Source organism: Psychromicrobium ferritrahens, assembly GCF_043789415.1.
In the GTDB taxonomy this organism is placed as follows: Bacteria; Actinomycetota; Actinomycetes; order Actinomycetales; family Micrococcaceae; genus Renibacterium.
Genome location: NZ_JBDLLW010000003.1, coordinates 115344 through 171295, shown reverse-complemented (window position 1 = coordinate 171295; position 55952 = coordinate 115344). Strand labels below are relative to the sequence as shown.

At 60.3% G+C, this 55952-nt stretch carries 56 protein-coding genes and 1 tRNA gene (2 of these 57 cut by a window edge); 40 read left to right on the top strand and 17 right to left on the bottom strand.

All coding sequences use genetic code 11. The features are described from left to right. The 15 genes from ABDK06_RS12830 to ABDK06_RS12760 all read left to right on the top strand — a co-directional run. Positions 1-101, top strand: partial view of an organic hydroperoxide resistance protein gene (locus tag ABDK06_RS12830; protein WP_394941623.1) — the end only. 328 nt of this gene lie to the left of the window's left edge; the window shows 101 of its 429 coding nt (coding positions 329-429); its start codon lies off the left edge, out of view; it ends in the stop codon at positions 99-101. Then, positions 98-1126 carry an NADP-dependent oxidoreductase gene (locus tag ABDK06_RS12825; protein ID WP_394941621.1) on the top strand — a complete coding sequence of 343 codons (1029 nt, stop codon included), beginning with the start codon at positions 98-100 and terminating at the stop codon, positions 1124-1126. Before ABDK06_RS12830 ends, ABDK06_RS12825 begins: the two co-directional genes overlap by 4 nt. Next, positions 1119-2159, top strand: coding sequence for an LLM class flavin-dependent oxidoreductase (locus ABDK06_RS12820; RefSeq protein WP_394941619.1), 1041 nt, complete (start codon positions 1119-1121; stop codon positions 2157-2159). The genes ABDK06_RS12825 and ABDK06_RS12820 overlap by 8 nt, the downstream gene beginning before the upstream one ends. Positions 2160-2496: 337 nt before the next feature. After that, a complete protein-coding gene (locus ABDK06_RS12815) occupies positions 2497-3606 on the top strand; it encodes a BMP family lipoprotein (protein WP_394941617.1) in 1110 nt (369 codons plus the stop codon). Between the two features lie 109 nt (positions 3607-3715). Further along, on the top strand, positions 3716-5299 hold the full coding sequence (locus ABDK06_RS12810; protein ID WP_394941615.1) for an ABC transporter ATP-binding protein: 1584 nt from the start codon (positions 3716-3718) through the stop codon (positions 5297-5299). Then, positions 5292-6566 (top strand): ABC transporter permease, encoded by a 1275-nt coding sequence (locus tag ABDK06_RS12805; protein WP_394941613.1) that lies wholly within the window; start codon positions 5292-5294, stop codon positions 6564-6566. Before ABDK06_RS12810 ends, ABDK06_RS12805 begins: the two co-directional genes overlap by 8 nt. A gap of 290 nt (positions 6567-6856) precedes the next feature. Beyond that, complete coding sequence (locus tag ABDK06_RS12800) at positions 6857-8056, top strand: ABC transporter permease (RefSeq protein ID WP_394941944.1); 1200 nt, start codon at positions 6857-6859, stop codon at positions 8054-8056. A gap of 1 nt (position 8057) precedes the next feature. Further along, positions 8058-8468 (top strand): cytidine deaminase, encoded by a 411-nt coding sequence (locus ABDK06_RS12795; protein WP_394941611.1) that lies wholly within the window; start codon positions 8058-8060, stop codon positions 8466-8468. A 3-nt stretch (positions 8469-8471) separates the two neighbouring features. Continuing rightward, on the top strand, positions 8472-9794 hold the full coding sequence (locus tag ABDK06_RS12790; RefSeq protein WP_394941609.1) for a thymidine phosphorylase: 1323 nt from the start codon (positions 8472-8474) through the stop codon (positions 9792-9794). A gap of 203 nt (positions 9795-9997) precedes the next feature. After that, positions 9998-10720, top strand: coding sequence for a DedA family protein (locus tag ABDK06_RS12785; RefSeq protein WP_394941607.1), 723 nt, complete (start codon positions 9998-10000; stop codon positions 10718-10720). 43 nt (positions 10721-10763) lie between these two features. Continuing rightward, positions 10764-11888: an adenosine deaminase gene (locus ABDK06_RS12780; protein ID WP_394941605.1), complete on the top strand. Its 1125-nt coding sequence runs from the start codon at positions 10764-10766 to the stop codon at positions 11886-11888. Positions 11889-11892: 4 nt separating this feature from the next. Then, positions 11893-12528 (top strand): MazG nucleotide pyrophosphohydrolase domain-containing protein, encoded by a 636-nt coding sequence (locus ABDK06_RS12775; RefSeq protein ID WP_394941603.1) that lies wholly within the window; start codon positions 11893-11895, stop codon positions 12526-12528. Then, a complete protein-coding gene (locus ABDK06_RS12770; RefSeq protein ID WP_394941601.1) occupies positions 12521-12988 on the top strand; it encodes a GNAT family N-acetyltransferase in 468 nt (155 codons plus the stop codon). Before ABDK06_RS12775 ends, ABDK06_RS12770 begins: the two co-directional genes overlap by 8 nt. A 42-nt stretch (positions 12989-13030) precedes the next feature. Beyond that, positions 13031-14092 carry an ankyrin repeat domain-containing protein gene (locus ABDK06_RS12765; RefSeq protein WP_394941599.1) on the top strand — a complete coding sequence of 354 codons (1062 nt, stop codon included), beginning with the start codon at positions 13031-13033 and terminating at the stop codon, positions 14090-14092. Between the two features lie 81 nt (positions 14093-14173). Then, positions 14174-15586: a cryptochrome/photolyase family protein gene (locus tag ABDK06_RS12760; protein WP_394941597.1), complete on the top strand. Its 1413-nt coding sequence runs from the start codon at positions 14174-14176 to the stop codon at positions 15584-15586. A 226-nt stretch (positions 15587-15812) separates the two neighbouring features. Here the strand turns inward: ABDK06_RS12760 and ABDK06_RS12755 are convergent, their stop codons facing one another. Next, entirely contained in the window at positions 15813-16457 is a 645-nt protein-coding gene (locus tag ABDK06_RS12755; RefSeq protein ID WP_394941594.1) for a PadR family transcriptional regulator, read from the bottom strand. Between the two features lie 323 nt (positions 16458-16780). Between ABDK06_RS12755 and eno the strand changes: the two genes are divergently transcribed. After that, positions 16781-18064, top strand: a complete 1284-nt coding sequence (eno, locus tag ABDK06_RS12750) for a phosphopyruvate hydratase (RefSeq protein ID WP_394941592.1) — start codon at positions 16781-16783, stop codon at positions 18062-18064. Positions 18065-18092: 28 nt separating this feature from the next. Here the strand turns inward: eno and ABDK06_RS12745 are convergent, their stop codons facing one another. Continuing rightward, positions 18093-18506 carry a hypothetical protein gene (locus tag ABDK06_RS12745; RefSeq protein ID WP_394941590.1) on the bottom strand — a complete coding sequence of 138 codons (414 nt, stop codon included), beginning with the start codon at positions 18504-18506 and terminating at the stop codon, positions 18093-18095. On the opposite strand from ABDK06_RS12745, the gene ABDK06_RS12740 reads away from it, so the two are divergent. Genes ABDK06_RS12740 through ABDK06_RS12720 form a run of 5 tightly spaced genes read left to right on the top strand, consistent with a single transcriptional unit; the run spans position 18496 to position 23292 of the window. Beyond that, positions 18496-18828, top strand: coding sequence for an FtsB family cell division protein (locus tag ABDK06_RS12740; protein WP_394941588.1), 333 nt, complete (start codon positions 18496-18498; stop codon positions 18826-18828). The two genes, ABDK06_RS12745 and ABDK06_RS12740, sit on opposite strands and share 11 nt — an antisense overlap. A gap of 34 nt (positions 18829-18862) precedes the next feature. Then, positions 18863-19507, top strand: coding sequence for a DUF501 domain-containing protein (locus tag ABDK06_RS12735; RefSeq protein WP_394941586.1), 645 nt, complete (start codon positions 18863-18865; stop codon positions 19505-19507). After that, positions 19504-20454 (top strand): Ppx/GppA phosphatase family protein, encoded by a 951-nt coding sequence (locus tag ABDK06_RS12730; protein WP_394941584.1) that lies wholly within the window; start codon positions 19504-19506, stop codon positions 20452-20454. Before ABDK06_RS12735 ends, ABDK06_RS12730 begins: the two co-directional genes overlap by 4 nt. 56 nt (positions 20455-20510) lie before the next feature. Further along, positions 20511-21818 (top strand): S8 family peptidase, encoded by a 1308-nt coding sequence (locus ABDK06_RS12725; RefSeq protein WP_394941582.1) that lies wholly within the window; start codon positions 20511-20513, stop codon positions 21816-21818. Positions 21819-21849: 31 nt separating this feature from the next. Beyond that, positions 21850-23292 carry an NAD(P)/FAD-dependent oxidoreductase gene (locus ABDK06_RS12720; protein WP_394941580.1) on the top strand — a complete coding sequence of 481 codons (1443 nt, stop codon included), beginning with the start codon at positions 21850-21852 and terminating at the stop codon, positions 23290-23292. 95 nt (positions 23293-23387) lie between these two features. Here ABDK06_RS12720 and ABDK06_RS12715 read toward each other — a convergent pair whose 3' ends face one another. Next, complete coding sequence (locus tag ABDK06_RS12715) at positions 23388-23876, bottom strand: HEAT repeat domain-containing protein (RefSeq protein ID WP_394941578.1); 489 nt, start codon at positions 23874-23876, stop codon at positions 23388-23390. Positions 23877-23919: 43 nt separating this feature from the next. On the opposite strand from ABDK06_RS12715, the gene ABDK06_RS12710 reads away from it, so the two are divergent. After that, positions 23920-23996 (top strand) — tRNA-Leu (locus tag ABDK06_RS12710). A gap of 889 nt (positions 23997-24885) precedes the next feature. Continuing rightward, the gene (locus ABDK06_RS12705; protein WP_394941576.1) at positions 24886-25233 is read left to right on the top strand and encodes a histone-like nucleoid-structuring protein Lsr2; all 348 of its coding nucleotides are present in this window, start codon (positions 24886-24888) and stop codon (positions 25231-25233) included. 243 nt (positions 25234-25476) lie between these two features. Here the strand turns inward: ABDK06_RS12705 and ABDK06_RS12700 are convergent, their stop codons facing one another. The 3 genes from ABDK06_RS12700 to ABDK06_RS12690 are packed head-to-tail and all read right to left on the bottom strand — an operon-like array spanning position 25477 to position 27699. Then, complete coding sequence (locus ABDK06_RS12700) at positions 25477-26337, bottom strand: LLM class flavin-dependent oxidoreductase (RefSeq protein WP_394941574.1); 861 nt, start codon at positions 26335-26337, stop codon at positions 25477-25479. Continuing rightward, a complete protein-coding gene (locus ABDK06_RS12695) occupies positions 26334-26876 on the bottom strand; it encodes a hypothetical protein (RefSeq protein WP_394941572.1) in 543 nt (180 codons plus the stop codon). Before ABDK06_RS12695 ends, ABDK06_RS12700 begins: the two co-directional genes overlap by 4 nt. Beyond that, positions 26857-27699 carry an alpha/beta hydrolase gene (locus tag ABDK06_RS12690; protein WP_394941570.1) on the bottom strand — a complete coding sequence of 281 codons (843 nt, stop codon included), beginning with the start codon at positions 27697-27699 and terminating at the stop codon, positions 26857-26859. The genes ABDK06_RS12695 and ABDK06_RS12690 overlap by 20 nt, the downstream gene beginning before the upstream one ends. 242 nt (positions 27700-27941) lie before the next feature. On the opposite strand from ABDK06_RS12690, the gene ABDK06_RS12685 reads away from it, so the two are divergent. The 5 genes from ABDK06_RS12685 to ABDK06_RS12665 all read left to right on the top strand — a co-directional run bounded on the left by ABDK06_RS12685 (position 27942) and on the right by ABDK06_RS12665 (position 34020). Further along, the gene (locus ABDK06_RS12685; protein WP_394941568.1) at positions 27942-28604 is read left to right on the top strand and encodes a hypothetical protein; all 663 of its coding nucleotides are present in this window, start codon (positions 27942-27944) and stop codon (positions 28602-28604) included. A 113-nt stretch (positions 28605-28717) separates the two neighbouring features. Beyond that, positions 28718-29893, top strand: a complete 1176-nt coding sequence (wecB, locus tag ABDK06_RS12680) for a non-hydrolyzing UDP-N-acetylglucosamine 2-epimerase (protein ID WP_394941566.1) — start codon at positions 28718-28720, stop codon at positions 29891-29893. 31 nt (positions 29894-29924) lie between these two features. Then, positions 29925-31160: a VCBS repeat-containing protein gene (locus ABDK06_RS12675; RefSeq protein WP_394941564.1), complete on the top strand. Its 1236-nt coding sequence runs from the start codon at positions 29925-29927 to the stop codon at positions 31158-31160. 5 nt (positions 31161-31165) lie between these two features. Continuing rightward, positions 31166-32851, top strand: coding sequence for an FAD-binding oxidoreductase (locus ABDK06_RS12670; RefSeq protein ID WP_394941562.1), 1686 nt, complete (start codon positions 31166-31168; stop codon positions 32849-32851). Continuing rightward, complete coding sequence (locus ABDK06_RS12665) at positions 32848-34020, top strand: acyltransferase family protein (protein ID WP_394941560.1); 1173 nt, start codon at positions 32848-32850, stop codon at positions 34018-34020. The genes ABDK06_RS12670 and ABDK06_RS12665 overlap by 4 nt, the downstream gene beginning before the upstream one ends. Here ABDK06_RS12665 and ABDK06_RS12660 read toward each other — a convergent pair. Continuing rightward, a complete protein-coding gene (locus ABDK06_RS12660; protein WP_394941558.1) occupies positions 34017-34841 on the bottom strand; it encodes a helix-turn-helix transcriptional regulator in 825 nt (274 codons plus the stop codon). The genes ABDK06_RS12665 and ABDK06_RS12660 overlap by 4 nt on opposite strands. 157 nt (positions 34842-34998) lie before the next feature. Between ABDK06_RS12660 and ABDK06_RS12655 the strand changes: the two genes are divergently transcribed. The 5 genes from ABDK06_RS12655 (at position 34999) to ABDK06_RS12635 (ending at position 40125) form a co-directional block, all read left to right on the top strand. Next, positions 34999-36447 (top strand): MFS transporter, encoded by a 1449-nt coding sequence (locus ABDK06_RS12655; protein ID WP_394941556.1) that lies wholly within the window; start codon positions 34999-35001, stop codon positions 36445-36447. Positions 36448-36464: 17 nt separating this feature from the next. After that, the gene (locus ABDK06_RS12650) at positions 36465-37649 is read left to right on the top strand and encodes an MFS transporter (protein WP_394941554.1); all 1185 of its coding nucleotides are present in this window, start codon (positions 36465-36467) and stop codon (positions 37647-37649) included. 104 nt (positions 37650-37753) lie between these two features. Continuing rightward, positions 37754-38209, top strand: coding sequence for a redox-sensitive transcriptional activator SoxR (gene soxR, locus ABDK06_RS12645; RefSeq protein WP_394941942.1), 456 nt, complete (start codon positions 37754-37756; stop codon positions 38207-38209). 38 nt (positions 38210-38247) lie between these two features. After that, positions 38248-39123 carry an SDR family oxidoreductase gene (locus tag ABDK06_RS12640; protein ID WP_394941552.1) on the top strand — a complete coding sequence of 292 codons (876 nt, stop codon included), beginning with the start codon at positions 38248-38250 and terminating at the stop codon, positions 39121-39123. A gap of 132 nt (positions 39124-39255) precedes the next feature. Beyond that, the gene (locus ABDK06_RS12635) at positions 39256-40125 is read left to right on the top strand and encodes a Bax inhibitor-1/YccA family protein (protein WP_394941550.1); all 870 of its coding nucleotides are present in this window, start codon (positions 39256-39258) and stop codon (positions 40123-40125) included. A 77-nt stretch (positions 40126-40202) separates the two neighbouring features. On the opposite strand, the gene galK is transcribed toward ABDK06_RS12635, so the two are convergent. From galK to ABDK06_RS12620, 3 genes are read right to left on the bottom strand one after another with little or no spacing between them, the layout of a single operon-like run. Then, positions 40203-41336 carry a galactokinase gene (gene galK / locus ABDK06_RS12630; RefSeq protein ID WP_394941548.1) on the bottom strand — a complete coding sequence of 378 codons (1134 nt, stop codon included), beginning with the start codon at positions 41334-41336 and terminating at the stop codon, positions 40203-40205. Continuing rightward, complete coding sequence (galT, locus tag ABDK06_RS12625) at positions 41333-42421, bottom strand: galactose-1-phosphate uridylyltransferase (RefSeq protein ID WP_394941546.1); 1089 nt, start codon at positions 42419-42421, stop codon at positions 41333-41335. The genes galK and galT overlap by 4 nt, the downstream gene beginning before the upstream one ends. Further along, positions 42418-43185: a DeoR/GlpR family DNA-binding transcription regulator gene (locus ABDK06_RS12620; protein WP_394941544.1), complete on the bottom strand. Its 768-nt coding sequence runs from the start codon at positions 43183-43185 to the stop codon at positions 42418-42420. Before ABDK06_RS12620 ends, galT begins: the two co-directional genes overlap by 4 nt. A 78-nt stretch (positions 43186-43263) precedes the next feature. On the opposite strand from ABDK06_RS12620, the gene ABDK06_RS12615 reads away from it, so the two are divergent. Then, positions 43264-44154 (top strand): aldose 1-epimerase family protein, encoded by an 891-nt coding sequence (locus tag ABDK06_RS12615; RefSeq protein WP_394941542.1) that lies wholly within the window; start codon positions 43264-43266, stop codon positions 44152-44154. 64 nt (positions 44155-44218) lie between these two features. Then, complete coding sequence (gene ilvA / locus ABDK06_RS12610; protein ID WP_394941540.1) at positions 44219-45544, top strand: threonine ammonia-lyase; 1326 nt, start codon at positions 44219-44221, stop codon at positions 45542-45544. A gap of 124 nt (positions 45545-45668) precedes the next feature. Here the strand turns inward: ilvA and greA are convergent, their stop codons facing one another. Together greA and ABDK06_RS12600 are read right to left on the bottom strand one after the other, a co-directional pair. Continuing rightward, the gene (gene greA / locus ABDK06_RS12605; protein WP_394941538.1) at positions 45669-46160 is read right to left on the bottom strand and encodes a transcription elongation factor GreA; all 492 of its coding nucleotides are present in this window, start codon (positions 46158-46160) and stop codon (positions 45669-45671) included. A 167-nt stretch (positions 46161-46327) separates the two neighbouring features. Beyond that, positions 46328-46780, bottom strand: coding sequence for a DUF4307 domain-containing protein (locus tag ABDK06_RS12600; RefSeq protein WP_394941536.1), 453 nt, complete (start codon positions 46778-46780; stop codon positions 46328-46330). 117 nt (positions 46781-46897) lie between these two features. On the opposite strand from ABDK06_RS12600, the gene mca reads away from it, so the two are divergent. Next, a complete protein-coding gene (gene mca / locus ABDK06_RS12595; RefSeq protein WP_394941534.1) occupies positions 46898-47803 on the top strand; it encodes a mycothiol conjugate amidase Mca in 906 nt (301 codons plus the stop codon). 63 nt (positions 47804-47866) lie between these two features. Further along, entirely contained in the window at positions 47867-48175 is a 309-nt protein-coding gene (locus ABDK06_RS12590) for a hypothetical protein (protein WP_394941532.1), read from the top strand. Positions 48176-48236: 61 nt separating this feature from the next. Here the strand turns inward: ABDK06_RS12590 and trhA are convergent, their stop codons facing one another. Beyond that, complete coding sequence (gene trhA / locus ABDK06_RS12585; protein ID WP_394941530.1) at positions 48237-48929, bottom strand: PAQR family membrane homeostasis protein TrhA; 693 nt, start codon at positions 48927-48929, stop codon at positions 48237-48239. A gap of 142 nt (positions 48930-49071) precedes the next feature. Between trhA and ABDK06_RS12580 the strand changes: the two genes are divergently transcribed. Together ABDK06_RS12580 and ABDK06_RS12575 are read left to right on the top strand one after the other, a co-directional pair. Further along, the gene (locus ABDK06_RS12580) at positions 49072-49833 is read left to right on the top strand and encodes an isoprenyl transferase (RefSeq protein ID WP_394941940.1); all 762 of its coding nucleotides are present in this window, start codon (positions 49072-49074) and stop codon (positions 49831-49833) included. 247 nt (positions 49834-50080) lie between these two features. Then, positions 50081-51466, top strand: a complete 1386-nt coding sequence (locus ABDK06_RS12575) for a PhoH family protein (RefSeq protein WP_394941528.1) — start codon at positions 50081-50083, stop codon at positions 51464-51466. A 75-nt stretch (positions 51467-51541) separates the two neighbouring features. Here ABDK06_RS12575 and ABDK06_RS12570 read toward each other — a convergent pair whose 3' ends face one another. Then, positions 51542-52294: a hypothetical protein gene (locus ABDK06_RS12570; RefSeq protein WP_394941526.1), complete on the bottom strand. Its 753-nt coding sequence runs from the start codon at positions 52292-52294 to the stop codon at positions 51542-51544. Positions 52295-52353: 59 nt separating this feature from the next. Between ABDK06_RS12570 and ABDK06_RS12565 the strand changes: the two genes are divergently transcribed. Then, positions 52354-52860 carry a prepilin peptidase gene (locus tag ABDK06_RS12565; protein WP_394941524.1) on the top strand — a complete coding sequence of 169 codons (507 nt, stop codon included), beginning with the start codon at positions 52354-52356 and terminating at the stop codon, positions 52858-52860. Between the two features lie 78 nt (positions 52861-52938). On the opposite strand, the gene ABDK06_RS12560 is transcribed toward ABDK06_RS12565, so the two are convergent. The 3 genes from ABDK06_RS12560 to ABDK06_RS12550 all read right to left on the bottom strand — a co-directional run. After that, on the bottom strand, positions 52939-54654 hold the full coding sequence (locus ABDK06_RS12560) for an MDR family MFS transporter (RefSeq protein ID WP_394941522.1): 1716 nt from the start codon (positions 54652-54654) through the stop codon (positions 52939-52941). Then, on the bottom strand, positions 54651-55328 hold the full coding sequence (locus ABDK06_RS12555; protein ID WP_394941520.1) for a TetR/AcrR family transcriptional regulator: 678 nt from the start codon (positions 55326-55328) through the stop codon (positions 54651-54653). The genes ABDK06_RS12560 and ABDK06_RS12555 overlap by 4 nt, the downstream gene beginning before the upstream one ends. Before the next feature lie 179 nt (positions 55329-55507). After that, positions 55508-55952, bottom strand: the end of a protein-coding gene (locus ABDK06_RS12550) for a class II fumarate hydratase (RefSeq protein ID WP_394941518.1). The gene runs 974 nt beyond the window's last position; only the last 445 of its 1419 coding nucleotides appear in the window; its start codon lies beyond the right edge, outside the window; it ends in the stop codon at positions 55508-55510.

Below are 55952 nucleotides of genomic sequence, written 5' to 3'. Positions count from 1 at the left end.
CTCAGGCCCTGGTCGAAGCGGCTCATCAGGTGTGCCCTTACTCGAACGCGACCCGGGGAAACATCGACGTCGAGCTGAACGTTGTGGGGTCCGCCGCATGAGCTTGCCAACGATCACTAAGCAGTTTGAGCTGGCTTCACGCCCTGAAGGCTGGCCCACTCTGGAGAACTTCAGGCTCGCCGAGGCGCCCCTCGCGGAGCTTCAGGACGGCCAGGTGCTGGTGAAGAACCTCGCCATCTCGGTTGACCCCTATATGCGTGGCCGGATGAATGATGTGAAGTCCTATGTGCCGCCCTTCCAGCTAGATCAGCCATTGGACGGCGGTGCAGTGGGCGAGGTGCTCGCCAGCCGGGCTGAAGGCCTGGCCGAGGGCGACGTCGTCGTTCATGGCCTGGGCTGGCGTGAGTATGCGGTGCTTCCTGCCGGTGCGGTCAAGAAAGTGGATGCTTCATTGGCTCCCGCTACCGCTTTCCTGGGTGCTCTCGGGATGACCGGGCTGACCGCCTATGCTGGGCTGGTCAAGGTGGCAGAATTCAAAGCTGGCGACGTCGTCTTCGTCTCGGGCGCGGCGGGAGCGGTGGGCTCCCTGGTCGGCCAGATCGCCAAGCAATTGGGGGCCTCCTGGGTGATCGGCAGTGCCGGGACGCCGGAAAAGGTGGCGAAGCTCCTCGAACTCGGTTTCGATGCTGCCTTCGATTATCACGATGGGCCGATCAAGGAGCAGCTGAAGGTCGCACTGGCTGGCGCGCCAGGGGAAAACACTGGAATAGATGTCTACTTCGACAATGTCGGCGGTGAGCATCTCGAAGCGGCGATCTCCGCCCTGAACACCTTCGGCCGGGTCGCGCTATGCGGCGCGATCAGCCAGTACAACAGCACCGAACCGCCCGTTGCGCCGCGCAACCTGGCGCTCGCTATCGGCAAGCAGCTGACCTTGCGAGGCTTCATCGTGAACTCATATTCGCAGTACGCGGACGAGTACGCGGCTCTGGTGGCGCCTTTGCTGACCAACGGGAAGATTCGGTACGAGGAAACCGTTGTGCACGGTATAGAAAACACCGCGCAAGCCTTCATCGATATGTTGGCGGGTGCCAATACCGGAAAGATGGTCATCACCCTTGACTGAGACAGCTACGCCCCACGCCCACAACGCGAAAGTCCCGTTATCCATTCTGGACTTGGCCAGCGTGGGGGTGGGGCGTAGTTCTGCTCAGGCCCTCGCGGCCACCACTACTCTGGTGCAAGCCGCCGATCGGTTGGGCTATGCGCGTTACTGGGTGGCTGAGCACCACAATATGCCCTCGGTGGCTTCGACGAACCCGCCGGTGTTGATGGCCCACCTGGCGGCCGCCACCGAGCGGATCAAGCTCGGCTCCGGGGGAGTGATGCTGCCGAATCACGCCCCTCTGGTGGTGGCAGAGCAGTTCGCCCTCTTGGAGGCCTTGCACCCCGGAAGAATCGATCTCGGCATTGGCCGGGCTCCCGGCACCGATGGGCTCACCGCCCAGGCCTTACGGCGGCATACCGATGCGATGAGCATTGAGGATTTTCCCTTGCACGTGATGGAGACCATGGCGCTGCTCGGTGATGTGCGGCCAGAACTCATCTCGGCGCTCGGCCCCCGAGCCGCGCTGACTGCCACCCCGAACGCGGATTCCTATCCAGAGCTCTGGCTGCTCGGTTCTTCTGGCTACAGCGCACAGATGGCGGGCATGCTGGGCTTGCGCTATAGCTATGCACACCACTTCGCTCCGGACGCGCTGGCTGCTATCGATCTCTATCGGCGTTCTTTCCAGCCCTCACCGGTGCTGGATAAACCGCATGTAATGATCGCTACCAGTGCTTTGATCGCTGACACCGCGGAGCGGGCGGAGTTCTTGGCCGGGCCCAGCAGAGTACAGGCACTCGCTCTTCGTACCGGGATGCTCGGGCCCATCGTCACCCCTGAGCAAGCCGCTCAGCATGCTTTCAGCGAAGCGGAACTAGCGGCGATGAAGAACCTTCCAGCGATCAAGGCCGTCGGTACCGTGGAGACGGTGATTCCCCAGTTGCGAGACCTGGTGGAGCAGACCGGTGCCGATGAACTCATGGTGACTGGTTACACCTATGAGGTGCAGGATCGTATCAATACCTTGGAAGCCCTCGCGAAGAACTGGTGATCGCCGCTTCCCGGCGCAGGGAATGCGCAGGGAAGCCGATGAAGGTTATTGATGAAAGTTCAGCAAAGCCGGCGAGATTGGTAACGAATTTCCAACGATTCTGCTGTCACGCAGCCCGATAGCGGCAGTGAGTTTCCAGAGTGGGCGCCGTCACACTAGGATAAGGTGATCATTGCGCCAGCTTTCTCAGGATTTTCCGCTGAGCGAGCTTTAGGCGCAGCACCACGGGGACCTCAGTGAAAACAGAGATGCTCCTGACGCCTTGCATCAGGAGGAACGGCCACTCATTGAACACTCATCGTGATGCTCGTATCTGGCGGGACTTTCTGGAGGAACATTGAAAAACTCACTGCGACGCGTCGCACTACGCGGGGCCACGCTGGGCACCGTGACCTTGAGCGCTACGGCGCTGCTGCTCACCGCTTGCGGGGCTGCACCGAGCAGCAACTCCACCGGCTCGGGCGCTGCGAAGAGCGATTTCCTGGCCTGCATGGTTTCGGACTCGGGCGGCTTCGACGATAAGTCGTTCAACGAGTCAAGTTATAACGGGCTTCTTGATGCTCAGAAGAATCTTGGCATTCAAGAAAAACATGTCCAGTCGAAGGCTGATACCGACTACGACCCGAACCTGCGCTCCATGGTGCAGCAGGGCTGCAAGCTCACCGTGACCGTCGGCTTCCTACTGGGCGACTCGACCAAGTCGATCGCCGCCGCGAACCCGAACAGCCACTTCGCGATCGTCGATTACAGCGATCCCGCCTTCCCCAAGAACGTGAAGTCCATCGTCTACAACACGGCGCAGGCCGCCTTCATGGCCGGTTACCTGGCCGCTGGCACCACCAAGACCGGCAAGGTCGCCACTTTCGGCGGCGCCAATATCCCCACCGTGACCATCTTCATGGACGGCTTCGCCGATGGCGTGAAGTACTACAACACCCAGAAGAGCAAGTCCGTCCAGCTGCTCGGCTGGGACAAGGACAAGCAGGATGGCACCTTCGTCGGTGACTTCAAGCAGGTCGATAAGGGCAAGGTGCTCACCCAGGGCTTCCTCGATCAGGGTGCCGATATCGTAATGCCGGTCGCCGGACCGGTGGGCGCCGGTGCAGGTGCGGCCATTGTCGCGGCCAAGGCAGCGGGCAAAGACGCCAAGCTGATCTGGGTCGATACCGATGGTTACGTCTCTGCTCCGGACTACAAATCGGTGTTGCTCACCTCGGTCACCAAGGGCCTGGCGACCTCGGTCGAGGCCGTGATCAAGGACGACGCCGCGGGCAAGTTCGATTCCAGCCCTTACGTTGGAACCCTGGAGAACGGCGGCGTCGGCCTGGCTCCGTTCCACGATCTGGAGTCCGCGGTACCGGCAGAGTTGAAGACCGAGCTGGACAAGATCAAGTCGGATATCATCTCCGGTACGATCAAGGTCGAGTCCAAGGCCAGCCCTAAGTAGTAGCTGAACACCATGGGCGCGCTGCCCTTTGGCGCACGGCGTCAGCCGAGCCGAAGGGCAGCGCGTTTTCAGTGTTCGAAGGCAATAGAAGGTAGTGGAGGGTAAACGAGTGAAACTCGAACTCAAGGGGATCACCAAGAAGTTTGGTTCCCTGGTCGCCAATGACCATATAGATCTCGTAGTGGAATCCGGTCAGGTGCACTGCCTGCTCGGTGAGAACGGCGCCGGCAAATCCACCCTGATGAACGTGCTCTATGGGCTCTACGATCCCACCGAAGGCGAGATCCTGATCGACGACAAAGAAGTCGTCTTCAAGAATCCCGGGGATGCGATGGCCGCTGGCATCGGCATGGTGCACCAGCACTTCATGCTGATCCCCGTTTTCACGGTCGCTGAGAACGTCGCTCTCGGCAATGAGACCACCAAAGCAGCCGGTCTGCTCGATTTAGATGCCACCCGGAAGAAGATCCGGCAGATCTCAGAGCAGTACGGCTTCGACGTCGATCCGGACGCGATGATCGAAGACCTCCCGGTCGGTGTGCAGCAGCGCGTCGAGATCATCAAGGCGCTGGTCCGCGACGCCGAGATCCTGATCCTGGACGAGCCCACCGCCGTGCTCACTCCTCAGGAGACCGACGAACTGCTGGAAATCATCAGACAGCTTAAGAAAGACGGCAAGTCCATCGTCTTCATCTCACACAAGCTGCGCGAAGTGAAGGCCATCTCGGACACCATCACCATCATCCGCCGCGGTAAGGTCGTGGGCACCGCGGAGCCCAGCGCCAGCCCGACCGAACTCGCCTCTGCCATGGTCGGCCATGCGGTGAGCTTGAGCCTGAACAAGGCTCCGGCGCAGCCGGGTGAAGCGACCTTCCAGATTCGCAACCTCACGGTCATCGATCAGAACGGCCAGCACGTGGTCGATGATCTCTCCTTTGATATCTCCAAGGGCGAGGTACTGGCCATCGCCGGCGTCCAGGGCAATGGGCAGACCGAGCTGACCGAGGCGATCCTCGGCGTGCAGCCGCATGTCAGCGGCTCGATCAAGCTCGACGGCCGTGAACTGCTCGGGAAGAGCGTTAAAGACGTGCTGGGCTCCGGCGTCGGCTTCGTTCCGGAGGACCGCAACGTCGATGGCCTGGTCGGCAGCTTCAGCATCGCGGAGAACATGGTGCTGGACCTCTACGACAAGGCGCCTTTCGCCAGCGGTATCGCCATGAAACCGAGCGTGATCGCCAAGCAAGCACAAGCGAAGATCGAGGAATTCGACGTCCGTACCCCTTCGATCTCCACCCCCGCGAGCTCCCTCTCCGGAGGTAACCAGCAGAAGGTGGTGCTGGCCCGAGAACTCTCGCGTCCGCTCAGCCTGTTCATCGCCTCCCAGCCGACTCGAGGCTTAGACGTCGGCTCGATCGAATTCGTGCACAAGCGAGTGATCGCTGAACGCGACCACGGCACCCCGGTGATGATCGTCTCCACCGAACTTGATGAGGTGGTCGAACTCGCCGACCGGATCGCCGTGCTCTATCAAGGCAAACTGGTCTCGATCGTGCCCCCTGACACCTCCAGGGACGTCCTGGGACTGATGATGGCCGGTCTTTCTCTCGAAGACGCCGAAAAGCAGCTCACCGAGCAGCGAGCGACCGCCCAGCACCCGATGGATGGCTCTGCGAATGGAGGCAAGCATGTCTGAATCGAACACCCCCACTGAGCAAAGTACTGCGACTGAGCCAGCGGTGACGCCTCAGCCCACGAAGCCCGCGGAACAGCAAGATTCCGTGCTGCGGCAGATCTTCACCGGCAATGCCATGGTCTCGGTGCTGGCCATCGTGCTGGCCATCGTGATCGGCGGGATCCTGATGGCGATCACCAATCCGAAAGTGTCTGAAACCGCCGGATATTTCTTCGCCCGGCCGGGCGATCTGATCTCTGAGGTCCTCAAACCCTTTGGCGCCTTGATCCAGGGCAGTATCTTCAATTGGGAAGGCGCGGATCTGGCGGCCAAGTTCTATCCGATCACCGAGACGCTCACGGTCGCCACTCCGTTGATCTGCGCAGGCCTGGGCGTCGCCCTGGCCTTCCGTGCGGGACTGTTCAATATCGGCGCCCAGGGACAGATCATCATCGGTGCCTTCTTCGGCGCCTACATCGGCTTCGCCTGGCACCTGCCCTGGGGCCTGCACGTGATCCTGGTGATCCTGGCGGGGCTGATCGGCGGCGCGATCTGGGGCGGCGTCGTGGGTCTGCTGAAAGCGCGCACCGGTGCCCACGAAGTCATCGTGACCATCATGCTCAACTACGTTGCGAACTTCCTGCTGGCGTATCTGCTCACCCTGCCGGCGTTCCAACGCCCGGGGTCCAGCAACCCGATCTCGCCCTTCCTGGACGACACCGCTCAGTTCCCCTTGCTGCTCGGCCCGCAGTTCCGGCTGCACGCCGGGTTCTTACTCGCGGTGCTGGCTACGGTGCTGGTCTGGTGGCTGCTCAGCCGCTCAACCCTGGGCTTTGAGTTCCGTGCCGTCGGCGCGAACCCGAACGCTTCTCGCACCGCGGGTATCAACGTGGCCCGCAGCACCATCCTGGTGATGGCTATTGCCGGAGCGCTAGCGGGCCTGGCGGGCGTCATGCAAGTCTCCGGAACTGAGAAGTACCTTTCCGGCGGGGTGTCAGCCTCGATCGGCTTCGACGCGATCACGGTGGCCTTGCTTGGGCGGTCCACTCCCTGGGGCACCTTCTTCGCGGGTCTGTTGTTCGGTGCTTTCCGGGCTGGCGGCGTGGTGATGCAATCGCAGACCGGCACTCCGATCGATATCGTCTTGGTCATCCAGTCCCTGATCGTGCTCTTCATCGCTGCGCCCCCTCTGGTGCGTGCCATCTTCGGCCTCAACCAGCGAAAGAAGAAGAGTAAAGCCAAAACCACCCCAGCCGAAACTTCTCTCACGGGCGGAGCAGCAGCATGAGTGCGATGACCCACACGCCGGACAACGCAACTGAGCCCGCTCAGCGCAAGGCGCCGAAACTAGAGCTGGTCAGCTGGAAAGCAGGCATCGGTCTCAGCTTGCTCGCGCTGCTCTCGCTGGTGCTTTTCGGATTCCTGGCCAATAACAAGACAGCGGGCTTCCGCATCACCGACGTGCAGGACGCCGGAACCGCGACCGTGGTCGCCTGGGTGACCCTGATCCTCGCGCTCGCCGCCGCGATCTACCTCGGGTACCGCTGGGCGGCTGGACGACGTCGCAGCAATCAGGCGATGAGCGGCCAGCCCCGCTGGGTGGCGGTGACCTTCTTGACCGCTCTCGTGCTGTTCGTGCTCGCCCTGCTCGGGGTCACCAAGGTCGAGGTGATCAGCGTTCCAGCGGCACCTTTCGGCTGGATCGTGGCGATTGTGCTCTGCGTGCTCGCGGCCTACGCGGTCTGGCTGACCGTTCAAAAGCGTAAGCTTCCAGCCTGGATCGGCGGCGTTTTCGCCATCCTCTTCGTCTTTGGCTTCCTGGTCTGGATCGTCGCCGGAGGTCGAGATGAGATGCCTTCCATCTCGCTCCTCGGTTTGATCGCCGGCGCGGTGACCCTTGCGGTGCCGCTCGTCTTCGGCTCGCTTTCGGGTGTGCTCAGTGAGCGAGTCGGCGTGGTCAATATCGCGATCGAAGGTCAGCTGCTGCTCGGCGCCTTCAGCGCGGCGGTGGTGGGAACCGTGACCGGGAACGTCTTCGCGGGTCTGCTCGCGGCCGCGGTGGCCGGCGTCCTGGTCTCGCTCGTGCTCGCAGTGGTGAGCATCAAGTACCTGGTGAACCAGATCATCGTCGGCGTGGTGCTGAACGTTCTGGTCTCGGGCCTCACCAGCTTCTTGTTCTCCACCGTGCTGACCGCTCATCCGGAGCAGTTCAACCAGCCTCCGCAGCTCGAGCCGATCACCATTCCGTTCCTGGCCGATATTCCGATTATCGGGCCGATCCTGTTCCGCCAGTCGCTCATCGGGTACCTGATGTACCTTGCGGTGATCGTGATCTACGTCGGGCTCTACTACACCAAGTGGGGGCTTCGGGTACGGGCCGTCGGTGAGCACCCGCAAGCTGCTGACACCGTCGGCATCAACGTCAACCGGACTCGCTTCTGGAACGTCCTGCTGGGTGGCGCGGTCGCCGGCATCGGCGGTTCGTTCTTCGCGCTGGTCTCCGCGGACGCGTTCAGCAAGGACATGTCCGCGGGTAAGGGCTATATCGCCCTGGCCGCGCTGATCTTCGGCCGCTGGAATCCGATCGGAGCCTTCCTGGCTGCGCTGCTCTTCGGCTTCGCAGACAACTTGCAGTCGATCATCACCATCATCGGCTCCCCGGTGCCGGGACAGTTCATGGCCATGCTGCCCTATGTCCTGACGATTATTGCGGTAGCCGGGCTGGTGGGACGTTCCAGGCCTCCTGCCGCCTCCGGTGAGCCCTATGTCAAGGGCTGAGATGCCCGGCTCTCACGAGGTGGATTGGGTGAGCCTGGAGCTGGCCGCTCAAGAAGCTATGAGGCATGCTTACGCCCCGTACTCCCGTTTCCCGGTGGGTGCCGCTGCGTTCACTGAGGACGGGCGGCTGGTCACCGGATGCAATGTGGAGAACGCCTCCTATGGGCTGACGCTCTGCGCGGAGTGCACCCTGGTGGGCGCACTGCAGATGAGCGGCGGTGGCAGGTTGACCGCGTTTTACTGCGTGGACGGTGAAGGAAACGTACTGATGCCCTGTGGCCGTTGCCGTCAGTTGCTCTATGAGCACCGTGCGCCGGGCATGCAGCTGATGACGGTTTCCGGGATCAAGACCATGGACCAGGTTTTGCCGGATGCCTTTGGACCTGAAAATTTAGAAGCTGAGGAGCACTGAGACGTGGCTGAATCATTCGACGCGGTAGATATTATTCGCACCAAACGTGATCGCGGGGTGCTCTCCGCGGAGCAGATCGCCTGGACGATCGACGCCTACACCCGCGGCGTGATCGCCGAAGAGCAGATGTCCGCGCTCAATATGGCGATCCTGCTGAACGGGATGAACCGCTCCGAGATCGCGCAGTGGACGGCCGCCATGATCGCCTCCGGGGAGCGGATGGACTTCTCCGCGCTGCGCCCGGTGACCGGTGGTCCGGTCAACGCGGGCGGCAGCATGCCGACCGCGGACAAGCATTCGACGGGCGGCGTGGGAGACAAGATCACCCTGCCGCTGGCCCCGCTGGTCGCCGTCTTCGGCGTCGCCGTACCGCAGCTTTCGGGTCGCGGGCTGGGCCACACCGGTGGAACCCTGGACAAGCTCGAATCCATTCCCGGTTGGCGCGCGGCGCTCAGCAACGAGGAGATGATGAACCAGTTGCAGGACGTCGGTGCGGTGATCTGCGCCGCCGGTTCCGGCCTGGCTCCGGCTGATAAGCGGCTCTATGCGCTGCGCGATGTGACCGGAACCGTGGAGGCTATCCCGTTGATCGCCTCCTCGATTATGAGCAAGAAGATTGCCGAGGGTACCGGCGCGCTGGTGCTCGATGTCAAGGTCGGCTCGGGTGCTTTCATGAAGGACGTCGCCCAAGCCCGGGAACTGGCGGAGACCATGGTGGCTCTGGGCACTGACGCCGGAGTCAAGACGGTGGCTCTGCTGACCGATATGAGCACTCCGCTGGGCCTCACCGCGGGAAATGCCATTGAGGTCGAGGAGTCGGTCGAGGTGCTCGCCGGTGGTGGCCCGAGCGACGTCGTCGAACTGACCGTGCGACTGGCCCAGGAGATGCTCGAAGCGGCCGGAGTGTACGGCGCGGATCCGGCGGCAGCGCTCAAGGACGGCCGCGCGATGGACGCCTGGAACCGGATGATCGAAGCCCAGGGCGGAGATCCTAGGGTGACCCTGCCGGTGGCCAGGGAGTCTGAGACGATCTACGCTCCCGCTGACGGGGTGCTGGTCGGTCTCGACGCGCTGAGCGTCGGCGTCGCCGCTTGGCGTCTGGGTGCCGGACGGGCTCGTAAGGAAGACCAGGTGCAGGCCGGGGCCGGGGTTCGGATGCACGCTAAGCCGGGTGCCGTGGTCCGGGCCGGGGAACCGCTGATGACCTTGCTGACTGACACTCCGGATCGCTTTGAGCGGGCCAAGGAAGCGCTGGCTGACGCCGTCGTGATCGCTCCGGAAGGATCACGACCTGCCACCGAGCTGATTATCGACCGCATCGCCTGAAACCCTCACCGAGTGTGTAGATCTGCAGCTTAAAGACGGTTCATAACGTGTAGATCTGCACACTCGATTCCACGGCGCGAGTGATAACTCATACCCTGGTGTGAGGTGCGGAGCCATCAGATTCACTCTCAGGAACGATGGCGTGGAGTTCGGGTGCATGGGACGATTGAACTAATCTCGCACAATCCTAGGAGCCGTCCTTCGTGGACTTCATCGCATTCTTCAGTGGTCTGAATGAACTGATCACTCATTCGGCAAGTCAGTGGTGGGTTGTTCCGATCGTCACCCTGTTCTGCTTCATTGACGGCTTCTTCCTGTTCCTGCCGAGCGAAACCGCGATTGTGGCGCTTTCTGCGGTGGCTCTGCACACCGGTGAACCCAATATCTGGTACCTGATGGCCGGTGGTGCGATTGGTGCCATCCTCGGTGACAACACGGCTTATTGGATCGGCAGCAAGGTCGGCACCGCAGGCTTTAAGTGGATGCGGCGTCCCAAGGTGGCCAAGGCCATGGAATGGGCGCGCATGGAGTTGGACAAGCGCGGAGCCGTGCTGGTGCTCACCGCTCGCTACATTCCGGTGGGTCGGGTCGCGGTGAATTTCACCGCCGGGGCCACCCGTTACCCTTGGCGGAAATTTGTCTGGCTGGACGCCATCGCTTCGATTACCTGGTCCGCTTACGGGGTGGCGATCGGCACCTTCGCTGGCCACTGGATCAGGAACAACCACCTGCTCGGGGTGGCCATCGCGATCGTCTTCGCGATCATTATGGGCTTCGTCGTCGACCATTTAATGAAGCTCTTCCACCGCTGGCTCGGTAAGCGGGCGGAGCGGAAGCAGAGCGAAAGCGGAGCATCTGAGGCCAGCGCCGCAGAAGCTGAAACCATCGCGGTGCCGAGGGTTCCTCAAGCCACGGACATGGAGTGAAATCCAGCCGTCGTCGGTAGGGCCGCTGAAGTAGAGTTGGACTGTGACTACAGTAGCTGAAACAGCCCCAGACGTTCCGTTCAATATCCGCAATCTGCCCAAAGTCTCGTTGCACGACCACCTCGATGGTGGACTGCGGCCAGCGACCATTATCGAACTTGCCGCAGAGATCGGGCATCCGCTGCCCGCGACCGATCCGGTGGCTCTGGCGGAATGGTTCCGGGAATCAGCCGATTCAGGATCCCTGGTTCGCTACCTGGAAACTTTTGATCACACCATCGCGGTAATGCAGACCAGTGCGGGTTTGCAGCGAGTGGCCCGGGAATTCGTCGAGGACTTGCTCGACGACGGCGTGGTTTACGGTGAGATCCGCTGGGCCCCGGAGCAGCACCTGCGTGCCGGGCTCAGCCTGGACGAAGCCGTTGAGGCAGTGCAAGCCGGTATTGAGGAGGCCATTGAAGCGAGCGGTCAGCGAATCCAGGTCGGTCAGCTGATCACTGCGATGCGTCATGCGGATCGTAGCCAGGAAATCGCTGAGCTTGCCGTTCGGCACCGCGATAAGGGCGCCGTCGGCTTTGATATCGCGGGTGCCGAAGACGGCTTCCTGCCCGCTCGATTCACCGAGGCCTTCCGTTACCTGGCCGAGCAGAATTTCCCCACCACGGTGCACGCCGGGGAGGCCGCTGGCCTGGAAAGCATCCAGTCGGCGCTGGTCGACGGACGTGCCCTGCGGCTTGGCCACGGAGTGCGGATCGCCGAAGACCTGGAGGTTGAGTTCACCACCGACGAAGCCAATGAAGCAGATCTCGGGATGGTGACCGTGGGTCCGCTGGCGGCCTGGGTCAGGGATCGGGGGATCGCACTGGAGATCTGCCCGTCCTCCAACTTGCAGACCGGTGCCATCTCGGCCTGGGGCGAGGGCATCGACCAGCACCCTCTCGACCTGCTGTACCAGACGGGGTTCCGGGTCACCATCAACACCGACAACCGGCTGATGAGCGCGGTCACCCTGAGCGACGAATTCGAGCTTCTGGTGCAGACCTTCGACTACGACCTCGACGATCTGCTGAGCCTGACGCTGAATGCCGCGGAGGCGGCTTTCTTGCCCTTGGAACAGCGCGAGGCACTCGTCGAGCAGATCACCGAAGCGTACTCCGAGCTGCGCTGATCCGATGTCCCTCGAGTTCGACCGGCTCGTAGAAGTCATTGGCCAGCTGCGCGAGTACTGCCCTTGGATGGCGGAGCTGACCCATGAGTCTCTGATTCGATACCTGATCGAGGAGAGCTACGAGCTGGTCGAAGCCATCGAGGACGCCCACCCCGCCGCTGAAGTGCGGGGCGAACTGGGCGACGTGCTGCTGCAAGTCGTATTACATGCCAGATTGGCCGAGGAAGCAGGCGAGTTCAGCATCACTGAGGTGATCAGTGGGCTGACCGAGAAGATGGTGCGGCGAAATCCGCACGTCTTCCGCGCTGACGGCAGCTTGCAGAGCAGCTTCCCCGCGACCGTCGATGAGATTGTGGCGACCTGGAATCAGGTGAAGTCCGCGGAAAAACCGGAACGCGGTCGCTTCGAGGGAATTCCGATCTCGCTTCCGGCGCTCGCCCTAGCTCAGAAATCCCTGCACCGAGCAGGAGCCGATGAGGAAAGAAAACAGGGTGCTGGTCTCGCTTCGGAGGAGCTTGAGCAGGCTGAGCTCGAGTTGGGGGAGCGTTTGTTGGATGTGCTGAGAGGTACGCCGATGCTGGATGCTGAGCGCGCGCTGCGCCTGGCCGTCCGGAGATTCCAGAAGAACTCAGATGACTGAGCTCTTCACGGCCGCTGACGTTTCATTCCGTCGAGCCGAAGCCGCCGATCTGCCGGGGATCCTGCAACTATTGGTCGCCGACCAAATCGGTGCCGCGCGGGACGGCGGAGAGCTCGCACCGTATCAGCGGGCTTTCGAAGTGATCGACGCCGATCCGGCGCAACTCCTGGTGGCCGGTGTCCAAGGCGAGGAGGTACTGGCTACTTTTCAGCTCTCCTTCATTCCCGGCCTGGCTCGCAGAGGGTCTTTGCGAGCTCAGATCGAAGCGGTCAGGGTTGCCGAATCGCTGCGTGGCAGCGGGGTAGGAAGCCAAATGATCCGATGGGCGATTGCTGAAGCTCGACAACGGGGTTGTTCACTTGTGCAGCTGACCACCGATAAGCGGCGGCAGGATGCGTTGCGCTTTTATCAGCGGCTGGGATTCGAAGCCAGTCACCAGGGGATGAAGCTCTTCCTCTAACTTTTTGTCCGGAACCGCTTTATAACCCGTGAAGGAGGAGTTATGGCAAAGCGCAAGACGCTCCCTAAAAACTTCGGAGAGTTGCTGAAGACTGCTTCGGTCGAGGAACTCAAGCGTGTTTTTGATAAATGCTTATTGGATGCTCGCGGTGGTTATCAGAAGCAGACAGCCATCGGTTTTCTCGACTGTCCGGATGAGTTGATCCTGTGGTTGGCTGACCAGGGACTCGATGTGGATACTCCGGATGCATACGGTGGGACGCCGCTCTGGGAACGTGCCTCAATGGGGCGAGTGGCACAGATTCCGCTGTTGATCTCGCTCGGTGCCGATATTGAGCGCAGAAGAAGCGGAGGTGTTACTCCTTTGCACGGTGCAGCGGGCTGGCAAAAGGTCAATACGACCCGGGTGCTGCTGCAACACGGTGCTGATCTGCAGGCGGTCACCGACACAGAAGGTGAGACCCCTCTGCTGTACGCTCTGCGACGCACCCGCAACGCCTCCATCGCGGATACTGCGCAGGTCGTCAAACTGCTACTTGAGGCGGGAACTGCCGTTACCGATGAGATGCGTTACGAGGTAGAAAGGATCGGCAAGGACTTCGAGTTCCACCGGGCAAACTTCAATCCCGATTATCTCGCCGAGACGGAGGCCGGGCTGGCAGAGCTATACGCTCTCTCCGGCGTCACCCCTGTTGTGGAACGGAAGGTACACGATGGGGTATCGCCGATTCTGGTATCCGATGGCGGCTGGCGGGAGCAGTATGAATTGCTTTGGGAAATGCTCGTGCCCTCATCTGGTGCGGCGAAAACCGTGCAAGGCGAAGCGATCCGCATCACTGGGCGGATCTCCCACGAGATTCTGGGCAACGGTGGCGCGAACTGGGATCGCGAGTTCAAGAAGATGCTCGACGTGCTGCCCGAGCACTTTGCGAGCGGCAACGCATTATCCGCCAGCGAGCTTGACGAAGCACAAGTGCTTGTCAAGGCATTGCGCTCCGGCGATGGTGATGCAGAGCAGCTGCATCGGCTGAGTGAGCTAGCCGTTGCTTGGGTTGTTTTGAACCCAAGCCCGATCGCCCTGCCCTCAGTACCGTATGGTCGCTGAATAAGATCATCTGGCACCATCTCAGCAAAGACTCTGGCAATAAAAACCTCAGACGAGGCGGGTTCACGGTAGATTCGAATCATGCGCTCCTTGGTCTGGCTTCGGAATGATCTGCGGATCGAGGATAATCCCGCTCTTTCGGCCGCTTGTGATCAGGGCGAAGTGCTCGTGCTCTACGTTTTGGAGGACGAGTCAGCAGGTATCCGCCCGCTGGGCGGTGCCGCCCGTTGGTGGTTGCATCATTCACTTTCAGAGCTAGCCGCGCGTCTGCAAGATCTCGGCGGTGAATTGATCTTGCGCCGGGGTGACGCCGGCAAGATCATCCCAGCTTTAGTCGAAGAATTGAGTTTGGACGCCGTCTTCTGGAACCGGCGTTACGGCGGGCCGGAACGCACTCTTGACGCCGGGCTCAAGGCCTCACTGAGCGACTCTGGTCTTAGGGCAGAGAGTTTCAAAGCCAATTTGCTCTTCGAACCCTGGGAACTCAAGACCGGCAATGGCGGGCCCTATAAGGTCTTCACTCCTTTTTGGCGTGCTTGTATGGAAAAGCTACAACCTCGTGAACCTCTTGCCGCGCCCCAGCAGGTGGTGAGCATTTCTCCGGTGGCAGGGGAGTCATTAGACGACTGGGCTTTATTGCCGACGAATCCTGACTGGTCTGCAGGGCTCGCAGAAGAATGGCAGCCAGGAGAAAGCGGTGCTCAGCAGCGGGTGGCGGATTTTCTTGACCGTCAAGCTAAAGATTATGCTTCGGCCCGGGACGAACCAGCCGTTGAGGCGACCAGTAGGTTGAGCCCACATTTGCGATTCGGTGAACTCAGTCCCTTGCAGCTCTGGCATGTTGTGGAAAAAACTCGGGGTCTCGATCCTCAAGACTCTGCGGTCTTTCGCAGCGAAGTGGGCTGGCGAGAGTTCTGTTGGCATCTGCTCTATAACAACCCCGATTTAGCAACTCAGAACTATCGCGAAGAGTTTGATCGGTTTAATTGGCTGGCCCCTTCACCCGCCGAATTGGCGGCTTGGCAGCAAGGCCGCACCGGGTATCCGTTGGTTGATGCCGGAATGCGTCAGCTCTGGCAGACCGGTTGGATGCATAATCGGGTTCGGATGGTGGTAGCCAGTTTTCTGGTGAAGAACTTGCTGGTTGATTGGAGGATCGGCGAACAGTGGTTCTGGGACACTCTGGTTGACGCCGATGCTGCCAGTAACCCGGCTAACTGGCAATGGGTAGCGGGCTCGGGCGCAGATGCCGCGCCATATTTTCGAATCTTCAACCCGGTGACTCAGTCTAAGAAGTTCGATGCCGCCGGTGCGTACCTTCGGCACTTCGTTCCTGAACTAGCCGCCTTCGATGAGCGGCTCATTCATGAACCGTGGAAGGCTTCACCCGTGCTAGGGCAAGATCTGGATTATCCTGAGCCGCTGGTGGAGCTTGCCGCTTCGCGAGAGCGTGCGCTCGCCGCTTACCAGGCGATGCGTGAAGCCCTCAGCTAGCTTGAGACCAGCATCGCCCAGCTTGCCGGAAGTTGTGCCAAGGAAAGCGGGAAACTAGGCACAACTTCCAGGCCTAAAAGTGGAGTTTTGCAACTGTGGATCAGGCCGATAGATCAGAACCCCGGCGGGCGTTAGATCGGCGCCTTGGCTGGCAGCGAGTTTGCGACGTCGGTGCGCTGAGCGACTCGCTGCCAGCTGATTGGCGATAAAGGGGGCGGCCATCGGATCAGTCCGAGAGCAGCTTGTAAATCGTGCGGCGGGCTTCGTCCAGAGAAGCGGTGACGGTGCGGAGCTGTTCCTCCGTGCCATCCAGGCTGATCTGCTGCACGGCTCCCATCAACTTGCCAATGCTCATCCGCAGGTCCTGGGCGGCTCCGGCTTCCTCATTGACTTCTTCCCAGACCGCGGCCAGCTCATCCTGATGCTCAGCCACATAAGCGCGCCCGGCATCGTTGAGCTCGAATTCGGTGCGACGCCCTTCGCCCACCGAGATGATCAAGCCCTCGGCCTGCAGGGTGGTCAGTGCAGGGTAGATCGACCCGGGGCTGGGCCGCCAGGCGCCGTCGGAATGAACCGCGATCGCCTTGATCAGGCCGTAGCCGTTGTAGCTGGACTGGCTGAGCAGGGAGAGGATGGCGTTTCGCACGTCGCCCTTCTTGGCCCGGCCACCGGCTCCGAAGCCGAATCCTGGGGGGAAGCCTGGTCCGAAGCCGCCCGGGCCGAAACCTCTGCCGCCACGGTGCGGCCCGCGAGGACCGAATCCACCGCCACCGCGGGGTCCGCGGCCGCCTCGGCCTTTATTTTCTTCTTCGCCGACGCCACGGGGATCGTGATGATGACGGAATTCTTGGAATCGATGTTCGTTTTTCATGGTGTGAAATCTTTCTTCAGTAGGTGTCACGATATCTATCGCGATACGTCAACGATATATCGCTGAATATCTTCTGTCAACGCCTGGGAAGTAGTTTCCTCGGAGCTTGTGGTTTTTCTGGTATTCCTTCCCAGTGAAACCACTGTTTCAGTGGGGAGGGACGGTCTAGCCCACCGAAACCCTGTTTCAGTGGGGAGGGGTAAGTGGCCCACGCTCACAAGTTCGGTTGAGGCCCCTCGGGCTATAGGCTTAGAGAGATATGTTTGTTCGCCGTGCAGACGGCGCAGCACGTCTGCACACCCTGAAAGCTCAAGGAGCACTCCATGGCCATTATTGATGCCATTCATGCACGCGAAATTCTGGATTCCCGTGGCAATCCCACGGTCGAGGTTGAGGTCGGACTGGACGACGGTTCAGTGGGCCGGGCAGCAGTTCCCTCCGGTGCATCCACCGGTGCCTTTGAAGCCGTCGAGAAGCGAGACGGGGATAAGGCACGTTACCTGGGCAAAGGCGTCGAGCAGGCGGTTGCCGCCGTGATCGATGTGATCGCTCCCGCGCTGCTGGGCTTCGATGCCACTGACCAGCGGCTGATCGACCAGACCATGATCGATCTCGATGGCACTCCCAATAAGGGAAAGCTCGGCGCTAATGCGATCCTTGGCGTCTCCCTCGCGGTGGCCAATGCCGCTGCCGATTCCGCTGATCTGCCGCTCTACCGCTACCTGGGCGGCCCGAACGCCCATGTGCTGCCGGTGCCGTTGATGAACATCCTGAACGGAGGCTCGCACGCTGATTCCGACGTCGATATCCAGGAGTTCATGGTGGTGCCGCTGGGTGCCAGCAGCTTCTCCGAGGGCCTGCGCTGGGGTGTTGAGGTTTACCACGAACTCAAGAAGGTGCTGCATGAAAAGGGCTTGGCTACCGGCCTGGGTGACGAGGGTGGTTTCGCGCCGAACCTGCCCTCCAACCGCGCTGCCCTGGACTTGATCACCGAAGCGATCAAGCGCGCCGGTTACACCCCGGGCAAGGACATCGCGCTGGCACTCGACGTCGCTTCCAGCGAGTTCTTCAAGGACGGCGCCTACCAGTTCGAGGGGCAGGCCAAATCCGCTGAGCAGATGAGCGCTTACTACGAGGAACTCGTGCGAGACTACCCGTTGGTCTCCATCGAAGATCCGCTCGATGAAGAGGACTGGGAAGGCTGGAAGACGCTGACCGCCGCGATCGGCGATAAGGTTCAGATCGTCGGCGACGATCTCTTCGTCACCAACCCTGAGCGCCTGCAGCGCGGCATCGACTCCGGAGCCGCTAATTCGCTGCTGGTTAAGGTCAATCAGATCGGTTCGCTCACCGAGACCCTGGACGCGGTTTCGCTGGCTCAGCGCAGCCGTTACACCACGATCACCTCGCACCGCTCCGGTGAGACCGAAGACACCACGATCGCGGATATCGCGGTGGCCACCAACGCTGGTCAGATCAAGACCGGCGCTCCGGCACGCTCAGAGCGGGTCGCCAAATACAACCAGCTGCTGCGCATCGAAGAAGATCTCGACGACGCCGCTCGCTACGCCGGTCGGAGCGCTTTCCCGCGTTTCTCGGCTAACTAAGCGCTTGGGCTGGCTATGCTAAAAAGGTCTAGCCAGCCCAACGCTCTGCCGAAGAAGGTTTTTCCATGGCCACTCGTCGTCCCAAGGTGCCACGCGCCTCTCGACCGGCCGAAACGGACAGCTCGCCGAACCCGGTTCCGAAGGCTCCTGCGATCTCGGAACCCAGAGTCGCTCCTGGCAGATCGGCGACCAAAGCCCAGCGTGCTTCGGGCAGCGCCCGAACCAACGGTACGAGGGCCAGTGGTTTGAAAGCCAATGGTGCGAGGGCAAACCTCGGCCGCTCCAAAGCTGCTCCGGTGAGACCACAAGACAGGTCCGCTGGTAGCAAGCCCGCACCGAGCGCCGTCAGATCCTCGGTGGAGCGAAGCACGCCGAGCGCTCCGGTTCCTGCGAAGTCCTTTTCCGGGCGGCTGATCGCACTGGTCGTCGTGGTGATCGCCATCGCCGTGATGCTCACCCCCACGCTGAACACCTACCTTCAACAACGTTCGAATATCGCCTCCTTGAAGGCAGATATCGTCGCTGAGCAGGAGCAGCAGAAGGACCTGCAGAACCAGATCTCCCGCTGGAATGATCCGGCCTATGTGAAACAACAGGCCCGGGATCGGGTTAATATGATGATGCCCGGTGAGACCGGTTACTGGGTTTACGGCGGATCGAGCACTCCGGCCGCGCCGCAGGAAGCGGGGACGAGTGCCAATCCGGATTCGCTGCCCTGGGTCGATGGTCTCTGGCAGTCAATCCTGAGATCCGCCACCGAGTAACACCATCTATGAACCCACGCTGAGGAGTAGTCGAGTGAGCAGCGCCGACAGATCAATCCAGGAGAAGCCGAGCGCCCACGACCTCGATACTCTGAGTTTGCAGCTAGGACGTCCGGTGCGTGACGTCGTGACGATTCCCGCCCGCTGTGTTTGTGGCAATCCGCTGGTGGCCGCCACCGCGCCTCGGTTGAGCAATGGGATTCCCTTTCCCACCACTTTCTATCTAACGCATCCGGTGATCACCGCGGCGGTCTCCCGCTTGGAAGCCGATGGTGTGATGACTCAGATGAACGAACGACTGGCCCAGGACGCCGTACTCGCCGCTGCGCACGAACGAGCGCATCTGGCATATCTGGCGGCGCGCCAGGAGATCGGCGAGCTCTCCGGCGTCGGCGAAGTCCCTGAAATCGACGGGATCTCCGCGGGGGGCATGCCACAGCGAGTGAAATGCTTGCACGTGCTGACCGGGCATACACTCGCCGCTGGCCCCGGGGTGAATCTCTTGGGCGATGAGACGCTCGAACTGATCGCCCCCTGGTGGACGGCGGAGCGCTGTTACTGTGTAGGAGCCTGGGACGCCGAAGCCCCGGTGCCCACCAAGGATCTCAGCCGGCATGTCAAGCGGCTCGAGCAGCAGAAACAGGACGAGCTCGCGCAGGTCGAGGCGGAGGAAGCATGAAACGAGTAGCTGCCATTGACTGCGGCACGAATTCGATCCGCTTGTTGATCGCAGATCTCTCCGCTGAGGCCGATGGCAGCGTGCGACTGAGCGATCTGCACCGGGAAATGCGGGTCGTTCGTTTGGGGCAGGGGGTGGACGCCAACGGTGCCTTCGCCGAGGAAGCCTTGGAACGCACCTTTGCCGCCGTTGACGACTATGCCTCGCTGATCAGCCAGCACGACGTCGAAGCCGTGCGCTTCGTCGCCACTTCAGCGACCAGGGACGCCGAAAACCGGGAGATCTTCATTGCTGGAATCAAGCATCGCTTGGGGGTCGCGCCCGATGTGGTGCCCGGGTCTGAGGAAGCGGAGCTGTCCTTCGCCGGGGCAGTCAGCGTGCTGCCCGACGCCGCAGCCCAGTCCGTGCTCGTGGTCGATCTCGGCGGGGGCAGTACGGAGTTCGTGATCGGCGCCGGTGGCCGGGTGGCCGCTGCCCGTAGCGTCAATATGGGCTGCGTCCGGTTCACCGAGCGTTATCTGCACTCGGATCCGCCCCTCGAAGCGGAGGTTGCCGCGGCAAGAGCAGAGGCAGCGCGCATTATTGCCGAGGTGGCTGAGCAGATTCCACTGGCCCAGGTGCGCCGGGTGATCGGAGTCGCCGGAACCATCACCACGGTGACCGCTCACGCCCTCGAGCTGCCGGATTATCAAGCCCAAGCCATCAATGGATCCTCGCTCAGCTTCCAGGAGCTGAGCCGTGCCGCGGCGTCATTGACTGCGATGAGCAAAGCCGAGAGAGCCGCACTGCCGTATATGCATCCGGGGCGAGTCGATGTCATCGGTGCCGGTGCATTGCTCTGGAGAACCATTCTGGAAAGCCTGGCAGAGCTCAGTGCGGGAGCGCTGAGCACTGCCACCACGAGCGAACACGATATTCTTGATGGCATTGCGTTGTCTTTAAAATAGTTCCGCCCCTGCACCAGCCCAGACAGCATCGTCTACCCGAAGGCATTCAAAACCCTATGGTCCGAATCGCTCGAAGACACGGCCTCGCCGCTATCGCACTAGCGGTGCCGGGGCTGACTTTGCTGAGCCTGCTGAGCCCCGTCACGGCGATTGCTGACGGGATGCGAAACGGGGAGTACTGGCTCGAGGAATACGGCATTGCGAAGGCTTGGGAGAGCACGAAGGGAGCCGGAGTCAAGGTCGCCATCATCGACAGCGGCGTGGATGGCTCTCACCCGGATCTCCAAGGGGCCGTGGTGGGAGGCACCGATGTCTCCGGGGCCGGCGATGCCGACGGCCAGAAGGGAATCGGCGAGGAACCGGTGCATGGCACCCTGGTGGCCTCCCTGCTAGCTGGAAGAGGTCACGGCGGTAAGCCGGCGGACAGCCCCAAGCCCGATGGCGTGGTGGGAGTCGCGCCGGAAGCTCAGCTGCTGACGATCTCCACTTGGCTGGGCAGCGCCAACCCTTCCGGTAAGAGCATCGACGAGCAGATTCCGGAAGCGGTGCGCTGGGCAGTGGACCAGGGGGCGAAGGTGATCAATATGTCCTTGAGCAGCACTTCACCGGCCTGGCCGGCTAGCTGGGACAGTGCTTTCCTCTATGCGGAGGCTCATGATGTGGTGATCGTCGCAGCGGTCGGCAATCGAGAATCCGGAATGACTCAGGTGGGGGCACCCGCGACCATTCCGGGCGTGGTCGCCGTCGCCGGGCTGAAGAAGGACGGTACCTCCTCGCAGACTTCATCCACCCAGGGCATCACCATTGCGGTCTCCGCTCCGGCTGAGGCGCTGGTGGGCGCGGTTCCCGGAGCCGGCTACGCGAATTGGAGCGGCAGCAGCGGAGCTGCGCCCCTGGTCGCCGGAGTGGCCGCGCTGATCCGCTCGAAGTACCCGGAGATGAAGGCCGCCCAGGTGATCAATCGGATTCTTCGCTCGGCCAAGCCCGCCGGCAGTCCGATTCCGAACAGCACCTATGGTTGGGGTGTCCTGGATGCAGATGCCGCGGTGAACGCCGATGTGGCTCCCGTGACGGTCAGCCCCTTGCCGAGCCTGCAAGACTGGATCACGGTGCATCGGCGCAATCAGCCCAGTTCGACGCCCGCAAAACCCAGCCCCATCCCGAGCAGCAGCGCGGGCCCGACGCTGCCGGAACCCACTACTCCGGTGGCCCTGCCGCCGTCCCAACTCGACTCGGCTTTGCCTGCCACGATCGTGATCGGTTTCGGGGTGCTTCTCGTCCTGGTGCTGCTCGGCGGGACCCTTCATCTGCTGGTTTTGCGACGTCGCTCCGTCACAGAACGGCGATCTCAGAATACTTCGTGAATTTTTTCACAAAGAGCGTTAGACTTGGTTCATGGCTACCACCCCAAAGCTCGAAGACCGTCCTCGCGTGCTCGTGGTAGGCGGCGGATACGTCGGCCTCTACGTTGCCTTCAAACTGCAGAAGAAGATCGCTCAATCAGGTGGCATCGTCACCCTGGTCGATCCGCTGCCCTATATGACTTACCAGCCCTTCCTGCCCGAGGTGGCAGGCGGCAATATCGAACCCCGGCATGCCGTGGTCTCCTTCCGCAAGCACCTGCCTCAGACCGAGTTCATTCAGGGTAAGGTCACCAAGGTCGATCACGAGAGCCGCAAGGCCGTGATCGAACCCGCTGACGGCGGTGCTGCTTTCGAGATCCCGTATTTCGACGTCGTGATGGCCGCTGGCTCGATCACCCGCACCTTCCCGATCAACGGACTCGCCGAGCAGGGGATCGGCCTGAAGACCATCGAGGAAGCTGTCACTCTGCGCAATCAGGTGGTGGAGCGAATCGAACTGGCTTCCACCGAGACCGATCCGGCGAAGCGCAAGCGCGCGCTGACCTTCGTCGTCGTCGGGGGCGGCTTCGCGGGTGTTGAGACCATCGGCGAGCTCGAGGACCTGGCCCGCAATGTGGCCTCCAAGAACTCACGGATCGACGTCGAGGAACTGCGCTTCGTACTGGTCGAGGCGATGGGCCGGATCATGCCCGAGGTCACCGAGAGCCAGGCCGAATGGGTCGTTGAGCACTTGCGCTCGCGGAATATCGAGGTACTGCTGAACACCTCTCTAGCCGACGCTGACGGTGGACGCTTGAAGCTGATCAATATGCCCGATAAGTCAGCAGCTGACGAATTCGAGACCGACACCCTGATCTGGACCGCCGGTGTGCAGGCCAACCCGGCTGCGAAGAACACCGACTTCCCACTGGACGAGCGGGGTCGGATCAAGGCTGGTGCTGACCTACGGATCACCGGTGAATTCGGTCCCCTGGAAAACGCCTGGACCGCTGGTGACGTCTCCGCGGTACCTGACCTCAGCGGCGGCGGTGTCGGCGGGTTCTGCGTGCCGAACGCACAGCACGCGATTCGTCAGGCCAAGCGGTTGTCGAAGAACCTCTGGGCCTCCCGCTGGGATAAGCCGCTCAAGGACTATAAGCACAAGACTCTCGGCGCTGTGGCAGGCCTGGGGCTGTGGAAGGGTGTGGCCAAGGTTGGCAAACTCGGTTTCCGGGGACCGCTGGCCTGGCTGATGCACCGTGGTTACCACGGCTTGGCGATGCCGACCTTCGAGCGCAAGGTCCGGGTGATCTGGAACTGGATTCTGAGCTTCTTCATGGGGCGTGATATCGCTTTGCTGATGGATCTGGATCAGCCTCGGGCGGCCTTCCGCGCTGCGGCTACTCCGGCTCCTAAGCCGGCCGCTGCTGCCAACCCGGAGGCTGCCAAGCCGGTCGCTGCTTCGGAGAGCAAAGAGCCGGCAGAAGCTAAATAACTCTCTTTCAGTAGGCGTCGCAGTTCGCTGCGGCGCCTACTGTTTTTGTCACTGGGGTGGAAAGCTGGCCTTAGGGCTCGTCGGCAGGGCTGTTTTTAGTCAAAGCTGCGTTCAAGCCGGGATTCGAGTGTCTGCACGGCTTGCTGTGCTGCTCGCTGAACTTGAGCTTCGACGTCGTCCTTCAGGTCTTTGAGAGCTTTGGCGTGTTCCGCTTCCCCCACTTGACCCAGCGCGCGGGCCGCGGCTGCGCGTACCCGGGGGACCTGATCGGTGAGCAGCGGGCTCAGCTGATCCGTACCGATCTCTCGGTAGCGGCAGACCTTGGCGCACATTTCGCGCACCCGCCAGAACTCTGAACTGAGGCCCTCTACGACCGGTTCGACGCAGTCCTCATGCCACAGATAAAGACATGCTCTGGCTCCCCAGGTAGGCAGCCAATAGGGTTTCCACCCGGTGGTGCCAGCGAAGGTATGGATGTCGATCTCCGGGATCTCGCCGTGCAGCAGCGTGATGATGCCTTCGATCATCGGCTCGTAGCCATAACGAGCCAGCCCCTGTTCGATTAAGACGGAGGGGTGAGTCATGGCTAAAGTGTAGAGGGCAGGATCTTGTTAGACTAGACGCTGCGCCCCAGTAGCCCAATCGGCAGAGGCAACAGACTTAAAATCTGTTCAGTGTGGGTTCGAGTCCCACCTGGGGTACCAGAATTGCCTGACTCGCTCGCTGCGGAACCGCAAGCAGTATCGTGAGTGGGCTGGTTGCCGAGGAATGCGTTGAAGAGTTCCGCCGTGAGGCGAGGCTTCTTTTCACGTTCTTCCGTCCGGGGAGTTGCCCGACAGTTTCAGTCGGTCCATTGCCAACTCGAGGGCTTGGTGTAGATAGTGAGAAAAGGCAAAACACTAAGTGGGTTGCACCTCTGATAATAATGACTTTTCTAGGAGCCCCGGGGTGCGGTATCACGCCAATCGTGAATTCTTTCGGTTCGCTCACTCCGGCGATGACAGCAAATAAAACGTCCCCGGAATCTACGACCTCGCAGCCGAGCCCTGATTTTCTCTTTCATCCTCTGATGAGTGCGGCGATCTTTTGGAAAAAAACCCTGAGCTCGGGAACGAAGAATCGAAGCGCGGGGGACTGGTCATCGACTACAAGGTGGCGGTCCGGATAAGTTTTTCTTCGAAAACTCCACAGAATACACAAAGCTCTTGCTGGTTCTGGTGTGCGACAAGGACGTTACTCACAGCGTCGTTCCAGGAAACCTCTCTCAGACCGAATTTCCAGGGACCTGGCGTGGCTCTTGCGGTGCCCCGATCATCAATTGCTATCTCACCCCGACTTATGATCCCCGAGACGCCGCGCAAGTTCCCGCTTATATCGCAGTAGAGACGCCAGTAAATACGAATTATTACCTCTCCGTCTACTGGATTCCAATTTCTCCCCTTAGTTTTAAGTGACGTTGAGTTCGTTAGGGATGGCCCAGAAATGAGAGCCATGCAGATTTATTTCTCGTCCTAGCGAACTGTGCGGAACAGATTGCCCAGGCACATCGTTGGTGGTATCGAGTGGTAAATAATCAATCTATGAGGAGTGAGTATGGCCCAGAAACGTGTTGTTGAGTTAATTGATGATCTGACCGGTAAAGCAACGACAGACGGTCAGACTGTCAGGTTCGGCTTTGACGGCGTCGAATATGAGATTGATCTTTCGCCGAAGAACGCCAAGAAGTTGACGGATACCCTTGCGCCATACCTGGAGAAGGCTCGCCGAGTGCGTCAGGGACGGCGGAAGGGAAGCTCCACCAGTTCCAGCAGTTCCAGCAGCAACGACAAGGAGCGCCTGCAGGAGATCCGCCTCTGGGCACAGCAGAACGGTCATCAGGTTGCTAACCGTGGGCGGATCAAAGCTGAGATCATCCAGGCCTTTGAACAGGCCAAAAACTAGCAGGTTATTGAACCTGAGGTAGTTCCTGCAGCATTCGTTCCGGCACACCATGATCCGAGAACAGCCTGCGGATATCTGCGATGCTCTGGGAGTAGCCCTCTGTTCCGTTCTTGCGCAGAACGCGCAGCAGGAGGGTTATCTGTGGTTGATCAGTTTTCGGTCGATCGTCCGGCGGTGGCTGGATGCACGCTCAAAATCGGTGTCCATCATCCGCACCCGGTCATCGGTGATGCCCCAGACCAACTAGAGCTCCGCGGCGAGAGCCTTGAGCGCCCAACTCGCGGCGTCGGGTGCGGGCTCCGGATGGGTGATCATGATTTCTTCCGCGCCGGTGCGCTCGGAGAGCTGATGCAGTTGCTCGGCGATTCGATCCGGTGTGCCGGTCACAATGGCCGCCCGATTCCGCTGCATCAGGTCTTCTAAGGAGGGGTCGAAATTCTCCGGGTCATCAGTGGCTCGGGGCAGTGGCTCATTGACTCCGAGGTCCTTTCTGGACCGCCACCTCAGAAATCGCCGGGCGGCGTCCTCGGCCTGCTGGGCTGAAGGTCCGGTGACGATTCTGACGCCGAGGATCCGTGGCCTTCCAGGGTCCAGGGCAAGCAGGCTCTGCTCAGCAGAACCCGGATTGAAAAAGTGCCCGTGGACGAATCCCACATCCAGCGCATTGGCCAGCTCAGCCGAGCGAGGGCTGGTTCCTAGCACCCAAGAAGGAATTTCGGCTGTTCGCATCATCCGGGTGAACTGGTCGATGTGTCCTAAGTAGAGAGATTGCTCCGCATTGGCCCTGCCAGTGCCGGCCTCCACTCGGCCGGGGTGCAGGTTATTGAGCGCTATAAATGCCTCTCCGATGGTGTTGGGGCTGTGGAATCCGATCAGTACGCCACCGGTGCCTACTTTGATCTGCTGGGTTCGCTCGAGCACCGCTGAAGCTAGGACCAAGGGCGAATTTCCGGCAAACGCGGCGTGTCCGCGATGTTCCGCGAACCACACCCGGGCATAACCCAGTTCCTCTGCCAGTACCGCGTAGTCCACCGAGGAGCGCAAGGCCTCATGCCTGGTCCGCGCAGCGGACAGCGGGGACTGGTCAAGGATCGAAAGCTTCACCTGATGAACCCGGTGCCGTGCAAAGGCTGAATTGCGCTGGTCGCCGGGACAATGCGGTAGTCGGCATAGAAAACCAGATTGTGCAGTTCTGCCTCCGCGATCGCCCGCAGCACCGGCAGCTCCGCCTTGGCCTGCTCGTCAGTGAAAACATTGAGCGGCCATTCCCGCACCGTGCCACCCCTCAGGTGCGGGTGATGAAAGCCCACTCCGTAATAGGCCAGCAGAGTGATAGGAGGCAGATTGAGTTCTTTTTGCTCGTTCCAGTTCAGCGTCCAGGACCGCAGCAGGCTCAGTTCTTGATCGCGCACAACTCCGCTATCCGCGATGGTTCCTTGACCGAGTAACAAGCCGTCATTGATCTCTTCCAGGGCTTGCAGGCTATAAGGAGCCAGTAACTCGGTGGTATCTCGAAAGAGCCGCTCTTTTTCCGGTCTGCTGGTGGCGCCGCCATGATTGCTGTCCCGGAGGTCGGCAAAATGCCGTCGCAAAGCCCCGATGTGGGTTGCGGAATCATCGACTCTAGGTATTGAGACTGTCATCTTGGGTTCCTTTTGAGAAGTAATGATTGGTTTCTGCTGCGACCCAATCCAGCACGGGGGAGCGCAGGATCGGAGTTGATTGAAGGAAATCTCCGTGATGGACGTTGCCGAGCTCTGCTAGCCGAACCGTCACCCCGGCTTCTTTCAGATTCGAGGAATACCGGCGGACGTCATCTCGTACCGGATCACTCTCGCCCACGATAAGGCTGACCGGTGGGCTCGCCGAAAGGTCCGGCAAGAGGATGGGGGAGATGGGAATCTGCGGCGCTCGCTCAGTTCCCCGATAGGCCTCCCAAGCCGCTACAAGATCGGCGCGGTGCGGAAATCTGCCGCTCTGCTGATAAGAAGGCTTACTGCATTCGGGGTCCAGTGGAGGGTAAGCCAACACTGCTGCGTCGATCAGATCCGGTCGGCAGAGCGAAGCTGAGGCCGCGATGGTCCCTCCGGCGCTGTCTCCACCCACCACTACGGGCACCTCGGGGGCATTCAACTCCCTGATCACGTTGACCGCAGTGAGCAGCTCCGAGGTCTGGGTGGGATGCGTGAATTGTGGGGCCAGGCTGTAGCGGACGCTGATCAGAGTTCCTTCCAGCAGCTGGGCGAGAGTGCTGAAGGAGGAATGCCATTGCTCCACCGAACCTCGGATCCAACTTCCACCATGTGTCCAAATAAGACAAGGCCCTGATAGTCCCGCGTGACCGTATGACCTTACGCTCACTCGCCCTCCTCGACGATCTTCGAGGAGGTGATCACTCCACGGAACGGCGCGGCGGATGGCTCCAAAGGAGCTGTCTGCGGGCGTGGGGGAGGTGCTTTTGAGCATGCTCCAATCTTTCCGTATCTCTCGTCGAGCTGCCCGCCCCTGCCGTGCCTAGCACTGACGTGGATAGGCAGAGGGATGGTATCTTGTGTAAATTCACCACTACACAGGAATTACACAGGAACGCGGGGGATTCACGGGTTTTCCGGTGTATATCAAGCTTTTATGGAATGTCTAAATTCGTTTGATCTGTATCGGGAGTAGTCATGAGTGGTACTACCAGAGAACGATCAATAGATTTCGGTGTGGATCATTTGGCAGGAAATCTGCTGATCGCCGTCGAAAATTATTTGATCCCCGCTAAATCTGTCATTGTCAATCTTTCCGATACCCCGGCATTTATTGGTGGGCGTCCCAAAGGATATCTTCCAGCAAGGCAATCGACCGTCGTCGAGAACACAGAACTCACGGCGGACCTGGCTTTATCAATAGCGCTTCCTTCCCCTAAGACCTCGGAACAAGAATTTCGTGAGGCCCAGTGGGTGGACTTTTATGGTGACTCGGCTCAAGGCGGGGCAAACATCCCCGTTTTGCTCAAGTCTCCCCAAACAGCGGTGACCGAAGTGGAGATGGATCCCTATAGGGCAACCTCCGGCACGAGCAAGCGCGCAGAATACTTTCAGATCAAGCTGAACCTTTGGTTCAGCCCCGCTGGAACTGACTGCGGTATTCACAACCAGCACGACTTTCTGGAAGTGCATACTCAGATCAGCGGCATAGGCGCAATGCAGAAGTTTGAAGATCCCACCGCCCCGACTCCCTATGAGGAACAGCTGATGGCGGTCGGAGCCACCAGTCCCTCGCCTTTTTGTGAGTACGAGGATGGTTCTTTTAGCTATCCCTGGCATCAATACAAAGCAGTGACCGATTCAGTCTGGCTCGCTATCGAATATCACCGAGCTCAGTAATAAGAATTTTTTCCCTGCAAGACCATCCACACCGATGTGGTCGAGCTTTTGCTCACCACTCGGTTTTTTTATGCGCGATACACCTGAAAACTCTCCTTAGGAAGGATGAATCAGTGAAAAAAATAGGCATTATTTTCGGCACTCGGCCGGAAGCAATAAAGTTTGCCCCCATCATCCGCGAGATGGAGATGGACCCCCGGTTTGAACTGCGTCTTATTTCCACTGGGCAGCACCGGGAGATGCTCGATCAGACCATGGGGGAATTTGGCATTACCCCCGACGTCGACCTCGCCGTGATGACTCCGGGCCAGACGCTAACGGGTATCACCCACCGAATTCTGGAACGTCTGGAAGTAGGAAATCACCTCGCAGGCCTTGACGGGCTCTTAGTCCACGGCGACACCGCGACAACTCTCGCCGGGGCGATAGCGGGAGCACAGGCGCAGGTTCCGGTAATACACGTGGAAGCCGGCTTGCGCAGCGGTTCCCTGGCTTCTCCCTTCCCTGAGGAGGCCAATCGTAAGTTGGTCGGCCAGATCGCGGCGCTTCACTTGGCCCCCACACCGAGCAACGCAGCAAATCTGATCCGCGAAGGCATTCCGGAAAACACCATCGTGGTCACCGGGAACACCATCGTCGATGCCCTGAGGTGGGGCACCAGCGTAAAAACCGAATACAGCGATCCTCGGCTGCAAAATCTGGCCAGTGACTCACGACGGGTCATCGTGGCGACTACGCACCGTCGTGAGAGTCATGGCCAGCCCATGGTCGAGATCGCCCATGCTCTGGCTTCCCTGGCGGAGCGCAACGATATCCATATCGTGGTCCCTCTGCACCTGAACCCGAAGGTGCGTGATGTGCTGGGCCCGATCCTTCGACACGTGCCGAATATCAGCCTGGTGGAGCCGCTGCCGTATCTCGAGTTCTGCCAGCTCCTGCAGCACGCTGACATCCTGCTCTCGGATAGCAGCGGGGCTGAAGAAGAAGGCCCGGCCTTGGGCAAACCTACGCTGGTGCTTCGCGATAGATCAGAGCGAAGCGAATCCCTGCTCACCGGCAGCTCCGCTTTGGTGGGGCGGGAACGCACCCTGATCCACAACGCGGTGTGCGCCCTGCTGGACGACCCGGAGGCTTATTTGGCGATGGCCTCGGCGCTCAACCCCTACGGTGACGGGATGGCGGCTCGCCGCAGCGTCGAAGCCATTGCCCATTTCTATGCTCTAGGCCCGGCAACCCGGCCCTTCGTTCCCGGAGCGCACGAGCCACTGCTCGCTGATTCCGTCATTTAGTCATCCCCTCAAGGATTGGAAGAACCACACGATGAGCAATATCTCTCACCTGACCTTGCCGAAATTCGCTCAGAGCACCGTCACCGAGTATCTTCGAGACGGCTACTGGCTCGAGGCGCCGGATGTGACCGGTACCGGCACCCCAGACCTTGTGGGCTATGGCCTCAAAGTGGGCGAGATTTACTGGTATGAAAACCCGAGCTGGGAAAAGCGTCTCGTCATCGACAAGATCAAAGAGCCCGTCGGAATGGACTTCGGCAATATCACCGGAGTCGGCGGAGACGATCTCGCCGTCTGCTATCAGCTGTACGGCCCCGGCGGCACCATTCATCACGCCGATCCCGAAGGCGGCAAGATCGACTGGCTGCAGAACCCCGGTCCGGAAGGTCTCAAGGCCGGTGAGCGATGGAAGCGCAGATACGTCGGCCGAGCCACCGGCATGCACCGTTTGCGGATCGGGCACTTCACCCGTACCGATCGCTTGCAAATCATGGGATTCCCCATCGTCGCAGTGGAAAGCGTGCACTCCGTGCTCCCCGTGGTGCTCTTCACCTCCCCGGAAGACCCAGAGACGGATCAGGAGTGGCAGAAGGAGACCATTTCCGACAGCGATTTCAGGATGATCCACGGCGTGGCCAAAAAACCAGGCGTCATTCCCGGCTCATCCCTCGACTCGATCCTGATGGCCTCGGATGAGGGCGTCACCTGGCTCTACTGGAACGAAGCCACCCAGCAATGGGCCTGGGAGCATATCGGAGAAGGGGAGCTGGGACAGTTCGCCCAGACCACCTTCAAAGGCAGCGGAGATCTCGACGGCGGCAGAATCGGCGACGATCCACTCGCCTATGTGGCCGCCATCGAACCCTTCCACGGCAATAAGGTCGCGGTCTACGTTCGGAATAAGGAGACTCCCGGCTGGACCAGATTCCTGCTCGACACCTACGGCGATCCGAACGAGAACGGTGAAGGCCCGGGCCACTCGGTGATGTGCCGGGATTTCGACGGCGACGGCGATGACGAGTTCCTGATCGGCCTGCGCGGGCCCGATCCTTGGCAAGGAGTCATCTACTACAAGGCCATTGACCTGCAGCGCGGGCTCTTCCTCAAGTGGAAGGTCGCCGAGGAATCCACCGCCCGGATCGTGAGCGCGGATTTCGACGGCACCGGAACACCCGATTTCGCCACCATCTCCTACTCGGTTGAACACTACTTCGTCGCGCCAAAGGCAAAAATCACCCTTCACCCCAATCTCACACGAGAGGGATAACCACGATGATTAGCTCTGATAACTTCTCTCGCCGGGGGCTGCTGGCTACCGGGGGAATCACCGCACTGCTCGCCGCGACCACGGCAACCCCGGCTCAGGCAGAACCCGCTACCAGCATCCCGAGACCTTCCACGGGCTCGATGGTCACCAAAGTGGTGCCCGGGGATCCTCGGTTTCAGGGTCTGCGGACCGGGAACAACCAGCGCTTCAAAGCGACGCCCGATTACGTCCGGCTGATCACCGACACCAAGGACGCCGTCAACGCCGTCCAGGAAGCGGTCAACCGGAACAAGCGGGTCTCGATCAGGGGAGGCGGCCACTGCTTCGAGGACTTCGTCTGCAACCCCGCCATCGAGGTCATCCTCGATACCTCCCCGCTGAACCGGATCTACTTCGATCCGCAGATGAAGGCCTTCGCCGTCGAACCCGGTGCCAGGCTGATCAATGTCTACGAGACTCTGGCGAACAACTGGGGGGTCACCATTCCCGGCGGCATCTGCTACAGCGTCGGCGTCGGCGGCCACATCGCCGGTGGTGGGTACGGTTTGCTCTCCCGCAGTTATGGCCTGGTGGTCGATCATCTCTACGGCGTCGAAGTCGTCACTATCGACCAGCGCGGCACGGCAAAAGCCGTAGTGGCCACCCGAGACAGCACCGGGCCGCTCAAAGACCTGTGGTGGGCGCACACCGGAGGTGGCGGCGGCAACTTCGGTGTGGTGACCAAATACTGGTTCAAGTCAGTCGGAGCACAGGGCAGCGATCCCGCTGAACTCCTGCCGAAGGTGCCAGAAAAGGTCCTGGTCTCCACCTACGCGATCCCTTGGGACGGCGTCACACCGGAGAAGTTCCGCAAGATCATCAAGAATTTCAGTTCCTGGCACGAAGCCCACAAGAATCCGGGTACTCCGGAATCACATCTGAGCAGTTTGTTCAATGTCAGCCACAAGGCGCACGGCAGTCTGGGCATCTTCACCCAGATCGATGCTGCGGTGCCCCACGCGCGTCAGGTGGTCGACGAGTACAACAGGGCGCTGCTGGCGGGCACCGGGCTCAGCCCGGAATCCCTGACCAAGCCGGTGGGGGAGCTACCCGCAATGCCAGGCCTGGCCGAACCGCGAGAGCTGCCCTGGCTGCAAGCCACCAAACTGGTGGGTACCAATAATCCGACGATCACCAACCCTACCTCTCGCGGCGTCCACAAATCCGCCTACCTCAAGCGGTCCTTCAGCGACGCCCAAGTCGATGTGCTGTACCGTCAGATGACCCTGCCCGGCTTCAGCAATCCGGACACCATGCTGGTGCTGTTCTCCTTCGGCGGAGCGGTCAACGCCGTTGCGGAGAATGCCACCGCCAATGCACAACGCAGTTCGGCCTTCAAGATGTGTCTGCAGACCTTCTGGGCCGATGAAAAAGACGACGCCTACTACCAGGGCTGGGAACGCGAGACCTTTCAGGGCATGTTCGCGCAGACCGGCGGCGTGCCGGTGCCGAATGATGCAGCAGATGGCTGCTACATCAACTACCCGGACAAAGATATGCGCGATGCCAAGCACAATAAGTCGTCGACTCCGTGGTCAACCCTCTATTACAAGGGGAACTATCCACGCCTTCAGCACACCAAAGCGCAGTGGGATCCGCGGAACTTCTTCCGGCACTCCCTCTCCATTGAACCTGCAAGGGGATCGAAATGAGCACAGCCACACCCAGTCTTGCTAAGCTGCCAACCCTCACCGGGCTGAGGTTCTTCGCAGCACTCAGCGTGTTCTTCTTCCACATCACGCTCTCCAATTCGCCCATACCGCCGAACAACCCAATCAATCCCTTCGCCGATGCCCAACTCGGAGGAGCCTTGGAGACCATCTTCAGCAAGGCGGGTTATCTGGGGGTCTCCTTCTTCTTCATCCTCTCCGGCTTCGTGATCGCCTGGAGCTATAAGGACGGCGAGAAGAACACCGCGTTCTGGCGCCGCAGGTTGGTAAAGATCTTCCCCAACCACATCGTGATGTGGATTGTCGCAATGGTGCTCTTCGCCGCTGCGATCACCTCTCCGGCAGGGTATCTGAGTAATCTCTTCCTGTTGAACTCTTTCGTTCCCGACGGTTCGATCTATGTTGCGGTCAATCCGCCGTCCTGGACGCTATGCAGTGAATTGCTGTTCTACATGCTCTTCCCGCTGCTCTACGTGCTGGTCAAGAAGATCAAGGTCCAGCGGCTCTGGCTCTGGGCCGGGCTGATGGTGGTTGGCATCCTCGCGGTGGCGCTGATCACTCAGTTCGTGATTTCCGACTCACCCAAATCGGCGCTGACGCCAATCTCCACCCTGCAGTTCTGGTTCGGCTATATCTTCCCGGTCCCACGGCTTTTTGAGTTCGTGCTCGGTAGCATTCTGGCTCGCCTGGTGATGCAAGGAGTCAGGGTCCGGCTGAACCTGCCGGTCACCTTGCTGCTCTGCCTGGGAGGTTACTTGCTGGCCTACTGGGTGCCCTTCACCTTCTCCTTCACGGCCGCCATGGTGGTTCCGTTGGCACTGCTGATCGTGGTCGCGGCCGGGCGGGATGCCGATGGCAAGCTTGGTGTGCTGGCGTCGAAGCCCATGCAGTTCCTGGGCAATATCAGCTTCGGGTTCTACCTCTGCCAAGGTGTCACGATCTTCTACGCCAGGATCGCGATGGGCAATGGAACCTATCCCACTTGGCTGGCCATCCTGACGATTATCGGCTTGTTCCTGCTGACCTTGCTCGGTGGCTGGTTGCTGTACACCTTCGTGGAGATGCCGGCGATGCGGCGCTGGGCTAGACCGCGAAGCATCGCAAAGCCGACTCCCGCACCCGTTAGGCAGCTTCAGGAGGAAGTCTCCTAGGCCGAAAGCAGCCCCTTGAGTGCAGTTTCCGATGAACTCCCAGCAACAGCGGTATAGGTGAGCAGCCGGTGCCCCGAATCATCGGGCATCGAAAGGACTTCATAGTCCAGCTCCAGCTGTCCGCACCGAGGATGATTGAGGATCTTCATGCCAGACATGCAATTGTCCACTGGATGCTCCGACCACATGGTCGCGAACTCCGGGCTCTTCAGGGTCAGTTCCCCGACGAGCGCCGCTAGCTGGGAGTCATTGGAAAATCTGCCAGACAACAGTCTCAAGGAGGCAACCGCTCGGCTGGCCTCTAGTCTCCACTGGGGGTACAGGTCGCGAGTCCGGGGGTCCAGGAACAGCATCCGGGTCAGGTTTGGACGGCTGGCCGGTTCCTGGGGATCAGCGAAGTCAAGATGGCTACCCACCAGAGCGTGTCCCAGTTCGTTCCAGGCCAGCACCTCGGAGCGCTTACCGAGCAAGAGCGCGGGGACATCGGTCATGCTCTCGATCAACCTGAGGGTTCCAGGCCTGGCGAAGTCAGGCTTGGAGGTGGGCCGGGAGATCCCCTTCCGCTTAGTGCCGGCGAGGTCGTACAGATGCTGCCGTTCGACTTCGCTCAGAGCCAGGGCCCTGGCCAGGGAATCGATCACCGAATCGGAGGCGTTCAGATGCTGACCCTGTTCGAGACGGGTGTAGTAGGTCACGCTGACCCCCGCCATCATGGCCACCTCTTCACGCCGGAGACCGGGAACCCGTCGGCTGCCGTATTCAGCCAGACCGACGTCCTTAGGGGTCAGCGAGGCACGGCGCTTGCGTAGAAAGGTACCCATAGTTTTTGTGTCATCCATATATTGAGTATCCACCAGCCGGGAGGCCTGAGCCTAGCACTCTTATTGCTACCCACAGCTCGGCATGGATGACTGAGGCGAGTTGAGAGACGGTTAGAGCAAGGATTTATCCAAGCCCACAACACGTAAAGGGACCGACATGACTCAAAACGATGTCTCCTCGAGACTAGATGCCCCTGCTGCAGCAGAATCCAGCAGGATGTCCGGCAAGCAGCGGCTTATCCTGATCTTGCTGCTCACCGCGAGTTTCACCCTCGCGGTGGACTTCTCGATTTTGAACGTGGCCTTGCCGCGGATCGGAGCCGAGGTGGGATTCTCGCTGGAACACCTGCAGTGGATCGCCACGGCCTTCGCGCTCTGCGCAGCGGGGTTCACGCTCTTCTTCGGCCGAGTAGCCGACATCTTCGGACGTAAGCGGCTGTTCATCTCGGGAATGGTGCTGCTGGGAGTAGGTTCCCTGGCAGGTGGGCTGGCCACCGAACCGGTAACCCTACTGATTGCCAGGATCGCCCAAGGTCTAGCCACTGCCGCCGTCACACCGGCAGCCCTTTCGCTTCTCACCACCTCCTTCCCGGAGGGCAAGCTGCGGGATAAGGCGCTCGGTCTCAACGGTTCCCTGATGGCAGCGGGATTCACCGCGGGAGCCATCCTCGGCGGCCTGCTGACCGATCTGCTGAGCTGGCGCTGGGCTTTCTTCATCAATGTCCCGGTGGCACTGTTCGTGATCATCTTCGCGCCCAAGGCACTCACCGAAGCCGCCAAGAAGACCGGCACCAAACTTGACCTGCCGGGCGCAATCACCGTCACCCTGGCATTGCTGCTGCTGGTCTTCGGGCTCACCACCGCGGGTGCCAGCGGTTGGGGCGATTTCTACGCCTGGGGCCCGCTGGCGGCCGGTGCGGTGCTGTTGCTGGTTTTCTATTTCATCGAACGACGAACCACTAACGCCCTGGTGCCGGTGATCATCCTGAAGCGGAACAACATCAGCTGGGGCAATATTGCCGGCCTGCTGGCGTTCGCGACTGAGACCTCCCTGGTGTTCGTGCTCACCCTCTATCTGCAGGAAGTTCTGGGCTACACCCCGCTCGGCGCTGGCCTGTCCTTCGCCGTACTGGGCCTCGGCACCGTGCTCGGAGGTATCCTGGCGCCCCGGATCATCGGAAAGATCGGCAGTAAGAACACCATCATCGTGGGGATGACCGTGCAGGCGGCGGCAACGGCGTCTTTATTGTTGATCGGCACGAATCCTTCCTCGATCGTTATCATTTTGATCTCGACCTTCATCGGCGGAGTCGCCAACCTGGCTGCCATTGTCGGGTTCATGGTCACTGCGACCACCGGGCTGCCGAACGAAGAGCAGGGGCTGGCCACCGGACTGACCACGATGAGTCAGCAGGTCGGCATTACGATGGGCATCCCGGTGATGAGCACCATTATCACCGCTGCTGTTGCAGTGCACGGCAGTCACACCGCTGACAATGTGCTCAGCGGCGTGCTCAGCGCCATCGGGATCAATGCCCTGCTCTGCATCGCCACCGCACTTCTGATCGGCCTGTTCCTGCGGAAACCAAAAACCGCTCAACTCTAAAAACTCATGGAGAAATCATGCCTATAGGGCTTCTGGCACTCACCATTGGATCGTTCGGCATAGGTCTGACTGAATTCGTCATTCTGGGATTACTTCCCCAGGTGGCCGAAGATTTCGGCGTCGACATTCCAACCGCGGGCCATCTGGTCTCTGGATATGCGATCAGCGTGGCCATCGGGGGAGTCTTCATTACCGCATTGGCCAGCGGCCGGAAGCCTAAGCATGTACTGATGCTTCTCATGGGCCTGTTCATCGTAGGGAACTTCGTCTCGGCGATCGCGGACAGCTACACAGTGATGTTCATCGGGCGGGTGATCGCAGCGCTCTGCCATGGTGCATTCTTCGGAGTCGGTGCGGTGCTCGCGGCGACCATGGTGCCGCCTCATCGGAAGGCGGCAGCCGTCTCGCTGATGTTCGCGGGATTGACCACCGCAAATGTGCTGGGTGTGCCCTTTGGTACCTTCATCGGGCAGAGCTTCGGTTGGAGATCGACTTTCTGGTGCATCACGGTGATCGGTGTGATCGCACTGTTCGGTATCGGTCTCCTGGTAAAGAACGTGGAGACCAGCCGGACGAGCAAACTCCGCGATGAGATCAGGGCATTCAGGAATCCTCAGGTGTGGTTCTCGATTTTGATCACTGTCTTCGGGTTCGGGGCGATGTTCGGTACCTTCACCTACATCGCCCCGATGCTGACCGATATCGCGGGCTTCCCTGAAGGGGCGATTCCGTGGATGCTGGTCGTCTTCGGCCTGGGCCTCTTCGTCGGGAACATCCTGGGTGGTCGAGCGGCCGATCGGGCGCTCAGTAAGACCCTTTTCATCTTGCTGGCTTCTCTGACCTTGATTCTGCTGGTCTTCAGTCCGGCCTTGCACTTGCCCTGGACCGCTGTCATCGTGCTGTTCCTGCTGGGTACCGTCGGTTTCGCGGCTGTGCCGGGGATGCAGATCCGGGTGCTGAACTTCGCCCATGAAGCCCCGACTCTGGCTTCCGGAGTGAATATTTCAGCTTTCAACCTGGGCAATGCCATCGGTGCCTATCTGGGTGGTCTTACTATCGCCGCGGGTTTCGGAGTCAGCTCACCCAGCTTGGTCGGTGCAGCGCTCGCTGCCATCGCTCTGCTGCTCCTGCTCACCGCCACCCTGGTCCAGAAGAAGACCAAAGCCGCCGATCCCGAACTCAAGGTGGTGACGGCGCCCTGAAAAGGTTATCGACCAGAGCACTGGAGTCGGGAGCCTCACACCTGTTCTGACCTCCGACGCGAGCTGGAAACCTCGAGTAAAGTTGAGGTCGAAGGAGGGTCATGATGCCTTTAGGGCCAGAGGATCTGCTGACCGTCGGTGAGGTCTCCCGGCGCACCGGGGTCTCGGTCTCTGCGCTGCATTTCTACGAGAACCAAGGGCTGATCTTCGCCGAGCGGACTTCTGGAAATCAGCGTCGCTACCCGCGTCATATGTTGCGTCGGATCTCTCTGCTGCTGGTAGCCAAACGTCTGGGCATTCCGTTGGCCGAAGTGGCAGAGCTCTTCGCCGAGCTGCCGAGGGATCGTGTGCCTAAGAAAAGGGATTGGGACCGTATCTCACGGCACTGGAGATCGCATCTTGAAGCTCGGCGTCAGGAAATCGAACGTCTGGAGAGCGAACTGGCGGGCTGCATCGGCTGCGGCTGCTTATCGATGAGTCGGTGCCGCTTGCTCAATCCCGCGGATAAGCTCGGAAAGGACGGTTCCGGGGCGCGGCTCTTAATGCCTTTGGAGGGCTAGCCCCAATCGTGGCTCGGGCCCCTTGGTAGGGTGAGGGAATGGCTCGTCAGTCAGCTTTGCCCCTGCAAGGGCGGAACGTTTTGATCACCGGGGTGTCTCGACGTCAGGGCATCGGATTCGCCACCGCCAAGCGTTTGGCCGAGCAAGGCGCTCATTTATTCATCCAGCATTACAGCCCGCACGACGCCGCACGCCCCTGGGGAGCCGACGATCAGTCAGCGCTCGCCGCCGAACTCCGGGCCGCTCAAGTAGCGGATGCCAGCTTTGCTGAGAACTCGGTGAACCTGGCCGAGGCTGGAGCGGCTGAGAAGCTGATCGATACCGCGGTCGCCGCCCTGGGTAGGATCGACGTGTTGATCTGCAATCACGCCAGATCCGGCAGCGATGGCTCGATCTTTGAGATGACCGCGGAACTCCTTGATACGCATTGGCAGGTCAATGCCCGCTCAACGCTGCTGCTCACTAGGTATTTCGCCGAGCAGTACGCACCTCGACCCGCTCGGCGAACTGAACGCGGGGTTCGGCAGCCCTTTGAACGGCTCGACGAATTCCAGACCGCTCGGGTGATCTGGCTGACCTCCGGTCAGCTGGACGGACCAATGCCCGGAGAAGTCTCCTACGCCGCTTCCAAGGCAATGCTCGCTGGGCTGACCGGCACTGTCGCTGCGGAACTGCTCAGCCGAGGGATCCTGCTCAATACAGTCAATCCCGGGCCGGTGAATACCGGATATATGGACCGAGAGAGCTCTGACCGCCCTCTTGATGGCTTGACTGAAATCCTTGGCAAGTTGCCCTTCGGTCGGCTGGGTGTGCCCGATGACCCTGCTCGATTGATCTGCTGGCTGGTCAGTGATGAGGGGCGCTGGATGGTCGGTCAGGTACTCACCAGCGACGGCGGGTTCCGGCTGGTCTGATTCGGCGGTGCGCCGGGCGAGAACCCCGGTTTTTACGGAACCTTGACCTGATTGTGAGGAACTTTCAGCTCGGCTGGAACGTGTGACTTGTTAGGCTTGACTAATCACTCGCCCAAGAAAAGAGGACGAAACATGGCATTCGGTGGAAACCCGGTTTTTGCCAACGATAAGAACTTCAGCAATCGGCCGCCGCAATACCAAGGTGCAGCGCCGCAGGCTTATCCGCAAGGGTATCCGGGTGCTCCGGCCCAGGGATATGCTCAGCCCGGGCAGATGTACTCGCCAGATCAGTTGCAGCAGATGTACAACCAGCCGCCGGCGTCCAATGCCCAGATGGGGCGGATGACGGTTGACGATGTGATCATCAAGACCTTCGTGACCCTGCTGCTGGTCTTGGTCGGAGCCGGCTTGGGCTGGGTCTTCCCGGTGCTCATGCTGCCCGGAGTGATTGTGGGCCTGGTGCTCGGCCTGGTGAACTCCTTCAAACGGGAGCCCTCCAAAGTTCTGATCCTGAGCTATGCGCTGTTCGAGGGCATGTTCCTGGGTGGTCTTTCCGGGCTGTTGGAGAGGCTGTATTCCGGTATCGTCATTCAGGCAGTGCTCGGCACCTTGATCGTCTTCGCGCTGACCTTGGTGCTCTACAGAAGCGGTAAGTTCCGGGCCACCCCGAAGACGACTAAGTTCTTCATGATCGCCCTCGGCGGCTATGCGATCTTCTCGCTGGTCAACTTCGGATTGATGATCTTCAACGTCACCGATCAGCCCTGGGGACTGCGCAGCGTTGAGGTCTTCGGCATTCCGCTCGGGGTGATCATCGGAATCCTCGCCATCGGCTTGGCAGCTTTCTCATTGATGCTCGACTTCACCTCGATCGATCAGGGCGTGAAGAACGGCGTACCGGCGAAGTACTCCTGGTCAGCCGCTTTCGGCCTGACCGTGACGCTGGTTTGGCTCTACGTGGAGATCCTGCGACTGCTCGCGATTCTGCGAGGCAACGACTAAAAGAAAAGGTTCTGCTCAAACTCTGAGGGGCTGCCCGGTTCGCTGAATCGGGCAGCCCCTCAGGCTTTAAACGGCCTTTAAACCAGCCGCTGGGCTCCGGGACCCGGGAGCACCGTAAAAAGGTCAGGGGTGCTGAATCCGGCGACTGAAAAAGCCAGCAGTACCGCTGACCGGATCTGCTGCTCCCGCTCGAGCGGAATCAGCGCAATCGCTGAGCCTCCGAAACCGCCGCCGGTCATCCGGGCACCGATCGCGCCATTCCGTTGCGTGGTTTCCACGGCCAGGTCGAGCTCCGGGCAAGAGATTTCAAAGTCGTCCCGCATCGAGAGGTGACTGGCGTTCAAAAGCTCGCCGATGCTGCGAGGTCCGGAGGACCTCAGCGCGGCGACCACTTCGAGCACCCTGGCGTTCTCGGTCACGATATGACGCACCCTGCGGAAGGTCTCCTCATTCAGTGCCGTCTGGGCGCGGGGCAGGTCTTCCACTGAAAGCTCACGAAGCGAATCGACGCCCAGCGCCGAAGCCCCTCGTTCGCAGGAAGCACGGCGAGCCGAATAGCCGCCGTCGGCGTGCGCGTGGGAGACCTTGGTATCGATCACCAGCATGGCCAGTCCGGCAGCGGGTAGATCCAATGGAACCAATTCCGACTCCCGGCTCAAGCAATCCAAGAAGACCGCTCGGCCTTCTGCAGCGAGCAGTGACGCGGATTGATCGAGGATCCCGGTAGGTGCACCGACGACTTCGTTTTCCGCTCGATGACCGACGATCACGAGTTCTTTCCTGCTCAATCCGGCGTCCAGAAGCTCGTTGAACGCCAAGGCAGTTGCAGATTCCAAAGCTGCTGAGGAGGACAGCCCGGCACCGCTAGGCACCGTGGACTCCAAGAGCAGGTCGAAGCCCGGCACGGAGATGCCGAGTTCTCGGAGCACCCAGGCGACCCCCAGCAGATAAGCCGACCAGCCCTTGGCGCTGCTGAGCTGGTCTACAGAGGTCTCGATTGGCGCAACCTCTGCGCTGGCAGAGCGCAAGCGAATTACCGAGTCCGAACGAAGCCTTACAGCTACCCTGGCCTGCCGGTCGATGGCGAAGGGGAGGACGAAGCCGTTGTTGTAATCAGTGTGCTCGCCGATGAGATTGACCCGTCCCGGGGCCTGCCAGACGCCGTCCGGAGCGGCATCGAAATGACTTTGGAAATCGTCGATGATACTCATCCTGCTGCCTCTCTGAGCGTTTTGGCGATCTGCTCGGGGCTCTTGTCATTGATGAAGGCGCCCATCGCTGCCTCGCTGCCGGCCAGATACTTCAATTTATCCGCCGCCCGTCGAGGGGAAGTGATTTGCAGATGCAGTCTGCTCACCGCTCTGAGCTCCGGATCCAAAGGGGCTTGATGCCAGGCTGCGATGTACGGGGTGGGGGAGTCATAGATGAGATCCAGCCGGTGCAGCAGATCCACCGTGAAGGGCGCAAGCTCATCGAGTTCTTCCTCGTTGAGCTCGCTGAGATCCGCTACCTGCCGGTGCGGGGTCAAATGGACTTCGAGGGGCCAATGAGCCGCGAACGGCACATAGGCGCTGAAATGTCTGCCTTCCAGAATCATTCGATCACCGGCCTCTCGCTCGGAGCGCAAGATATGCTCCAGCAGGATTCCGCCGTGTTCGCGCTGATAGCGCAAGGCGGCCTGTGCCATCACCTCAGCCCGCGGGGTGAGATAGGGGTAGGCATAGATCTGACCGTGCGGATGGTGCAGGGTGACGCCGATGTCTTTGCCGCGGTTCTCGAAGGCGAAGACCTGCTTGATACCCGGTAGACCATTCAGGAAACCGGTGCGCTGGGCCAGAGCTGTCAACACGGTGCGGGCACGTTGTGGGCTGAGGGTGCCGAAGGAACCTTCGTGCTCGCTGCTGAAAGCGACGACCTCGCAGCGACCGTAAGCAACTCCTCGGGTCCCCCAGCTTCTCGCGATTGGGGCCTCACCCACGGCCGGGCCGAGGGAAGGGAAGCGGTTCTCGAAGACCGCGACGTCGTAGGCCGAGGCCGGGATCTCCGAATGATTCTCTGCGGTGCTGGGGCACAGCGGGCACTGATCAGCCGGGGGCAAATAGATCCGGCTATCTCGCAACTGGGCCACCGCGACCCAGTCACTGGTTAGCGCGTCATAACGGATCTGTCCCGTGTTCTCGAGTTTTCGCGGTTCCAAGGGGCGTTCATCATGTTCGAGGTGCTGCTGTTCGCTTTCGTCGAAATAGAGCAACTCGCGACCGTCAGCCAACCGGGTGCTGGTGATAAAGGTTTTCATGCAGATATCACCATTTCGTTGAGCAGGGGGCGGTAGGTTTCCACAGTGGACTCGGAGATGCCCGGGTCGGTGATCAGTGTGTCGACTCGATCCAGCGGAGCGAAGCTAGCCAGTGCTCGTAGCCCGAATTTACTGTGATCGGCGAGCACTACAAGGCTGTTTGAAGCGTCGATGAACGCCGCATTGGTCTGGGCCTCGGGAAGGTTGGGACTGCTCAGCCCCCGTGGATGAATGCCGTGCACCCCCATGAAACAGATATCGACGTTGAGCGAGGCGATCGCTGCCACGCTCAACGGTCCGACCAGGGCTTCAGAAGGAGTCCGTTCCCCGCCGGTGATGATCACCGAAGCATCTCCGGGATTGAAACGATAGAGCGCCTCGGCGGCTTTGATCGAATTGGTGATCACGGTCAACCCTTCGAACTGTCCTAAGTGACCCGCGAGCTGCACTGTGGTGGTGCCCGCCCCCAGCGCTATCGTCATTCCGTTCTCAATCAGCTGAGCGGCTTGCAGGGCAATGCCTCGCTTAGCTTCCAATTGCTTATCGGCTTTGGAAGCGAACCCCGGCTCGATCGAGCTCAGCACATCGAGCCTGCTCGCACCACCATGGATCTTCTTCAGCAGATGCTGCTCGTCCAATAGATCGATGTCTCGACGGATCGTCATATCGCTGACGCCTAAGTTCATTGCCAATTCAGCCACCCGGACGGCGGGTGCCTCGGCCAGGGCCTGCAGAATACGAGCGTGCCGTTCTGCTGAAAGCATGTCATCCTCGTTCGGTTGAAAACTTATTCAAACAAAATATAACAAAAGCAATCGTTTGGGTAATGTTACCGTGATTCTATGAGCGAGTTCATCACTTTGATCCGAGGATCGGCGCGGGCGGTTATCTCTCCCTTGGCCGCTTCTCTACGCAGCTATTCCAGGGATGGGGTGGATCTCACCGAACCCTGTCTCGATCCGGTGGCTCCCGGTGGCTCCGGGCTGACCCTCGCTCCCTGGCCCAATCGGATCGCGGATGCTCGGTGGCAGCTCGACGGGCAAGTGCAGCAACTCGATATCACCGAAGTCTCCCGAGGGCATGCCAGTCACGGCCTGTTGCGCAATACCGGCTACACCGTGGAATCCGGCTCCGCAGCTACTGTGCAACTATCAGCCTGGATCTATCCGCAACACGGATACCCTTTCCAGGTGCAGCATCGGGTGATTTATCAACTTGAGCAGGATGGCAGTCTCACGGTGATCCAGTCATTGGAGAACGCCTCGACTCAGGCGGCCCCGGTGGCGCTTGGAGCGCATCCCTATTTGCGAATCGGAGATACTCCCATTGAGAGCCTTGAACTGAAGGTTTCCGCCGCCAAGAGCTTGCAGGCCGATGAGCGGTTGATTCCGATCGCGACCGTAGGGGTTGCTGAATCGGTGGATCTGCGTTCCGGCAGGCGGGTCGCTGAGCTGGAGATGGATCGTTGCTACACCGACCTGGACTTCGCTGAAGACGGCTTCGCGCGTCACACCCTGACTGCTCCGGATGGCCGCTCCGTCACCTTGCGGCAGAGAAAAGCATGCCAGTATGTGCATATATTTGTGACCACAGGATACCCGGGACGGAATAAGGCGGTCGCGGTTGAACCGATGAGCGCTCCAGCTAATTCTTTCAATAGCGGAGAGGGACTGCACTGGCTAGAACCCCGAGAGCGGTTCAGCATCGAGTGGGGGATCGAATCCTCCCTCTGATCCTGTCAATGATTGGTCGAGCAATGTGAAGGTTCAAGATTTCGTAATTAATGCCGACTGCGGAATGATTGAGCCACGAGTACTGGTCGCCTTGAGCGGCGGCCTGGCGATAGGACGGAAGAGCACAGAGTTGAATTCCACAGCAGCGTTTCCGCAGCTTCCAGTAAGCCTTGAGGATGTCCGACGAGCCCAGCAACTGCTTGCCGGCATTGCGGAACGGACTCCTGTGGAAAGTTCACGTGCGCTGTCCAGGATGATTGACTCCGACGTCTTCTTCAAATGCGAGAATCTGCAACGCGCTGGCTCCTTCAAAGTTCGGGGCGCCTATGTGCGGATGGCCCGCTTGAGCAGCGAAGAGCGCGCTCGAGGGGTGGTTGCTGCCTCAGCGGGAAACCACGCGCAGGGCGTCGCAGTTGCCGCTAAGGCTCTAGGAATCCAGGCCAGGATTTACATGCCTCTCGGTGTCGCACTGCCAAAATTAGCCGCCACGAGAGGCCATGGAGCCGAGGTGGTACTGCACGGGGTCAATGTGGACGAAGCACTCGCTGAGGCGCAGCGCTACGCGGATCAAAGTGGTGCGGTGTTCGTGCACCCCTTCGACAACGTCGACGTGGTGGCGGGGCAGGGCACCATCGGTCTGGAGATCCTGGAGCAAGTGCCCGACGTCGAGACCGTGGTGATGGGCGTCGGCGGTGGCGGCTTGCTGGCCGGGGTTGCGGTGGCGGTGAAGTCCCTGGCTCGTGAATTGGGCCGGGAGATCCGGATCATCGGAGTGCAGGCTGAGAACGCCGCCGCCTATCCGCCGTCGCTGGCTGCTGATGCCCTGGTGCCGCTGACCAAGATCTCCACCATGGCCGACGGCATTGCGGTGGGCAGGCCCGGTCAGATTCCCTTCTCGATCATCAGGGAACTGGTGGACGACGTCGTCACGGTGAGCGAAGACTCACTGGCCCGGGCACTGATCTTCCTGCTGGAACGCTCCAAGATGGTGGTCGAACCGGCCGGGGCGGTAGGAGTAGCTGCCTTGCTGGATGGCACGTTGAATCTCGGTGGGGCGAAGCCCGGAACCACTGCGGTGATCCTCTCCGGTGGCAATATCGATCCGATGCTGATGCTCAAGGTCATTCAACGAGGATTGTCCGCCGCCGGGCGGTTTATGACCGTGCGAATGCTACTCGATGATCGGCCGGGCTCATTGGCGACCATCTCCCGAATCATCGCAGCCTCGGATGCCAACGTCACCGGCGTGGATCACACTCGGGTGGGCGGTTCGATCAGCATGGGCGATGTCTCCATCACGGTCAACATGGAGACCAAAGGCCATGAGCATTGCGAACAGGTGCTGATGAATCTGCGTGCCGAAGGCTTCCAGCCCATCGTGGTGCACTGATCTCGCGAGTCCCGCAAACTCCTCGTCTCTAGGGCGCATCAAAGCCCACTGAAACCGGGGTTTCAGTGGGCTAAACCATTCCAGCCCACTGAAAAACGTCTTCAGTGGGCTGGAATTGAGGCTTTCAGCCTGCGTAGGGCTTGGCCGAGATGATCTCGACCTTGATGTCCTTGCCATTGGGGGCGGTATAGCTCAGCTTTTCACCGACTTTGTGACCATGGATCGCTTCGCCCAGCGGAGACTTCTCGCTGAAAACATCGAGATCGGTGTCACCGGCCACCTCACGGCTACCCAACAGGAAAGTGGTTTTCTCGCCCGCGATTTTGGCGACCACGAGCATGCCCTGCTCGACGACGCCGTCGTCCGCCGGGGTTTCGCCGACGTGAGCATCGCGCAGCAATTCGGTGAGCTGACGGATTCGGGCCTCGATCTTGCCCTGCTCTTCCTTCGCAGCGTGGTAGCCGCCGTTCTCCTTCAGATCGCCCTCGGAGCGGGCCTGTTCGATCTTTTTCACCACTTCTACCCGGCCAGGCCCGGAGAGCTCTTCCAGCTCAGCCGTGAGTCGGTTGAAAGCCTCCTGGGTGAGCCAGGCGGTGGGGGCGCTAGGGGTAGACACGGGTGTCCTCCTCGTGGTTTGACAAGCAAAGACCCCGCCTGCTGTGACTTTGACGTTGCGTCTGAGTCTCCAAGCGGGGTGAAGATAATTTAACAAGTGTAGTCAAGACGCTGGAATAACCCAAGGGCTGTTCGCGCTGAGCGTGTCATTGTGGCTGAAAAGAAATCTTAGGAGTTCTTCACAATCCAGCAACTATCCACGACGGCGGAAACCGCGAGTGAGTCGGTGAGCAGAGCAATTCGCTGTTTCGTTGTGCTGCCGTGCTCGGTACCCTGCTCTTGGCCGTTGGGGCCAATGGTGACAACCTTCCAGCCGACCACTGCATAGCTGTCGTCCAGCGCCTGGACTTCGCATTGGGCGGTTGAGGCAGGATCTTTAGTGACCTGGAAGTCCACCGTGGTCTGCGAAGGGCTGAGCACAGTGAATCCGATGAGCTTATTGTCCGCCCCTGGGCCTCGACCGAAGGTCAGCCAACTGACAAAGCTCAGAACCACCAAGGCAATGGCTGCCCAGAGCAGAACTTTACGTCCCCGGCTCCACGAACTGAACTTACTTTGGGAAGAACCATAGCGATTGGCTAGGCTGGAGGGTACGCGTTGTGCAGTGGCTGGATGCGGCACTCTTACTCCTCCCGCCGTTGAGCTGGATGACGTCTTGATTGGTTTTCGGCAAGTCCCTCACCCCAGTCTAATTCTCCGGGCGCACTTTTTTGGCCGAGGGAAAGTGAAAGGTTCCAAATGGCAGGGCAGGTAATGAATAACAGCGATCTTCGGCTGCTAGCGGTGCACGCCCACCCCGACGATGAGTCGAGCAAGGGTTCGGCGACGATGGCGAGCTATCGGGCACAGGGGGTGCGGGTGATGGTTGCCAGCTGCACCGGCGGCGAACGCGGAGGGGTGCAGAATCCCTCCCTGGAACACGATCCGCATGCCTTGCGCGATATGGCCGGGGCTCGGCGTCTCGAGATGGCCAAGGCTGCTTCAGTGATCGGCATTGAGCATCGTTGGCTGGGCTTCACGGATTCTGGATTGCCCGAGGGGGACCCGCTGCCGCCTTTGCCCGTGGGCTGCTTCGCGGAACAGCCGCTGGAACGCGCTGCCGCCCCGCTGGTCCGGTTGGTCCGGGAGTTCAAACCGCAGGTGATCGTCAGCTATGACGAGAATGGCGGATACCCGCACCCCGATCACATTATGGCGCACCGGATCGCTGTCGAAGCGTTCCACGCGGCTGGTGATCCCGATCGCTACCCGGGAACCGGGGAAGCCTGGCGGCCGAGCAAGCTCTACTACGATCTGGCCTTCAACCCGCAGCGCTTCAAGGCCCTGCACTTCGCCCTCGAGGAAGCCGGGCTGCAGTCACCGTACAGCGAGTGGATCGCTTCCTGGTTGGAGTCCGACGCCGAGGGGAACAAACCTACGAGGGGCCGGCATCCCGCCACCACCCAGATCAACTGCGGCGATTTCTTCGAGGTGCGGGACGAGGCCTTGCGGGCCCATGCCACTCAGGTCGATCCGCACGGTTTTTTCTTCGCGGTATCGCTCGATCTGCAGAGGAAGGTCTGGCCCTGGGAGGACTACTCGCTGATCGAATCTACGGTGAGCGCCGAATTGCCGGAGCACGACCTTTTCGCCGGCTTGCGTTAGTCGTTCCTCGAAGTCGCGAGGGATGATTTCGCGCTGAGCACCGCTTCGCGGGAGAATGGTCGGGTGCCTTCATTGATCATGTTGCTGAACACCCTTCCGCTGGCGACGCCGTCGCCTGAGCCCTCCCTGAAGGACGGTTTGAGCACCGATCAGGTGAGCCCGGGGTTTCTGGGATTCCTGGCCACGTTCTTCGTGGTGGCGATCATGGTCTTCCTGATCGTCGATATGGTGCGCCGGATCCGGAGGGTGCGTTACCGGGCTCAGGTCAGCGGAGAGCTGACGGTGCCGATCATTCCGAGTGCCGATGAAGCCGTTGCGCAGCAGGATGCTGCGGGGCGCCAGCCGTCAGCCGGTCATGCTGACAAGTCCTGAAGGCCGCTGACGGAAGCGCCTATCAGCCCGCCGCTTCACGTGATCGCTGGTTTTAGCGGCCTCAGTGGTTTTGCACGGCGAACATGATCGCGATGAAGTGGCAGGTGAAGCCCACCACGGTAAAGGCATGGAAGAACTCGTGGAAGCCGAAGTGCGCCTTGGAGAAGTTGGGCCGTTTGATGCCGTAAAAAACGGCCCCGGCAATATAGAAGGCGCCACCGACGCAGATCAACGTCGCTGCCGGAATCGAAGCGGCGAAGAAATCCGGGAAGAAGAAAACGGCGGCTAAACCGAGAATGCAGTAAATCGGAACGTAGAGCCAGCGCGGTGCACCGACCCACAACACCCTGAAGGCCACGCCGGCAATAGCGCCGCCCCAGATCAGCCAAAGCAGCAGGGCGGCTTTTCCCGGCGGCAATAAAAGCGCTGACAGCGGAGTGTAAGTTCCGGCGATCACCAGCATGATGTTGGTGTGATCGAGTCTCTTGAGCACTGCTTTGACCCCGGGGCGCCAGGTTCCGCGGTGGTAGAGTGCGCTGATCCCGAATAAAAGCATGCCCGTAAAGGCATATATAGCGGAAGTGACTTTACCGAGTGTTGTCGGGGCGACGCAGATCAGCACTATTCCGGCCGCGATCGCCAGTGGTGTGGCGACCAGGTGGATCCAGCCCCGCCAGCTAGGTTTCCCCTCCAGTGCGGGGGTTTCCAGGGCTTTTTCGGGGCCCGCTACTGGGCTGGGTGAAGGGCTGGCCATGATTCAATGGTAGCTCAGTCTGGAAGTAAGTTACTTTTGAGTAATATTGCCGGGATGAGCATATTTCATTTCTCCGGGTAATCTATGGTGAGGCCGAAGGGTTCGGCGATGCTCGGCTGGGGAAGGTGGTGCACGGATGGCGATGAGAATTCCGCACCAGCTCTATGACCTCTACGAGCACAGGCTTGCACGGTCGCTCCGTGGCCAGAAGATCCCCGAGCATGTGGCGATGACGGTTGATGGGAATCGCCGCTGGGCTCGGCAGTTCAACGCCTCGGTGGGGCGTGGCCATCAAGCCGGTGCGGAGAAGATTCACGAGTTCCTCGGCTGGTGCCAGGATTTCGGCGTCAAAGTCGTCACTCTCTACATGCTCTCGACGGAGAATGTCGGACGATCCAAAGAAGAGCTCGACGAACTGCTGATGATCATCGCCACCATGATGGATCGGCTCGATTCCGATGACACCATCAGTGTCAGCGCCATGGGCGCACCCGAGGTACTGCCCGACTACCTGGCCGAAAGACTGATCCGGCTCACCCAGCGGCAGCCCGCAACAGAGAAATTGCACGTCAACCTGGCAGTCGGCTATGGCGGACGGCGGGAGATCGTCGATGCGGTCCGCGAACTCTTGAGAGACGCCGTCGCTCAGCAACGCGATATCAGCGAACTCGCTGAGACTCTCGATGTGGAGGACATCTCTCGATTCCTCTACACTCGCGGTCAACGGGACCCCGATCTGGTGATCCGGACCTCGGGAGAGCAGCGGCTCTCCGGGTTCCTGCTGTGGCAGAGCGCCTACAGTGAAATGTACTTCTGCGAAGTGCTCTGGCCGGCTTTCCGCAAGGTGGACTTCTTACGCGCACTGCGCGACTACGCGGGCCGCCACCGACGCTACGGTTCTTGAGCCCGACGCCGCTCGCGGAGAGTTCACACGGTGTTAACCGACACGCCGCTCCAAGCTACTGGCGGCGTTCGGGCCGAGGCGTAGATTTTGTCTCATCAACGCTCACCAAGGACGTTGATCGGGGAGGCCAGTAAATGCGGAATAACGCATTATGCAGCGGAGGGCGGTCCCGTACCGTGCTCCACGGCACCCCGCCGTACCTTAGGAAACTGAGCCCCGGCTCAGGGTCTGGAGTCACGTGGCCCTCATGAATACATCATCCGCAGTAAATCAGACAACCGCTCGCGCCAAGCGAAGCACCACTAAGACCAAGAAGACCGGACCGGCTCAGGATGCCGCCGGTCTTTCGCGTTCTTATGTGCTTGATACCTCGGTGCTGCTCTCTGATCCTCGTGCCATTATGCGCTTCGCTGAGCACGAGGTGATTTTGCCGATCGTGGTGATCAGTGAGTTGGAAGGCAAACGACACGATCCGGAATTGGGCTATTTTGCGCGTAAGGCGCTGCGCCTGCTCGACGATCTGCGGATTGAACACGGCGGTTTGAACAAAGCGATCCCACTCGGGGAAGAGGGCGGATCGCTTCGAGTCGAGCTCAACCATATTTCGGCGGAGGTGCTGCCGGCAGGATTCCGCAGCGGCGATAACGACGCGAGGATTCTCGCGGTGGCGAAGAATCTCTCCAACGAGGGCTTCGACGTCACAGTGGTCTCCAAAGATCTGCCGATGCGGGTCAAGGCCTCGGCGATGGGCCTGCAAGCCGAGGAGTACCGCAACGAGCTGGTTCAGGACTCCGGGTGGACCGGGGTGGCGGAACTCGATGTGGCAGAGGACGAGATCAACACTCTTTATGAGCATGAACCGGTCTTTGTGCCTGCTGCGGCGGAGCTGCCCACGAACACCGGCCTGGTGTTGCTCTCCAATCGGGGTTCGGCGCTCGGCAGGGTAGGGGCGGATAAGCAAGTCCGGCTGGTCAAGGGCAACCGCGACGTCTTCGGCCTGCACGGTCGCTCAGCGGAGCAGCGCTTGGCGATTGACCTGCTGATGGACCCGGAAGTCGGCATTGTCTCACTGGGAGGCCGCGCGGGTACCGGAAAATCCGCGCTCGCACTCTGCGCCGGACTGGAAGCCGTCCTGGAGCGCCGGGAGCACCGCAAGGTGATGGTCTTCCGTCCGCTCTACGCCGTCGGCGGCCAGGAACTCGGCTTTCTGCCCGGCTCGGAAACCGAGAAGATGAACCCCTGGGCTCAGGCGGTTTTCGACACTCTCGGTGCCCTGGTCTCTCAGGAAGTCGTAGAAGAAGTGATGGACCGCGGAATGCTGGAGGTGCTGCCGCTGACTCATATCCGAGGGCGTTCCCTGCACGACGCCTTCGTGATCGTCGATGAAGCGCAATCCTTAGAGAAGAACGTGCTGCTCACCGTGATGAGCCGAATCGGTCAGAACTCCAAGATTGTGCTGACCCACGATGTCGCGCAGCGGGATAACCTCAGGGTCGGTCGTCACGACGGTATCGCCGCCGTGGTCGAGACGCTCAAGGGCCACCCGCTCTTTGCGCATGTGACGCTCAATCGCTCGGAGCGTTCACCGATTGCCGCGCTGGTCACCGATCTGCTGGAGGGCGCTGAGATCTGATCCTCAGACGGTCAACCGAGCGGGCGTGCGGGGAGATTCCTGGTACGCCCGTTCCGTTGCCCCGCCTGCCAATGGCTATTGGGCTTGCGGAAGCTCCCATTCAATGTGCTGCCGGACGTCGGTCAACAGCGAGGAATCCTGGGTGAACAAATCATCCAGCATGTATTCGTCGACGGCGTGGATGGAGATCCAGTGACCCTGCCCCGCGGTTTCTCCCTCTAAGGATTGGCTGGCCACGCAGATCCCGGTCTCGGTGTCTATTCGCAGTGCGGTGCGTCCCGGGAAGAGAATGGCGGCATCCGCTTGTGCGGGTCGGTAGCTCGGGTTGGGCTTCAAAACCGTCTCCACAGCTTCCCTGCCTTCGTGATCGACGAGTGAGAGCTCTTCTGGGTCAGCGACATTGGCGAAGGGGAATTCAAGGGGCACCGGGGCGTTTCCAGCGAGTTCCACCGGATCAAGCCAGGCGGAGAAAAGTGCGGCCGCTGACTGGCTGATTCCATAGCCCGGTTCACCGTAGAGGGCTTCAGGACGACGTCGCACCAGGCCGTCGGCCTGATACCCCGGAGTCACCAGGTGCGGTGGCAATAACCAGGGTTTGCGCGAACCCGAAGTGAACAGCGAATCCTTGGAATCATTGATGCCCGCGGTGCTGTGCAGCACGCTGCCATCGAGAGCTTCGATGCGCAGTGCATGAGGGCGGCGCAACCAGGCATTGACCGCTAGTGCGGAGGGGGAATCGGGTAACCAGCGAACATGAAAGCGCAAGCTGCGCCATTTCCAGGGCGAAGAGCGGCATAACGCGCGGAAACCATCTGCCGTGAGCTCCATATCCACAGTGTACGCTGCCGGATCTGTCAGAAGTATCTCGGAGGAGATAGCATCCCTGCATGGTTTCACGGTTCCTCACCCTGGTGGTCGGCCATCCCTGGGCTTCTCTCGTCCTCTTGCTCAGCTGCCTCTACCTTCTGGTGATCGCTGTCTGGCTGAGCGTGATAGACCTGCGAAGCCATCTTTTGCCGAACAACATCGTTTACCCCTCAATGGGGATCGCCAGTTGTTCGCTGGCGCTCACCGCGGTGCTCGAGGGGGAGCCCGCGATCGTCTGGAGAGTGCTGCTCGGCGGGCTAGCACTGGGCGCCGCGTATCTTTTTCTTCGGCTGCTCTACCCACCCGGAATGGGGCTTGGAGACGTCAAGCTGGCCGTGGTCTTAGGGACGTATCTGGGCTATCTGAGCTGGCTCCATCTGCTGTATGCCACGATTGTCACTTTTTTGCTCGGCGGGCTGCTCGCCGCCGCGCTGATGCTCGGACGCCGGGCCGATGGTCAATCCGCAATCCCCTTCGGGCCGCTGATGTTTCTCGGGACGATCTGCGCTTTGCTCATTCCCGGGTGAAGCGGCTTAACGCAGAACGCTGTTGCAGCTGACTTCCTCCTCGCCGGGAGCACGCCAGCTGCAACAGCGCTTCTTGGTCTAGCGCTTAGTGGTATCCGATGAACCGGAGCTAGTCTCGTCGCCCGCCGAGCCGGAGCCCGTTAGGACACTTGAATCGCCGGGATTGCTGCTCGCGATGCCGGCCTTTTGCGCGTTGAGCTCAGCTTCCAGACGCTCTGCTTCTTCGCCTGAAATCGCCTCACCACGGGCCTCCATGCCGGAGGTGTCGGAGAGCGGGATCTGCTTGACTAACACGGCGAGTACCGCGGCGATCGCGATGAACGGGATCAAGTACCAGAACACCGGGGCCAACGACGTCGCATAGGCATCCACGATGGAATCCCTGATCCCCTGGGGGAACGAAGACAGCTTCTCCGGATCCAAGGTCGCCGCAGCTTCAGAAGGATTGGCTCCCGGAACCCCAGCGAAGACCTTGCCCAGCGATTCGCTCAACCGGGACGTGAAGATCGTGCCGAACACGGCAACACCGAGCGAGGCGCCTACCTCACGGAAATAGTTATTGGTACTGGTCGCGGTGCCGACTTGATCTGCCGGTACAGCGTTCTGCGCCACCATCACGATCACCTGCATGATGAAGCCGAGACCGGCTCCGAGCACGAAGAGCTGGATGCAGATCACCCAGAGCGGCGTGCTCGCGGTCAACGTAGTCAAGCTGAAGAGCGCGACCAAGGTAACTAGTGTGCCGATGATCGGATAGATCTTGTATTTGCCGGTGCGGGTAATGGCGATACCGGAGAAGATGGAGGTCAGGAAGACACCGCCCATCATCGGCAGCATCAGCAAACCCGAGGTCGCGGCTGAGGCCCCGGAGGACATCTGCAGGAAGGTCGGGATGAAGGCCAGTGCCGAGAACATGCCCAGGCCCAAGGTGAAACCGATTGCAGTGACATTGATGAAGATCTTGTTGGTGAACAGGCTCAGCGGGATCACCGGATCCTCGGCCTTGCGCTCTGCCAGGACGAAGAGCACAGCAGCGATGATCAGACCGGCTCCCCACGCCCAGGTGAGCATGCCATCCCAGCCGTAGAGATTCTCGCCTGGTTTGTCGTTCTTTCCGCCGAAATCGGTGAAGAAGATCAAGGAGGCAGTGGCGATGGAGAGCAGCACGACGCCGAGCACATCGATTCGTTTCTCCGCCTTCTTGCTTGGCAGCTGAAGCGCAAACAAAGTGATCAGGAAAGCAGCGATGCCGACCGGGATGTTGATGTAGAAAGCCCATTCCCAGGTCAGGTGATCAACGAAGTAGCCACCCAGCAGCGGGCCAGCGACCGCGGAGAGGCCGAAGATGGCGCCCAGCGGGCCCATGTACTTGCCGCGTTCTTTGGCCGGGACGATATCGGCGATAATCGCCTGCGAGAGGATCATCAAACCGCCGCCGCCAAGACCTTGGAAGGCACGGAAAACCACGAACATCCAGAAATCGGTGGCGAATGCACAGCCGACCGAGGCCAGCGTGAAAAGCGCGATCGCTATCAGGAATAGATTTCTACGACCCAGCACGTCACCGAATTTGCCGTAGATCGGCATCACGATGGTGGTAGCCAGCAGATAGGCGGTGGTGATCCAGGCCTGGTTCTCGACGCCGCCTAGCTTGCCGACAATGGTCGGCATTTCGGTGGAGACGATGGTTTGGTCGAGGCTGGACAGCAGCATTCCGGCGATCAGCGCGCCGAAGATAGTCCAGATTCTCTTTTTTGTCAGGAGCAGTGGCTTGCCCTTTTCGAGAGTATTCATTCCTGTCCTTCATTCTTCAGTACGGAATTATGGAAGATTTCCTGGGCAATACATAAATAGCGTCGCATAACTTGCGCTAAATCAACAGGATTTCCTTGTTCTAGCGATTCTTCGGTAGCTCGACGTGCCAAAGAGACAATGATCAGGGTCAACATCTGGACGCCGTGATGTTCCGGACTCACCCTTTCCCGTTCGGCTATCATCTCGCGGAGGCCCCTTTCGAGAAATTCAAGATTCTGAAGCGACCTGGTGAGTAAATTTTTATCGCTCACCACAGCTTCAATGAATTTCTCGGTGCGCCGGTGCACACTCGGTTGCAACTCCGAGGCTTTTTCGAATAACCAGAGCAAATCTTCCAGGAGAGACGCTGAAAAGTGTTCTCCAATTTCCTTTGGTCCGCGGGCGATGAATTCAGCGCGCAAGGTTTCTGGAAACTCTCCGCCGTCCCAACCGAGAACGGCATCCTCTTTGCTGGCGTAGTAATTGAAAAAGGTGCGCCGGGAAACCCCAACTTGCTCACAGAGCTGCTCGATGGTGAAGTTATGGAACCCCAGAGACAATGTCAGTTCGAGTGCGGCTTCCGCGATTGCCGAGCGGGTGGCGTGCTTTTTACGGTCGCGCAAACTCGGTTCCGCGACCGCGGAATTAACTGAAATTTTTGCACTATCGCCCATGGAGTAAATTTTTGCACTTAGGGTTTCAAAGTGCAAAATGTTTGAGGGTGATCTTGATCACAGCGAAGCGTTCACGTCTGAAGAGGAGTGCTCTTAAAGGGAGCAGGGCTGGTGGCCTCCGCTCTCCGGAGGCGACCAGCCCTTGCTGTCGGTTCCCTGTTTTCAGGGACGGACTACCGCTACTGGGGAGGACGAGTCATGGAGAGCACATCGAGTGCACTATCCAGTTGCGCCTCAGTGAGTTCTCCTCGCTCCAGATATCCCAGGGCGATCACGGCCTCCCTGACGGTCAAGCCTTCAGCGACCGCCTTTTTAGCGATCTTCGCGGCGTTCTCATAGCCGATGAACTTGTTCAGCGGGGTCACGATGGACGGCGAAGCTTCAGCCAGGAAGCGTGCTCGTTCCACATTGGCGGTGATCCCATCGACCATCTTGTCCGCCATCACCCGAGCCGTATTGGTCAGCAGACGGATCGACTGCAGCAGATTGGCGGCCATCACCGGAATGCCGACATTGAGTTCGAAGGCGCCGTTGGTGGACGAGAGCGCAATGGTCGTGTCATTGCCGATCACCTGAGCGCAGACCATGATGGACGCTTCGCAGATCACCGGATTGACCTTGCCC

What these genes read in the sequence shown, in the direction of transcription:
- ABDK06_RS12825 (WP_394941621.1), top strand. Translation starts at nt 98, where the DNA reads ATGAGCTTGCCAACGATCACTAAGCAGTTTGAGCTGGCTTCACGCCCT.
- ABDK06_RS12805 (WP_394941613.1), top strand. Translation starts at nt 5,292, where the DNA reads ATGTCTGAATCGAACACCCCCACTGAGCAAAGTACTGCGACTGAGCCA.
- ABDK06_RS12800 (WP_394941944.1), top strand. Translation starts at nt 6,857, where the DNA reads ATGAGCGGCCAGCCCCGCTGGGTGGCGGTGACCTTCTTGACCGCTCTC.
- ABDK06_RS12795 (WP_394941611.1), top strand. Translation starts at nt 8,058, where the DNA reads ATGCCCGGCTCTCACGAGGTGGATTGGGTGAGCCTGGAGCTGGCCGCT.
- ABDK06_RS12775 (WP_394941603.1), top strand. Translation starts at nt 11,893, where the DNA reads ATGTCCCTCGAGTTCGACCGGCTCGTAGAAGTCATTGGCCAGCTGCGC.
- ABDK06_RS12770 (WP_394941601.1), top strand. Translation starts at nt 12,521, where the DNA reads ATGACTGAGCTCTTCACGGCCGCTGACGTTTCATTCCGTCGAGCCGAA.
- ABDK06_RS12765 (WP_394941599.1), top strand. Translation starts at nt 13,031, where the DNA reads ATGGCAAAGCGCAAGACGCTCCCTAAAAACTTCGGAGAGTTGCTGAAG.
- ABDK06_RS12760 (WP_394941597.1), top strand. Translation starts at nt 14,174, where the DNA reads ATGCGCTCCTTGGTCTGGCTTCGGAATGATCTGCGGATCGAGGATAAT.
- ABDK06_RS12755 (WP_394941594.1), bottom strand. Translation starts at nt 16,457, where the DNA reads ATGAAAAACGAACATCGATTCCAAGAATTCCGTCATCATCACGATCCC.
- eno (WP_394941592.1), top strand. Translation starts at nt 16,781, where the DNA reads ATGGCCATTATTGATGCCATTCATGCACGCGAAATTCTGGATTCCCGT.
- ABDK06_RS12745 (WP_394941590.1), bottom strand. Translation starts at nt 18,506, where the DNA reads ATGGCGATCACCACGACGACCAGTGCGATCAGCCGCCCGGAAAAGGAC.
- ABDK06_RS12730 (WP_394941584.1), top strand. Translation starts at nt 19,504, where the DNA reads ATGAAACGAGTAGCTGCCATTGACTGCGGCACGAATTCGATCCGCTTG.
- ABDK06_RS12725 (WP_394941582.1), top strand. Translation starts at nt 20,511, where the DNA reads ATGGTCCGAATCGCTCGAAGACACGGCCTCGCCGCTATCGCACTAGCG.
- ABDK06_RS12720 (WP_394941580.1), top strand. Translation starts at nt 21,850, where the DNA reads ATGGCTACCACCCCAAAGCTCGAAGACCGTCCTCGCGTGCTCGTGGTA.
- ABDK06_RS12715 (WP_394941578.1), bottom strand. Translation starts at nt 23,876, where the DNA reads ATGACTCACCCCTCCGTCTTAATCGAACAGGGGCTGGCTCGTTATGGC.
- ABDK06_RS12705 (WP_394941576.1), top strand. Translation starts at nt 24,886, where the DNA reads ATGGCCCAGAAACGTGTTGTTGAGTTAATTGATGATCTGACCGGTAAA.
- ABDK06_RS12695 (WP_394941572.1), bottom strand. Translation starts at nt 26,876, where the DNA reads ATGACAGTCTCAATACCTAGAGTCGATGATTCCGCAACCCACATCGGG.
- ABDK06_RS12690 (WP_394941570.1), bottom strand. Translation starts at nt 27,699, where the DNA reads ATGCTCAAAAGCACCTCCCCCACGCCCGCAGACAGCTCCTTTGGAGCC.
- ABDK06_RS12675 (WP_394941564.1), top strand. Translation starts at nt 29,925, where the DNA reads ATGAGCAATATCTCTCACCTGACCTTGCCGAAATTCGCTCAGAGCACC.
- ABDK06_RS12670 (WP_394941562.1), top strand. Translation starts at nt 31,166, where the DNA reads ATGATTAGCTCTGATAACTTCTCTCGCCGGGGGCTGCTGGCTACCGGG.
- ABDK06_RS12665 (WP_394941560.1), top strand. Translation starts at nt 32,848, where the DNA reads ATGAGCACAGCCACACCCAGTCTTGCTAAGCTGCCAACCCTCACCGGG.
- ABDK06_RS12660 (WP_394941558.1), bottom strand. Translation starts at nt 34,841, where the DNA reads ATGGGTACCTTTCTACGCAAGCGCCGTGCCTCGCTGACCCCTAAGGAC.
- ABDK06_RS12655 (WP_394941556.1), top strand. Translation starts at nt 34,999, where the DNA reads ATGACTCAAAACGATGTCTCCTCGAGACTAGATGCCCCTGCTGCAGCA.
- ABDK06_RS12650 (WP_394941554.1), top strand. Translation starts at nt 36,465, where the DNA reads ATGCCTATAGGGCTTCTGGCACTCACCATTGGATCGTTCGGCATAGGT.
- soxR (WP_394941942.1), top strand. Translation starts at nt 37,754, where the DNA reads ATGCCTTTAGGGCCAGAGGATCTGCTGACCGTCGGTGAGGTCTCCCGG.
- ABDK06_RS12640 (WP_394941552.1), top strand. Translation starts at nt 38,248, where the DNA reads ATGGCTCGTCAGTCAGCTTTGCCCCTGCAAGGGCGGAACGTTTTGATC.
- ABDK06_RS12635 (WP_394941550.1), top strand. Translation starts at nt 39,256, where the DNA reads ATGGCATTCGGTGGAAACCCGGTTTTTGCCAACGATAAGAACTTCAGC.
- galK (WP_394941548.1), bottom strand. Translation starts at nt 41,336, where the DNA reads ATGAGTATCATCGACGATTTCCAAAGTCATTTCGATGCCGCTCCGGAC.
- galT (WP_394941546.1), bottom strand. Translation starts at nt 42,421, where the DNA reads ATGAAAACCTTTATCACCAGCACCCGGTTGGCTGACGGTCGCGAGTTG.
- ABDK06_RS12620 (WP_394941544.1), bottom strand. Translation starts at nt 43,185, where the DNA reads ATGCTTTCAGCAGAACGGCACGCTCGTATTCTGCAGGCCCTGGCCGAG.
- ABDK06_RS12615 (WP_394941542.1), top strand. Translation starts at nt 43,264, where the DNA reads ATGAGCGAGTTCATCACTTTGATCCGAGGATCGGCGCGGGCGGTTATC.
- ilvA (WP_394941540.1), top strand. Translation starts at nt 44,219, where the DNA reads ATGATTGAGCCACGAGTACTGGTCGCCTTGAGCGGCGGCCTGGCGATA.
- mca (WP_394941534.1), top strand. Translation starts at nt 46,898, where the DNA reads ATGGCAGGGCAGGTAATGAATAACAGCGATCTTCGGCTGCTAGCGGTG.
- trhA (WP_394941530.1), bottom strand. Translation starts at nt 48,929, where the DNA reads ATGGCCAGCCCTTCACCCAGCCCAGTAGCGGGCCCCGAAAAAGCCCTG.
- ABDK06_RS12580 (WP_394941940.1), top strand. Translation starts at nt 49,072, where the DNA reads ATGAGAATTCCGCACCAGCTCTATGACCTCTACGAGCACAGGCTTGCA.
- ABDK06_RS12575 (WP_394941528.1), top strand. Translation starts at nt 50,081, where the DNA reads ATGAATACATCATCCGCAGTAAATCAGACAACCGCTCGCGCCAAGCGA.
- ABDK06_RS12570 (WP_394941526.1), bottom strand. Translation starts at nt 52,294, where the DNA reads ATGGAGCTCACGGCAGATGGTTTCCGCGCGTTATGCCGCTCTTCGCCC.
- ABDK06_RS12565 (WP_394941524.1), top strand. Translation starts at nt 52,354, where the DNA reads ATGGTTTCACGGTTCCTCACCCTGGTGGTCGGCCATCCCTGGGCTTCT.
- ABDK06_RS12560 (WP_394941522.1), bottom strand. Translation starts at nt 54,654, where the DNA reads ATGAATACTCTCGAAAAGGGCAAGCCACTGCTCCTGACAAAAAAGAGA.
- ABDK06_RS12555 (WP_394941520.1), bottom strand. Translation starts at nt 55,328, where the DNA reads ATGGGCGATAGTGCAAAAATTTCAGTTAATTCCGCGGTCGCGGAACCG.